Origin of the sequence: Borrelia turcica IST7 (assembly GCF_003606285.1) — a bacterium.
Taxonomy (GTDB): domain Bacteria; phylum Spirochaetota; class Spirochaetia; order Borreliales; family Borreliaceae; genus Borrelia; species Borrelia turcica.
Genome location: NZ_CP028884.1, coordinates 519,043 through 576,713, shown reverse-complemented (window position 1 = coordinate 576,713; position 57,671 = coordinate 519,043). Strand labels below are relative to the sequence as shown.

60 protein-coding genes and 2 tRNA genes (2 of these 62 only partly in view) are annotated in these 57,671 nt (G+C 30.2%); 16 read left to right on the top strand and 46 right to left on the bottom strand.

Going from position 1 to position 57,671, the window contains the following annotated elements; translation table 11 throughout:
• The 3 genes from DB313_RS02830 to DB313_RS02820 all read right to left on the bottom strand — a co-directional run.
• A protein-coding gene (locus DB313_RS02830) for a tetratricopeptide repeat protein (protein WP_120104667.1) crosses the window boundary here: on the bottom strand, positions 1–177 show its 5' portion. 357 nt of this gene lie to the left of the window's left edge; the window shows 177 of its 534 coding nt (coding positions 1–177); its start codon is at positions 175–177; the stop codon falls past the left edge of the window.
• Positions 178–248: 71 nt separating this feature from the next.
• Entirely contained in the window at positions 249–1,334 is a 1,086-nt protein-coding gene (locus tag DB313_RS02825; RefSeq protein ID WP_120104327.1) for a hypothetical protein, read from the bottom strand.
• A 189-nt stretch (positions 1,335–1,523) separates the two neighbouring features.
• A complete protein-coding gene (locus DB313_RS02820) occupies positions 1,524–1,751 on the bottom strand; it encodes a KTSC domain-containing protein (protein ID WP_174220845.1) in 228 nt (75 codons plus the stop codon).
• Between the two features lie 359 nt (positions 1,752–2,110).
• Between DB313_RS02820 and fusA the strand changes: the two genes are divergently transcribed.
• The 7 genes from fusA (at position 2,111) to DB313_RS02785 (ending at position 7,828) form a co-directional block, all read left to right on the top strand.
• The gene (gene fusA, locus DB313_RS02815) at positions 2,111–4,189 is read left to right on the top strand and encodes an elongation factor G (protein ID WP_120104325.1); all 2,079 of its coding nucleotides are present in this window, start codon (positions 2,111–2,113) and stop codon (positions 4,187–4,189) included.
• 15 nt (positions 4,190–4,204) lie between these two features.
• A complete protein-coding gene (locus tag DB313_RS02810) occupies positions 4,205–4,900 on the top strand; it encodes a Bax inhibitor-1/YccA family protein (RefSeq protein WP_120104324.1) in 696 nt (231 codons plus the stop codon).
• A 71-nt stretch (positions 4,901–4,971) separates the two neighbouring features.
• Positions 4,972–5,322: a bactofilin family protein gene (locus DB313_RS02805; protein WP_120104323.1), complete on the top strand. Its 351-nt coding sequence runs from the start codon at positions 4,972–4,974 to the stop codon at positions 5,320–5,322.
• The gene (locus tag DB313_RS02800) at positions 5,319–5,954 is read left to right on the top strand and encodes a tetratricopeptide repeat protein (RefSeq protein ID WP_120104322.1); all 636 of its coding nucleotides are present in this window, start codon (positions 5,319–5,321) and stop codon (positions 5,952–5,954) included. Before DB313_RS02805 ends, DB313_RS02800 begins: the two co-directional genes overlap by 4 nt.
• A gap of 46 nt (positions 5,955–6,000) precedes the next feature.
• Positions 6,001–6,073 (top strand) — tRNA-Lys (locus DB313_RS02795).
• A gap of 92 nt (positions 6,074–6,165) precedes the next feature.
• Positions 6,166–6,238: transfer RNA gene (locus tag DB313_RS02790), tRNA-Lys, on the top strand.
• Positions 6,239–7,828 carry a hypothetical protein gene (locus DB313_RS02785; RefSeq protein WP_238614517.1) on the top strand — a complete coding sequence of 530 codons (1,590 nt, stop codon included), beginning with the start codon at positions 6,239–6,241 and terminating at the stop codon, positions 7,826–7,828.
• On the opposite strand, the gene DB313_RS02780 is transcribed toward DB313_RS02785, so the two are convergent.
• The 4 genes from DB313_RS02780 to DB313_RS02765 are packed head-to-tail and all read right to left on the bottom strand — an operon-like array spanning position 7,829 to position 12,932.
• The gene (locus tag DB313_RS02780; protein WP_120104321.1) at positions 7,829–10,633 is read right to left on the bottom strand and encodes a M16 family metallopeptidase; all 2,805 of its coding nucleotides are present in this window, start codon (positions 10,631–10,633) and stop codon (positions 7,829–7,831) included.
• Positions 10,630–11,376, bottom strand: coding sequence for a hypothetical protein (locus DB313_RS02775; protein WP_120104320.1), 747 nt, complete (start codon positions 11,374–11,376; stop codon positions 10,630–10,632). Before DB313_RS02775 ends, DB313_RS02780 begins: the two co-directional genes overlap by 4 nt.
• 15 nt (positions 11,377–11,391) lie before the next feature.
• Complete coding sequence (xth, locus tag DB313_RS02770) at positions 11,392–12,153, bottom strand: exodeoxyribonuclease III (RefSeq protein WP_120104319.1); 762 nt, start codon at positions 12,151–12,153, stop codon at positions 11,392–11,394.
• 20 nt (positions 12,154–12,173) lie between these two features.
• On the bottom strand, positions 12,174–12,932 hold the full coding sequence (locus tag DB313_RS02765) for an MBL fold metallo-hydrolase (protein ID WP_120104318.1): 759 nt from the start codon (positions 12,930–12,932) through the stop codon (positions 12,174–12,176).
• 243 nt (positions 12,933–13,175) lie between these two features.
• Here DB313_RS02765 and DB313_RS02760 point away from each other — a divergent pair, with 243 nt between their 5' ends.
• The 3 genes from DB313_RS02760 to DB313_RS02750 are packed head-to-tail and all read left to right on the top strand — an operon-like array spanning position 13,176 to position 15,881.
• Positions 13,176–14,468 carry a hypothetical protein gene (locus tag DB313_RS02760; RefSeq protein WP_120104317.1) on the top strand — a complete coding sequence of 431 codons (1,293 nt, stop codon included), beginning with the start codon at positions 13,176–13,178 and terminating at the stop codon, positions 14,466–14,468.
• A 2-nt stretch (positions 14,469–14,470) separates the two neighbouring features.
• Complete coding sequence (locus DB313_RS02755; RefSeq protein WP_120104316.1) at positions 14,471–15,088, top strand: glucosaminidase domain-containing protein; 618 nt, start codon at positions 14,471–14,473, stop codon at positions 15,086–15,088.
• The gene (locus DB313_RS02750; protein ID WP_120104315.1) at positions 15,075–15,881 is read left to right on the top strand and encodes a TIGR02757 family protein; all 807 of its coding nucleotides are present in this window, start codon (positions 15,075–15,077) and stop codon (positions 15,879–15,881) included. Before DB313_RS02755 ends, DB313_RS02750 begins: the two co-directional genes overlap by 14 nt.
• 88 nt (positions 15,882–15,969) lie before the next feature.
• On the opposite strand, the gene DB313_RS06410 is transcribed toward DB313_RS02750, so the two are convergent.
• From DB313_RS06410 to DB313_RS02740, 3 genes are all read right to left on the bottom strand, one after another.
• On the bottom strand, positions 15,970–16,122 hold the full coding sequence (locus tag DB313_RS06410; RefSeq protein WP_161555013.1) for a hypothetical protein: 153 nt from the start codon (positions 16,120–16,122) through the stop codon (positions 15,970–15,972).
• 82 nt (positions 16,123–16,204) lie between these two features.
• Positions 16,205–16,993: a type III pantothenate kinase gene (locus DB313_RS02745; RefSeq protein WP_120104314.1), complete on the bottom strand. Its 789-nt coding sequence runs from the start codon at positions 16,991–16,993 to the stop codon at positions 16,205–16,207.
• On the bottom strand, positions 16,986–18,794 hold the full coding sequence (locus DB313_RS02740) for a hypothetical protein (protein WP_120104313.1): 1,809 nt from the start codon (positions 18,792–18,794) through the stop codon (positions 16,986–16,988). The genes DB313_RS02745 and DB313_RS02740 overlap by 8 nt, the downstream gene beginning before the upstream one ends.
• A gap of 111 nt (positions 18,795–18,905) precedes the next feature.
• Here DB313_RS02740 and DB313_RS02735 point away from each other — a divergent pair, with 111 nt between their 5' ends.
• On the top strand, positions 18,906–19,358 hold the full coding sequence (locus DB313_RS02735) for a hypothetical protein (protein ID WP_120104312.1): 453 nt from the start codon (positions 18,906–18,908) through the stop codon (positions 19,356–19,358).
• Positions 19,359–19,466: 108 nt separating this feature from the next.
• On the opposite strand, the gene DB313_RS02730 is transcribed toward DB313_RS02735, so the two are convergent.
• From DB313_RS02730 to DB313_RS02720, 3 genes are read right to left on the bottom strand one after another with little or no spacing between them, the layout of a single operon-like run.
• Entirely contained in the window at positions 19,467–21,047 is a 1,581-nt protein-coding gene (locus DB313_RS02730; RefSeq protein ID WP_120104311.1) for a PP2C family protein-serine/threonine phosphatase, read from the bottom strand.
• On the bottom strand, positions 21,040–22,590 hold the full coding sequence (gene nadE / locus DB313_RS02725) for an NAD(+) synthase (protein WP_120104310.1): 1,551 nt from the start codon (positions 22,588–22,590) through the stop codon (positions 21,040–21,042). Before nadE ends, DB313_RS02730 begins: the two co-directional genes overlap by 8 nt.
• 42 nt (positions 22,591–22,632) lie before the next feature.
• Positions 22,633–23,115, bottom strand: a complete 483-nt coding sequence (locus DB313_RS02720) for a glutathione peroxidase (RefSeq protein WP_120104309.1) — start codon at positions 23,113–23,115, stop codon at positions 22,633–22,635.
• A 262-nt stretch (positions 23,116–23,377) separates the two neighbouring features.
• On the opposite strand from DB313_RS02720, the gene DB313_RS02715 reads away from it, so the two are divergent.
• The 4 genes from DB313_RS02715 to rlmB are packed head-to-tail and all read left to right on the top strand — an operon-like array spanning position 23,378 to position 27,688.
• Positions 23,378–23,926, top strand: a complete 549-nt coding sequence (locus DB313_RS02715; RefSeq protein ID WP_120104308.1) for a nucleotide exchange factor GrpE — start codon at positions 23,378–23,380, stop codon at positions 23,924–23,926.
• 27 nt (positions 23,927–23,953) lie between these two features.
• Positions 23,954–25,852, top strand: coding sequence for a molecular chaperone DnaK (gene dnaK / locus DB313_RS02710; RefSeq protein WP_120104307.1), 1,899 nt, complete (start codon positions 23,954–23,956; stop codon positions 25,850–25,852).
• Positions 25,852–26,952: a molecular chaperone DnaJ gene (gene dnaJ / locus DB313_RS02705; protein WP_120104306.1), complete on the top strand. Its 1,101-nt coding sequence runs from the start codon at positions 25,852–25,854 to the stop codon at positions 26,950–26,952. Before dnaK ends, dnaJ begins: the two co-directional genes overlap by 1 nt.
• A gap of 1 nt (position 26,953) precedes the next feature.
• Positions 26,954–27,688, top strand: coding sequence for a 23S rRNA (guanosine(2251)-2'-O)-methyltransferase RlmB (gene rlmB / locus DB313_RS02700; protein WP_120104305.1), 735 nt, complete (start codon positions 26,954–26,956; stop codon positions 27,686–27,688).
• Position 27,689: 1 nt separating this feature from the next.
• On the opposite strand, the gene DB313_RS02695 is transcribed toward rlmB, so the two are convergent.
• From DB313_RS02695 to der, 8 genes are all read right to left on the bottom strand, one after another.
• Positions 27,690–28,550: a DMT family transporter gene (locus DB313_RS02695; RefSeq protein ID WP_120104304.1), complete on the bottom strand. Its 861-nt coding sequence runs from the start codon at positions 28,548–28,550 to the stop codon at positions 27,690–27,692.
• 61 nt (positions 28,551–28,611) lie between these two features.
• Positions 28,612–29,592 (bottom strand): thioredoxin-disulfide reductase, encoded by a 981-nt coding sequence (gene trxB / locus DB313_RS02690; RefSeq protein WP_120104303.1) that lies wholly within the window; start codon positions 29,590–29,592, stop codon positions 28,612–28,614.
• 78 nt (positions 29,593–29,670) lie between these two features.
• Positions 29,671–31,416, bottom strand: coding sequence for a phenylalanine--tRNA ligase subunit beta (gene pheT / locus DB313_RS02685; RefSeq protein WP_120104302.1), 1,746 nt, complete (start codon positions 31,414–31,416; stop codon positions 29,671–29,673).
• Positions 31,417–32,964 (bottom strand): phenylalanine--tRNA ligase subunit alpha, encoded by a 1,548-nt coding sequence (gene pheS, locus DB313_RS02680; protein ID WP_120104301.1) that lies wholly within the window; start codon positions 32,962–32,964, stop codon positions 31,417–31,419.
• An 11-nt stretch (positions 32,965–32,975) separates the two neighbouring features.
• Complete coding sequence (locus tag DB313_RS02675) at positions 32,976–40,520, bottom strand: SpiroCoCo family coiled-coil protein (protein ID WP_120104300.1); 7,545 nt, start codon at positions 40,518–40,520, stop codon at positions 32,976–32,978.
• A 19-nt stretch (positions 40,521–40,539) separates the two neighbouring features.
• Positions 40,540–41,226, bottom strand: coding sequence for an HAD family hydrolase (locus DB313_RS02670; protein WP_120104299.1), 687 nt, complete (start codon positions 41,224–41,226; stop codon positions 40,540–40,542).
• A 5-nt stretch (positions 41,227–41,231) separates the two neighbouring features.
• Entirely contained in the window at positions 41,232–42,482 is a 1,251-nt protein-coding gene (locus DB313_RS02665) for a hypothetical protein (RefSeq protein ID WP_120104298.1), read from the bottom strand.
• On the bottom strand, positions 42,479–43,798 hold the full coding sequence (der, locus tag DB313_RS02660) for a ribosome biogenesis GTPase Der (protein ID WP_120104297.1): 1,320 nt from the start codon (positions 43,796–43,798) through the stop codon (positions 42,479–42,481). The genes DB313_RS02665 and der overlap by 4 nt, the downstream gene beginning before the upstream one ends.
• 86 nt (positions 43,799–43,884) lie before the next feature.
• On the opposite strand from der, the gene DB313_RS02655 reads away from it, so the two are divergent.
• Positions 43,885–44,643, top strand: coding sequence for a GerMN domain-containing protein (locus DB313_RS02655; RefSeq protein ID WP_338022283.1), 759 nt, complete (start codon positions 43,885–43,887; stop codon positions 44,641–44,643).
• Here DB313_RS02655 and DB313_RS02650 read toward each other — a convergent pair.
• From DB313_RS02650 to rpsS, 25 genes are all read right to left on the bottom strand, one after another.
• Positions 44,640–45,431: a TlyA family RNA methyltransferase gene (locus tag DB313_RS02650; protein WP_120104295.1), complete on the bottom strand. Its 792-nt coding sequence runs from the start codon at positions 45,429–45,431 to the stop codon at positions 44,640–44,642. The two genes, DB313_RS02655 and DB313_RS02650, sit on opposite strands and share 4 nt — an antisense overlap.
• Entirely contained in the window at positions 45,412–46,203 is a 792-nt protein-coding gene (locus DB313_RS02645; RefSeq protein ID WP_120104665.1) for a TIGR00282 family metallophosphoesterase, read from the bottom strand. The genes DB313_RS02650 and DB313_RS02645 overlap by 20 nt, the downstream gene beginning before the upstream one ends.
• Complete coding sequence (rny, locus tag DB313_RS02640) at positions 46,193–47,734, bottom strand: ribonuclease Y (RefSeq protein WP_120104294.1); 1,542 nt, start codon at positions 47,732–47,734, stop codon at positions 46,193–46,195. Before rny ends, DB313_RS02645 begins: the two co-directional genes overlap by 11 nt.
• Positions 47,735–47,808: 74 nt before the next feature.
• A complete protein-coding gene (rplQ, locus tag DB313_RS02635) occupies positions 47,809–48,180 on the bottom strand; it encodes a 50S ribosomal protein L17 (RefSeq protein WP_120104293.1) in 372 nt (123 codons plus the stop codon).
• Positions 48,181–48,197: 17 nt separating this feature from the next.
• Entirely contained in the window at positions 48,198–49,229 is a 1,032-nt protein-coding gene (locus DB313_RS02630) for a DNA-directed RNA polymerase subunit alpha (RefSeq protein ID WP_120104292.1), read from the bottom strand.
• A gap of 12 nt (positions 49,230–49,241) precedes the next feature.
• On the bottom strand, positions 49,242–49,631 hold the full coding sequence (gene rpsK / locus DB313_RS02625; RefSeq protein WP_120104291.1) for a 30S ribosomal protein S11: 390 nt from the start codon (positions 49,629–49,631) through the stop codon (positions 49,242–49,244).
• Between the two features lie 27 nt (positions 49,632–49,658).
• The gene (rpsM, locus tag DB313_RS02620) at positions 49,659–50,036 is read right to left on the bottom strand and encodes a 30S ribosomal protein S13 (RefSeq protein WP_120104290.1); all 378 of its coding nucleotides are present in this window, start codon (positions 50,034–50,036) and stop codon (positions 49,659–49,661) included.
• Between the two features lie 9 nt (positions 50,037–50,045).
• A complete protein-coding gene (gene rpmJ / locus DB313_RS02615; protein WP_002557090.1) occupies positions 50,046–50,159 on the bottom strand; it encodes a 50S ribosomal protein L36 in 114 nt (37 codons plus the stop codon).
• 9 nt (positions 50,160–50,168) lie between these two features.
• Positions 50,169–51,473: a preprotein translocase subunit SecY gene (gene secY, locus DB313_RS02610; RefSeq protein WP_120104289.1), complete on the bottom strand. Its 1,305-nt coding sequence runs from the start codon at positions 51,471–51,473 to the stop codon at positions 50,169–50,171.
• A 12-nt stretch (positions 51,474–51,485) separates the two neighbouring features.
• Positions 51,486–51,923, bottom strand: a complete 438-nt coding sequence (rplO, locus tag DB313_RS02605; RefSeq protein WP_120104288.1) for a 50S ribosomal protein L15 — start codon at positions 51,921–51,923, stop codon at positions 51,486–51,488.
• Complete coding sequence (rpmD, locus tag DB313_RS02600) at positions 51,916–52,227, bottom strand: 50S ribosomal protein L30 (RefSeq protein ID WP_120104287.1); 312 nt, start codon at positions 52,225–52,227, stop codon at positions 51,916–51,918. The genes rplO and rpmD overlap by 8 nt, the downstream gene beginning before the upstream one ends.
• 3 nt (positions 52,228–52,230) lie before the next feature.
• Positions 52,231–52,725, bottom strand: coding sequence for a 30S ribosomal protein S5 (rpsE, locus tag DB313_RS02595; RefSeq protein ID WP_120104286.1), 495 nt, complete (start codon positions 52,723–52,725; stop codon positions 52,231–52,233).
• An 11-nt stretch (positions 52,726–52,736) separates the two neighbouring features.
• A complete protein-coding gene (gene rplR, locus DB313_RS02590) occupies positions 52,737–53,096 on the bottom strand; it encodes a 50S ribosomal protein L18 (RefSeq protein WP_120104285.1) in 360 nt (119 codons plus the stop codon).
• Positions 53,097–53,114: 18 nt separating this feature from the next.
• Positions 53,115–53,657: a 50S ribosomal protein L6 gene (rplF, locus tag DB313_RS02585; RefSeq protein ID WP_120104284.1), complete on the bottom strand. Its 543-nt coding sequence runs from the start codon at positions 53,655–53,657 to the stop codon at positions 53,115–53,117.
• Positions 53,658–53,675: 18 nt separating this feature from the next.
• The gene (gene rpsH, locus DB313_RS02580; protein ID WP_120104283.1) at positions 53,676–54,074 is read right to left on the bottom strand and encodes a 30S ribosomal protein S8; all 399 of its coding nucleotides are present in this window, start codon (positions 54,072–54,074) and stop codon (positions 53,676–53,678) included.
• A gap of 9 nt (positions 54,075–54,083) precedes the next feature.
• Positions 54,084–54,269 carry a type Z 30S ribosomal protein S14 gene (locus tag DB313_RS02575; protein WP_120104282.1) on the bottom strand — a complete coding sequence of 62 codons (186 nt, stop codon included), beginning with the start codon at positions 54,267–54,269 and terminating at the stop codon, positions 54,084–54,086.
• A gap of 14 nt (positions 54,270–54,283) precedes the next feature.
• On the bottom strand, positions 54,284–54,832 hold the full coding sequence (rplE, locus tag DB313_RS02570) for a 50S ribosomal protein L5 (RefSeq protein WP_120104281.1): 549 nt from the start codon (positions 54,830–54,832) through the stop codon (positions 54,284–54,286).
• Between the two features lie 3 nt (positions 54,833–54,835).
• Entirely contained in the window at positions 54,836–55,141 is a 306-nt protein-coding gene (gene rplX, locus DB313_RS02565) for a 50S ribosomal protein L24 (RefSeq protein ID WP_120104280.1), read from the bottom strand.
• Positions 55,142–55,151: 10 nt separating this feature from the next.
• Positions 55,152–55,520, bottom strand: a complete 369-nt coding sequence (rplN, locus tag DB313_RS02560; RefSeq protein ID WP_120104279.1) for a 50S ribosomal protein L14 — start codon at positions 55,518–55,520, stop codon at positions 55,152–55,154.
• 28 nt (positions 55,521–55,548) lie between these two features.
• Positions 55,549–55,803 carry a 30S ribosomal protein S17 gene (gene rpsQ, locus DB313_RS02555; protein ID WP_120104278.1) on the bottom strand — a complete coding sequence of 85 codons (255 nt, stop codon included), beginning with the start codon at positions 55,801–55,803 and terminating at the stop codon, positions 55,549–55,551.
• 4 nt (positions 55,804–55,807) lie between these two features.
• Positions 55,808–56,008 (bottom strand): 50S ribosomal protein L29, encoded by a 201-nt coding sequence (gene rpmC, locus DB313_RS02550; protein ID WP_120104277.1) that lies wholly within the window; start codon positions 56,006–56,008, stop codon positions 55,808–55,810.
• Between the two features lie 4 nt (positions 56,009–56,012).
• Entirely contained in the window at positions 56,013–56,429 is a 417-nt protein-coding gene (gene rplP / locus DB313_RS02545) for a 50S ribosomal protein L16 (RefSeq protein ID WP_120104276.1), read from the bottom strand.
• 18 nt (positions 56,430–56,447) lie between these two features.
• A complete protein-coding gene (gene rpsC, locus DB313_RS02540) occupies positions 56,448–57,299 on the bottom strand; it encodes a 30S ribosomal protein S3 (RefSeq protein WP_120104275.1) in 852 nt (283 codons plus the stop codon).
• A gap of 3 nt (positions 57,300–57,302) precedes the next feature.
• On the bottom strand, positions 57,303–57,665 hold the full coding sequence (gene rplV, locus DB313_RS02535) for a 50S ribosomal protein L22 (RefSeq protein WP_120104274.1): 363 nt from the start codon (positions 57,663–57,665) through the stop codon (positions 57,303–57,305).
• A gap of 5 nt (positions 57,666–57,670) precedes the next feature.
• Position 57,671 carries a 1-nt sliver of a 30S ribosomal protein S19 gene (gene rpsS / locus DB313_RS02530; protein WP_120104273.1) on the bottom strand. 278 nt of this gene lie beyond the right edge of the window, so a 1-nt sliver of its 279-nt coding sequence is all that appears in the window; its start codon lies off the right edge, out of view; only part of the stop codon is in view: it crosses the right edge, with 1 base visible at position 57,671.

The window sequence follows — 57,671 nt, the reverse complement described above, 5'->3', positions numbered from 1 at the left end:
GTTAGAATTAAATTTGATAGACTTTTCATAAAGTGATACAGAAGCTTGATTATTTCCAAGATCTTCATTCAATTTAGCAAGTTTATAATACTCATCTGAGATATCCTGATATTCCCTAGAAAGGGTATTACAAGATAACAATAAATAAAAGAGCAAAAGAAAGAGCACTTTATACATAAAAATATAAACATTATCCACTTAGGATAATCATTATAAATTAAAATTAAAGACTAAACAAACTCAAAAATTTAAATAATTACTGGAATCTCAAACCCAAGTCCAAATCTTAAGTCTCTATATTTAAAATCACTAACAGAAAACAATACTGATGTTTCTAAATTAAGAAATGCCAATCTTAATCTAAATCCGGTCTCAATAACATTAAAAGGATTAGTTATTTTATCCTCACCAATCAAATTCCCCACATAAACAGGATCTAATACTAAAGATTTATCACCAAATCCCGCGAAAAGGGTAGTAGCTAAGTAATAAATATCATACTTTAAAAAAAGTCTTGGCATTACTCCAAAACCAAAAGTAGCAGATGAAGAATCTCTTAAAAATCCGATATTAGGTGCAATCATTCTTCCCAAATTCATACCAAAGCCAAGTTCAAATCCAAAATAAAAATCACTACTTACAATAGGCATACCAACTTGAAAATACCCTTGAACACCAGTACTAAACAAAGGTGACAACTTCTTTCTAAAAGCATTATTTAAAACACTTCTTGGATTAGAAATTTCATCTAATAATTTAAAAAAATCATCTGTACTACCAACACCAAATTCATCCAATTGATCAAATACCATCTCCTTCAACTCAACAGCATGCTTGGATGTCTCTCCTAATTGTGCTAAAAACTTTTTAATGCCAATTCCACTAGTTCCATCTAATCTCTCAATCAAAGTACCCACATCTAACTTACTTAATTTAAGAAAAGTTTCCCTAAGTTCATGGGCATTAGCTAAAATAGACCTCACATCTTTTAAATAAGATAAGTTTATTTCAAAAATATCTGCTATTTGTAGAGCTTTTAATCTATGGGGCATATTAACAATAGCATCATAATTTTCTAGATAAGATTTATAAATAGTAGTTGCACTTTTAACAAGTACATTAAAACGAGGCATAGCTCTATTTTTAAAATCTTTCAAGATAGAGAATAACCGCATGCTTAGCCAATTATCTAATACTGTTCCAGTATCTCTATTAAATAAAAAAAGCGATTCAAGACTCATCTGCAAATTAACACCTGCCGAGAAGTAAAAAACCTTAGCAAAAGATGTCTGCATACACAGAAACAAACTTATGATAATTAAAACCTTTTTCATATCTTCCACCTTTACCATATAAACCACAAAGTTTAACTACTTATAATAATATATCTTATGTCAATAAAGCTCAATTCAATATTTTTAAACTTTTTCCTTTTAAATATTTAAACTAACACTCAATTTAAACAGTAAGTAAATAAAAAAAGGGTTCCCAGTATACTAGGAACCCTTCCCTACTAACTAAAATTAAAGCTTTTCTTGGTCATATTTGTTAAATATATGCTCAGTTAAATATTTACCAACTGATTTTCTCTCTTGAACAAGCTTAGATATTATATTAAAATGTCTTGGTTCAATCTTAAAATACTTATAAGCTCTTCCGTCCTTAAAAAACACAGAAAGCTCAGACAAAGCAGAGTCATAATCAACTTGACATATTTTGCTCAACTCATGAGATATTGTTAAAGTATTCAAACTTATACCCTCCAAATGGTTATTCTTAGGAGTATAAAATATAAAGTAAAGAAAGAGTAAATTCATTAAATATAAGAATTTTTAATCAATAAAATCAAAATTTACTAAATGATATATTCCTTATGACAAATTGTATATATTAAATAAAATTTAGTCAAGAGAAATTAAAAGCAAATTGATTATTATAATCATGCCCTTTTCACCTACAATTTCATATGATACTTATTTATAAGCATGAATACTTTAATCTTAAGTCAAACCTACTCAACACAGTTAAAATAGCTTTTTTGAAAAAAATCATGTAAAATAACTAAGGTAATTAGTTTTCTATTATACAAACTTAGGAGGAAAAATGTCCCATGGACTATAAAAAACTGCGAAACATAGGTATCAGTGCTCACATTGATTCAGGAAAAACTACACTTACAGAACGTATTCTTTTTTATTGTAACAAAATCCACGCCATTCATGAAGTTAAAGGAAAAGATGGAGTTGGGGCAACAATGGATTCAATGGAACTTGAGCGAGAAAGGGGAATTACAATAGCATCAGCTGCAACTCATGTTGAATGGAAAGATTATCCTATAAACATCATTGATACTCCGGGTCACGTTGACTTTACTATTGAAGTTGAACGTTCACTTAGGGTTCTAGATGGAGCAATACTTGTTCTTGATTCTGTTGCAGGTGTTCAATCTCAATCAATTACAGTTGACAGACAGCTAAAAAGATATAATGTACCACGTCTTGCATTTGTAAATAAATGTGATAAAACTGGGGCAAATCCTAATAATGTAAAAGAACAACTTAAAGAAAAGCTTGACTTAAACTCCGTTTTAATGCAAATTCCAATTGGACTTGAAGATAAACACCTTGGAGTTGTAGACCTCATTTTAATGAAAGCTTATTACTTTGAAGGAAAAGACGGTACAGAAATTATAGAAAAAGAAATTCCTGCTGAACTACTAAATGAAGCAAAAGAAAAACGAGAAATAATGCTTGATGCTTTATCTGACTTTAACGACGAACTCATGGAACTTCATATGGAAGGGAAAGATGTTAGTTCGGACGTGATATATGACGCTATTAGAACCGGAACTTTAGCTTTAAAGCTTTGTCCTGTATTTATGGGCTCTGCTTACAAAAACAAGGGAGTTCAACTTCTACTCGACGCTGTAACTAGATTTTTGCCATCTCCTCATGACATTAAAAATGTGGCACTCGACTTAAACGACAATGAAAAAGAAATTAACCTTGTGACTGATGATACCTTACCTACTGTGGCACTTGCATTTAAATTAGAAGATGGCCAATATGGACAATTAACTTATGTCAGAATATACCAAGGAATCTTGAAGAAAGGACAAGAACTTATAAACTCAAGGACTTCTAAAAAGTTCAAAGTTGGAAGACTTATTAGAATGCACGCCAATAATACTGAAGATATTGAATCTGGAAGTAGTGGAGACATTGTTGCATTATTTGGAATAGAATGTGCATCCGGAGATACTTTCTGTGATCCTTCAATTAATTATTCAATGACATCAATGTATATTCCAGACCCAGTAATATCTTTATCTGTTAAACCTAAGGATAAAAAATCAGCGGATAACATGGCCAAGGCTCTTGGTAGGTTTACTAAGGAAGACCCTACTTTTAAAACTTATGTAGATCCCGAATCAAACGAAACAATAATACAAGGTATGGGAGAGTTACACTTAGAAGTTTACATTGAGAGAATGAAAAGAGAATTTAAAGCAGAAGTTGATACAGGTATGCCACAGGTGGCATACAGAGAAACTATAACAGGAAAAGCAGAATTCAACTACACACATAAAAAGCAGTCAGGTGGAGCAGGTCAATTTGGAAGAGTTGCCGGATTTATGGAACCACTTGACACAGAAGGGCAAACTTATGAATTTGTAAACCTCATAAAGGGTGGAGTAATCCCAACAGAATATATTCCATCATGTGATAAGGGATTCCAAAAAGCTATGGAAAAGGGAACTCTAATTGGATTCCCAATTGTCGGTATTAAGGTTACAATTAATGATGGGCAATATCACATTGTTGACTCATCCGACATTGCATTCCAACTTGCAGCGATTGGAGCATTCAGAGAGGCTTACAATAAGGCAAAACCTACTATACTTGAACCAATAATGAGAGTAACTCTTGAGGGACCAACAGAATTTCAAGGAAACATGTTTGGTCTTTTAAACCAAAGAAGAGGTATAATTTTAGGATCTCTTGAAGAGGGAAGCTTTTCAAAAGTTGAAGCTGAAGTACCTTTAAGTGAAATGTTTGGATTCTCAACCGTTTTAAGATCCTCTACACAAGGAAAAGCTGAATTTTCAATGGAATTTTTAAGATATGGTAAAGTTCCAAGCACTATATTTGATGAATTATGTAAAAAATTTAACGAAAAAAACAAATAAAAAGGAGGAATTATTATGTTTGAACTAACTCAAGATAAACAAGAGATAAGAATAAAAAATAAATTCTTAGCTCAAGTTTTTGGCCTAATGGCAATTGGTCTTTTAATATCTGCAGTATTTGCATACACAACGTCCGAAAATGCAATAATGAGAGCCATAATCTTCTCAAACCCAATGTCATTCATGGCTATAATACTTGTACAATTTGGGCTTGTTTATGCAATCAGTGGTGCTATTGAGAAAATATCAAGTAGCACAGCAACTGCTCTTTTCTTAGGGTACTCAGCATTAACAGGGGTAACGCTATCTTCTGTATTTTTAATATATACCCAAGGTTCAATATTTTACACATTTGGAATTACTTCTCTAACCTTCCTTGCAATGTCTTTTTATGGATACACAACAAGCACAGACCTTACAAAAATGGGAAGCTATTTTATTATGGGTTTATGGGGTATTATTATTGCCTCTATTTTCAATATATTCTTCAGAAGTTCAGGGCTTAACTTTTTAATCTCACTACTGGGAGTAATATTATTCACAGGTTTAACAGCTTATGATGTTCAAAATATTTCTAAAATGAACAGAATGTTAGAAGATGGAACGGAACTTAAAAATAGAATGGTAGTTGTGGCTTCTTTAAAACTTTACTTAGATTTCATAAATTTATTCCTATATCTACTAAGATTTTTAGGACAAAGAAGAGATTAAAAGTAAATGTGGTTTCAAATACTTTAAATCAAAAATGAATGCATTTTAAGCATTCATTTTTAGGAGCTATAATGAGTATAGATAGTCTAGAATTTGAAGAAAGTAACACTCAAAATGTCATAAAGGGTAATTTTGAATTTGAAGGATACATAGAAAGCAATAAGCCAATAATCATTGAGGGTTTACTTAAAGGGCTCATAAACTCTACAAGTTCAATATATTTAAGAGAAAAAGCTAATGTAGAGGCAGACATTAAATGTAATCATTTTCTAAATCACGGAACAATGAAAGGCAATATTGAAGCTTTAGAAACAATAAAAATCTACAAAACCGGAAAATTAATTGGAAACATTAAAACAAAAGAACTCTTCATAGATTCAGGAGCAATATTTAAAGGAAATTGTGTAATGGAGGAAAAATGACATATAAAAGATTTTCTTCAAAGATAATCTTACTTATCTTATCATGCTCAAATTTTTTAATTGCACAAGAAAAAGAAGATTCACTTCTCTTATACAGAGAAGGCAGATTTCAAGAAGCCATTACAAATACTCAAGAAGAACTCAGTCAAAACCCAAATAACCTAGATGCAAGAGTAATACTTATATGGAGTCTAATAGGAGCAGGAGAATATAAGAAAGCCGAAATAGAATGTATGAAAGGACTTGAAATAAAAAAATATGATTCAAGAATAATTCAAGCATTAGGAGAATCTTATTTTTTTCAAAAGCAATATAAAAATGCACTTAAATATTTTCAAGAATATATTGGTCTTGACCCAAATGGAGCACGAATAATAAAAGTATACAATCTCATAGCAGATTCTTTCTATAAACTTGAAAGATATAATGAAGCTGATTTTGCATATGAAAACGCTTTAAGGTTTCTACCAAATAATCAAAACTTGCTACTAAAACTTGCAAAAGCAAGAATTAACGCAAAAAACAAAACTTTAGCAAAAGAAACTCTAACAACATTACTAAGCTTAAATCCCAGCCATTTAGAAGCAAAAAAATTGCTAGAAAATCTTGAAAAAAATAATAATAATTCTTGACATTGCCCTTATAAAAACTTATCCTATTTATTAGTTTGATAATAAAGGGCTGCTAGCTCAAGTGGTAGAGCGTCGGACTCTTAATCCGCCGGTTACAGGTTCGAGTCCTGTGCAGCTCAAAGAGATTAAGGTTTGCTTATTTAGAAGTATATATTGACATGCTTTTAAGTAAATTGTATCATTAAATTTAGTGGACTTAATTTGTTTACTGGGGCTCATAGCTCAGGTGGTAGAGCAGCGCCCTTTTAAGGCGTTTGTCGTAGGTTCGAGTCCTACTGAGCTCATTGTGTCCTCTTCGTCTATCGGTTAGGACTCCAGGTTTTCATCCTGGCAAGAGGGGTTCGACTCCCCTAGAGGATGTTTTAAAGAGAGGATCTTTTAGGTTCTCTTTTTTTTATGCAATAATGAAAAAATTTTTAATATTATTATTCTCATTAACAAGCTTTTATGTAATAAATGCACATGAAAGAGAAATACAAATAAACGAAAATAATCAAACTATCATATCTTTTGACCCAAAAGAAGAGTTCAACACCCTTATACTAAACCTTCAAACAAATGAAAATGCAAGTATAGAAATCAATACTCAAAGTGAAACTCATTCATACAAAATCCCAAAAATAATAACTCCAGATAAAGAATTAACAATAGAAATCAAAATGAATAATATCTTGTCTGTTATTCTAAATAATATTGAAAACAAAAGCCCAAGTACAGAAACAGAAGAATCAAATCCCAAAAAGCTCAAAATATCAATTAGTCAAAATGAATATTCTATTGAATTTAATCTTGACAGGAATATTTTTCCTGTCATAGGATTTAAAGCTCAAGAAAAAATATTAAATCCTATAATTGCAGAATTATATTCCGAAAAAGAATCTCAAAAAATAGTATTATCTAACCTCATAAAATACACATCACTAGAAAATGAAAACGACGAAATAAAATTTAATAAAAACAATAAAATGATTCAAATAAGTGAAATTGGATATATCAACATGAATGACTATTATGATATCAATAAACCAATAAATTCTGATTTAAAATTCATCTTTAACTATAAAAAAGAAAATTATAGAAGAGACTCTTTTGAATTCTTTAATCTCATAGCAGAACCTGATATATATGTACTAAAATTCAAACAATTAAGAGACCAATCTTTAATGCTTAAAAGATTAGCGTTTTTTACAGAGAAAAAAAACTTTAGAGGAAAAATATTATCAAACAAAGAACTAGAAAACAAAAAAGGATGGACAGGACATAACTACAGACTTGAAGATATAATTACATTTTTTAATATGGCTAAAAAATTAAATATCAAATTAAATAAAGAAGAGATCATATTAAGAAACATTATTATAACTAATAAGCTAGCAAATATTGAAAATCAGATATTGAAAGTCAAAGATAAATCAAAAAATATTGCATTTGCTACTTATTCAGAAGATAAAACTATGTCAAGAGCAGCTCAAATGATAATATTCATGCATGAAATCTTACACATGTATTTCTTTACAGACAATAATATTAGAAAATCAATCTCTACCTTTTGGAATCAAAATGTTCTTCAAAAAGACAAAAGAGCTTGGATAAAATTTTTAGATAGTAAAGACTACGATATTAAGTCTAATAATCTAGTAATAAATGAATTTTATGCTTACACTGCCCAAATTCCAAAAGAAGATATTGCAGAATTTTTAATCAATACCAAATATTTTCCCAAATCTGGCACTAAGAATTATGAACAATGGGCATTAAAATTAGAAGAACTAATATGGAATGAAAAAGGACTAATAGCTGGAGAGCTACTAATCCTTTTCAAAGACGAAATAGCAAAAGACAACAGTATACCTTTTAACCAAAATTCAAATTAATTATTCTTTTTCTGGCATCAAAACAATTTCTGTCTTCTGATTAAAATTAATTTTCTTTAACAATGAATTTATAACATCTTTATTTAAATTATTTTCAATAAATGTAGTACTTATGGTATCTTCAAAAGTACCTGTCCACAGAACTGAATCTAATATTGAGGAAGACCAATACAAATTAGATTGAGATTTAATTTCCTCTTCTTTAATGATATTTTTCTTAACATAATCAAAATCTTCTTCTGTATAATCTATCTTTTGTCTCTCTAGCATATACTCATGTATAGATTTTAAGACTTTATCAAGAACTTTAGGCTCAACTGTAAAAGTTACATATATAAAACCATCTGAATTTTTATATCGTCTAACAGAATAATTAAAGTATGCGTTTATTGAATAAACACTAGACATATCCCTTCTAATATTTTTAATAAGACCATCAGTCAAAAGAGAAGCCAAAGCTTGATAGTTTAAAGTACTCTCGGGTGTATAATTGAATTCAAAAGGATAAAGAACATAAACAATACTACTTGAATCCTCACCTTTCCTTATAACTATTCTATCCGTATCTTTCTTATAAGAATGATCTAAATCCTTAAACTCATCCAATTTTTTAGCATTCAAGTTACCCAAATACTTCCTTGAAAGAGTTTTTATTGTATTTAAATCTACATCTCCCACAAACACAAATTTGAAGTTATTTGCATAGGCAAATCTCTTTTTATAAAAATCTAAAAGGATTTCCTTTGTCATATTTTTCAAATCAGATTCCTTAATATCTCTGTAACGATAATCATCATTATTTAAAAACCCCTTAACAGCTCGTCCAAAAAGATATTTAGAATCATCCTCCCTGCTTTTAATGACCGCTTTTATATCGTTAATAGTGTTTTGTAAAACAATATCATCTATCTTTGGCTCATTAAATGTATAGTATATAAGCTCAAAAAGAGTTTCAAGGTTTTTGACCTCAGCACTTCCACTAAGGTTTGTTTTTTGAAAATTAACTGTTGTATTTAAACTTACAACCTTGTCTGCCAAATATTTTTCAACTTGAAGTTGAGAATAATCCCCATAACCTGAATTTGAAACGACACTCGGCGCCATATCCAAAACAGGTATAAGATCAGCATTCTCATTTAATAATCCACCCCAAGAACTTGCACTAAGAGTAACTACATTCTTCTTATGTTCATTATGTTTAAAGTAAACTTCAACTCCATTCTCAAGAGTAAATGATGATACTCCTCCAAACAATTCTTTCTCATCAATAATCTCTTTGTTTTTCAAGTCCTCCTTCAAAAATTTTCCTTGAATTGATACATCCTCATAAGGCTTACTTTCTCTTTTTAATGCAAGCTCTTGTATTCCCTGGATTTCATCAAGAGTCAAATCACGATGAGATTTATTAGAATAAGAATAAATAATAGCATGATCATTTATAGACGCTTCTCTCTTGGCCAAACCTGTTATTGTAGCCAGACTAATTTTATTTAGATGATCAATAGCAATATCATAATACTCATGCATATCAAGCATGGCAGAATCTTCTGTCGCAACATCTACTAAAATATTAGTAATAGTAGATGAATTTCTTTTATCTATGTTATCTTTACTTAGCTTATAAGAGCTTATAAGTTGAGACTTAACCTTATCCACTTCCCCTTGAGTAAATCCAAATTTCTTTATTCTCTCTACTTGATAAAAAAATTCTTCAAGACCTTCTTTTAATTGATCTGGATTTAATTCAACAGAAATTTGATCAATTAAAATATAATTATCATCCGACTTTAGTGGAGAATCAATTTTATTAAAAGACATAAAATCATTTATTCCAGAAGCCCTTAACTCAGAAAACCTATTTGCAAAAAGACTATTCAATAAGGTTCTCTCAATATTTTTCTTAATATGACTAGGTGTAAGTACAACATTGTAACTATCTTTTTTAACAAAAATCACACCAGGAAATGGTGTCTCAAAATCCTCTACACTAATAAATTTTTCATTAATTGATGTGTCTAGATTTATTTTAATCTTTTCAAGCTCACTCTCAGGTTTCTTGAAAGATGAAAATTTTTCTTTTACTTTTTCTTCAATCTTGTCAGGTTCAATGTCTCCTACAATAATGACACTAGTAAGATCTGGTCTATACCATTTCTTATAAAATTTCTTAAAATCTTCTGATTTAAAAGCTAAAATCCTCTCTTCAAGTCCAATAGGAAATCTGTCCGCATATCTACTATTACCAAGAATAAACTTAAACATTTTTTCCACAATTCTATTTGGATAACGCTCTCCAAGCTTCTTCTCTTCAATGATAATATTACGCTCTTTTTCTATTTCTACTTCATCCAATTCCATCTGTGAAGCCCAGTTCTTCAAAACATTTAAAGCCTCATCAACTTCTGCCTCATTATTACCATCCGGCACATCAAGACTATAATAAGTTTTATCAAAAGAAGTATAAGCATTAATATCCGCTCCAAATGCCATCCCAAACTTTTTAAGAACTTTTAAAACACCCTCACCACCCGGATAATCTTCTGTTCCCTTAAAAGCCATATGCTCAAGGTAATGAGCCAATCCTCTCTCATGTTCCTCTTCATTTAAAGAACCTACATTAAATAAAATCCCCATATAAACAGCCTTCTCCGGCGTTTTGTTAGCATAAATATAATACTTAAGTCCATTCTCAAGTTGACCACTTACTAAATTCTGATCAGTCTTTAACTTAGAAGGAGCACAAGATAAAAGAAGAAATACTAAAATTAAAACTCTATTTATATTATTGATACTGCGATACTTCATTTAATTCTCCTTGAATTTATTTCTATATTATAAGCTTTTTTAAGCTCTTTAAGAATCGATAAAAATCCAAAATCATACCAATCCTTTACACCCTTTAATTTTGAAATAGGAAATAATTCATAAAATAAGAACAAAAGTTCCATCTTAGATAAACTTGAAATATCATCAAGGTAAACCTTTTTATTAAACTCGCTAAGAAAAACAAAAGAGCCAGTTTCATCTAACCTAAACTTATTAAAATCAGGATTTAAAATACTTGCCTTGTAAATCTCAATAGTAGTATGCTCACTGGGTAAATCACCATAGCTTTTTTTATGAAAAGAGTCTAGAATTACAAAATTACCATTTTCAATACCCACATTTCGTCCATCTAAAGTTTTTAAAAACCTATCCTTGCCATCACAATAAACCAAAATATTTAAAGCCTTTGATACACTTAAAACAAGTTTTTCACTACTATAATTCTCCGGTCGTCTTAAAGACTCAATATGCCCTGTATCACCTACTCTATCCTTGTCTTGCAATACTCGAATATCTTTCTCAGCTAAAGCTTCTCTAGCCAAGTCAATGTATGTTAAAAGTTTACTATTTTGACTCAAATATTTTTCTCGTTCAAATAAATGAATTACAAATACTAATTCTTTCCTATCAAGACCACGATAAAAATCAATATTCTCTAAATCAATTCCAAAAACAAACCCGTGAATAAAAAAAATAAGAATAATTAAGAAACATTTATTCATGCACAACCCCATTTATCACCAATCTAACTGCAAAAAAATAGGACAATGATCACTACCCATTACTTCATTTAAAATTAGAGCATTTTTTACTCTAGTTTTAAAAACTTCATTCACAACAAAATAATCAATTCTCCACCCAATATTACGTTCTCTTGCCTTTGTTCTATAATCCCACCAAGTATAGTTATCTGGGTTCTTATTAAATATTCTAAAGGTATCAACATAACCCTCATTTAAAAAATTATCCATCCAAGTAGTTTCCTCAATATAATATCCAGCATAGTCTCTACTAGTCTTAGGATTAGATAAATCAATCTCAGTATGAGCAATATTAAAATCACCACATATGATAAGGTTTTTCCCAGAACTTATGAATGAATGTGCAAGAGACTTGAGATGCATTAAAAAATCAAGCTTAAATTGCAGTCTTTTTCTTAACAATTGAGAATTAGGGAAATATGCATTAATAAGAATAAAATCATGATAATGTACAATAAGGATTCTTCCTTCCTTGTCAAATATTTCTCTACTCATGTTCTCTACCTTAATAGGTTCAATCTTAGAATAAACACAAACACCACTATATCCCTTTATTATGGATTTTGAAAAATAGGAATAATATCCTTTAATATTAATAAGCTCTTTTGGTAATTGTTCTTTGCATGCCTTAGTTTCTTGAAGGCACAAAATATCTGGTTTATGTTTTTCAACAAATTCAAGAAAACCTTTTTTTAAAATAGCTCTTATTCCATTTACATTCCATGAAATTAAATTCACAAAGACCTACCAACCTTTAATTAAATATGTATCCGAAGCCCATCATAAGCCAAATAAATATTATCTTTATTTAAATAATCAAATTCTTCATGCATTATATCATGTGCAATGTGCGTAAAATAAGCAACCTTAGGCTTTATTTTTTTAACCTCACTAATAGCGTCATCAAAATTTAAATGACCAGGATGAGATTTAATTCTTAAAGCATCTATTATTAATACATCTAGTTCATTTAAATATTTATAAGAAACATCCGGAATAGACTTAACATCAGTAAGATATGCTACATTGTTTATTCTGTATCCTAAACTAATTATATCCCCATGCAGTAAAGGAATTGGCATTATTTCTACTCCTCCAAAAATAATTGGCTCCAATTCTATTGCTAAATTAGGAATAATATTAGCCTTTCCACTTGTAGAAACTTTTGATGTAAAGTTATGAGGAAAAGCATTTTTAATATGTTTCATCGTGCTCTCTCGAGCATATATATTTAAAGGAGAATTTCTTGTATAAAATTTAATATCATCAAGACCCATAACATGATCATAATGCTCATGAGTATATAAAATTAAGTCAAGACTAGAGACACTTTCTCTTAAAAGTTGAGCTCTAATATCAGGACCTGTATCAATTAATAAGTTAATTCCAGACACATTAAGGAGCAACGAACTTCTAAGCCTTTTGTTTTTAGCAGAACTTGAACTGCATACCCTACAATTGCAATTTAACATAGGAATACCACTCGATGCACCTGTTCCTAAAAAAATCCCCAACACACTGATTTCCCTTCACCTCTTAAAGGTATCTCATTATACCACAATAAACTAAAAGGATAAAAGAAAATTAACCCTCTACAGAAAAATAAAAAATAAATAACATAACCAGATTGCAAACATATCTCTACTTTATCAGACAATAATTATATGAGCTAAACATTCTTATTTGAGAGGAGGAATTTTATAAATTATTTTGTAAATAACATTTTTATGCTTATAATTACTTAAGGAAAAAGTACTTTTATGAATGAACAATTTTATGAGATTATATTCTTACTAAGTTTTAGTATATTCTTAGTCATAAACTTCTTCAATTTTAAAAGAGAATTTTCTTGGGAAGATTATTTCATAATTTTTCCAGGGATATTTTTCATACTAAATCTATATCTAATAGAAATCAAACCGCTCATGTTGTATGTTGGGGCTCTATTTTTAGTCTTTTTAACAATCATCATCATTAAAAACATAAGCACAATACTATTTAGAAGAAAAAGAGTAAATAAACAGCCTAATAAATTTAGGAGAATAATTTACTCTATATTTTTTAAAGGAATATTAGTAATACCATCGATAGTGGTTTTACTAATAGCTACGACATTTTCATACCTTGGCCTTTTTACAGATTATCCAGAAGATGAACACTCTAGCTATAAAATAGGTTTTACTAGAATTAAAGATTATACAAATAAGTTAAGCGTATCGGTTTGGTATCCAACCAGCCTAACTCTTGGACTTAAAAGTCAAAATCCTTTTCTTTCCTACACATTCAATCCATTTTTCATAAATGAAATGAATTATATACCAAAATACACCAATGTATATAAAGATGCTTTTATTAGCAACAATCAAAAACTATATAACAGTGTATTTATTATATTACCTTCTCATTCTCATGATTCAATGTTTAAATCATTAGTAAATAGACTAGTTAAGAAAGGAAACATTGTCTATTTATACTCGCCAAAATATCAATTCCCCCATACTGATGACTTTATTAAAAATCATGATAATAGCTTACTAACTGATATTTCAAACAAAACCATTAAGTATTTAGTAGAACCTATAAAAATTTTCAATGAAAGAGCAGACAAAACATCTGAAGTTACTGAGATTCAAAACATTATTGAGCTCATTAAATCGACTCAAAAACTAGAATTTTTGGATTTAAAAATGAATTTGAACAAACTAACATTAATTACAATTGGGAATCAAGCCAATATTGCAAACTCAATTATTAATGAGAACAAGGAAATAAAAAAATATATAAACATTGGGGGGAAGCCTCAAACTTTAAATAAAATAAAAACTTTACAATTATTAATAAAACAAGATGAGAATGAATTGAAAGAAACCCAAATAGATTCATCATCTATAAAAGTTATAAACATGACTAATGTTGGAGAAATTTCTGATTTCATATTTAGTAGAAGATATTTAAAAAGTTTCAATTTCTTTAAAGACAAAAAATTAATGCTACCAAGATTTAATTTTGTTATTAAAGAAATCAACAAATTTATTGAAGAAAGAGGATTTTAAAAATGTCAAAAAAATCTATACTCTTAGTAATATCAAAAATCTTAATATTACTAACCGTAAAGGGTTACTGTGAAGATGACATAATTGAAATAAGTACTGAAATAGAAAAAGAAAAGTATATTCCTTTTCTTTTAAGCAAAGGAATAAGTCAAGTAGAAGATCTTGTCAAATATACATTAAAAATGAATCCCTATCTTGAATCAGAATATGTTCAAGTAATTGCACAGACCTATATAGATGAAGCTTTAATTGAGGGGATAAATTACGACATTGCTTACGCTCAAATGTTACTTGAAACAGGCATTTTAAAATTTAATGGCGTTGTTTCTAAAGAACAGTATAATTTTTCAGGAATAGGAGCTACTGACAATTTCACAAAGGGAAACTCTTTTTCTAATATTAAAGAAGGAATTAGGGCACACATTCAACACTTAAAAGCTTACGCTTCAAGTCAGGATATAAATTCCAATATGGTCGATCCTAGGTTTTACCTTGTAAAAAGAGGCTCTGCTCCAACTATATATGACCTTACAGGTAAATGGGCACAAGACAAATTTTATGACAAAAAATTAAAAAAAATATTGCTTAGATTATTAGAATTTAATAATGCAAAAAGCTAAAGATACTATATTTGACATCTTAGAGCTTATATACAATAAATATAACAAAAGAGAATTTGTTCATCCTGATCCCCTTGAATTTTTATATAACTACGCAGAAAAAGAAGATGTTGAACTTGTAGGTCTGCTTAGCTCATCACTAGCACTTGGAAGAGTTGAAAAAATATTAGAAGCAATTAATAGAGTCTTAAAACCATTGGGTAGGAATCCTTCAGAAAAACTTAAGTATTTTACCAAAGACGACCTAAATGTAATATACAAAGACTTTATTTACAGATTTTTTAAAACAGAAGACATTGTAAGACTAATAATGACCATTAAGGAAATACAAAATAAGTACTCAACAATTGAGAATCTTTTCTATGGTATATACAAAAAGAATGGAAATTTTATATCAAGCCTAGATGAACTAATAACTTACATGGAAAACATTAATGAAGAGTCCTTTGGTTTACTACTTCCAAAACCTTCAAAGGGAAGTGCATGTAAAAGATTATTTTTATTTTTAAGATGGATGATAAGAAAAGATGAAGTTGATTTAGGAATATGGGATAAATTTAATCCCTCAAACTTAATAGTCCCAATGGATACTCATATGACAGATATATCTTTTAAACTATTTAATCTTAAATATAATAAAAGTGTAAATCTTAAGAAAGCAATAGAAGTTACAAAATATTTCTCAAATAGCAATAAAAATGATCCTGTCAAATATGATTTTTCACTAACTCGGTTTGGCATCAATAGAGAATTTAAAAAAGAAGATTTATTCATAAACATCTTAAAGCTTTAATATTCATCATTTACAAAAGATAAAATATATAAAATCATAAACTTAAGTAAAGAAATCTCACAATCAAGCTACACTATTAACACTTATTTTACCTAGTTTTACTTCCAAGCTTAGACACAAAATTAACTAAACCATAGCTTACAATATCAAAAACACAAAAATAAATCCCTAAAACGCACAAAGGACAAGAAGTAAAAAAAGCAACAGCTACCGTGGACAGAATAACAAATAATAATCTCATTTAATACCTCTCATACACTTATTAATAACATAATGGTAACACATATTTTAGTAAGATACAGGATATAAAATAATTGAACCTTTTAACAATAATCGCTTTTAAAAGAATTACCCAAAATCTTAATTCCTTCAACTGTTAAATACAGATTAAAGACAAAATCTACACTTATTAAAGGCAAAATTAAGTTAGCATTACCCCCCGTAATTATCAAATTAAATTCCTTCCCATATTTCTTAATAAGATCATAATAAACTCCTTCTATTAAATACTTGTACTGATAAATCAGTCCACTATTTACACTAGAAATTGTTGAGATTCCTAATAATTCTTTGGGTGTTGTAAGATTAAATTCTTTTAAAAGATATGCACTATTGATTAATGCATTAAAATTTGTGAAAAGCCCCCCATTAATAAGGCCCCCAAGTATCCCATCTTCCCTGCTGACAGTAAAAACAGTACAAGCCGTTCCAAGGTCTACCACTAAAGCATTGTCAAGCTTGTAAAGCTCAATGGCGCAAACAAGATTTGCAAAAACATCTGAACCTAATAAAAATGGACTACCCTTGTAAGGACTAAAGCTTAAATCATAATTTAAGTCAAATCTGACAAATAAGGGAATTACCTTATAAAGAGAATCAACAACACTTATGAGTATTTTATCAATAATAGGAACAACGCTACTTATAAATACTTTATCAACCCTAAAATCAAATTTCAATTTAAGAAATTCATAAATTTCATTAAAAGTTAAATCATGTCTTGTTTCTAGCTTACAAAATATCTGCATTTTATCTTGCCTATATGATGCAAAAGATATGCTTGTGTTTCCAACATCAATTATTAACTGAATTTTATCAACAAGATTATTCATCAATATTTCTAGTTATCTTAATATCATCAAACCTTAATAAAATATTTGTATCTTCTTCCCTTTTAGGAGTTATTTTTAAAACCAACATCTTATTACTAGGGTAATATCTCCATCCATCCGAATATCTGTAAAATTGAGAATCCGTATACCAATTAATACCCCTAAACCTAACCAAAGTGGGATTTAAAATACCCTTGAAGAAAAAATATCCAGGAGAATTTAAACTACGATTAAAATCAAGAGAATAACTAACATCAGATATATTATAATTTGAAATTTTTGAAGCACCATATATCCAATTTCCAATACCAAGACTTGGTACTAAGGTAAATTTTGGAAGATAATCATTGTCTACAATATCTGCATAATAAGCCTCATAAGGAACCCGATCAACTTCCTTACTCATTAAAGCATAATAAATAGCGTTATAAGAAAGTTTCAATATTACATCATCGCTTATCTCATAAGCCAATCTTTTAAGTAATCCGGCCACCTTTAATGTATATTCAAAATCCCAAGATAAATTATCTTTATCGCTAGGTATATAAGCTTTTCCATTACCAGACACAAGAAATAAAGTAGATATAAAATTAGCTAGCTCTTTTTTAAATTTCTCAATAACAAAATTATCATTATTCAATTTTAAAAATACAATATAATTAGATAATACATTATACGCTTGCACCACATTAAACCCAGAATTCAATATTACTTCTGGATTCTTTAAAATATTTAATGCCTCGTTAAAAAGAGAAACATTCTCAGATAAAAAAATCTTCTCCAAAAGAGAAGAATCTTCTTTTAAATATCCTAAAAGCTTATCCGTCTCCAGAGAATTAATAAAAGTCTTATTTACAGATAAATAGCTAAAAAATTTATCTAGCTTTTCTTCATCAACATAATAACTTGAACTCAAATATGTTAACTTATGTTCATTAAGATTCATTAAAAATTCAAGTTTGGAAAAAATATCTTCATAATCTGGTCTTGTTAAAGACTCAGCTAAAAGATAAACAAATATATCCTCATCAAAAGAATATATATTACCTTTAAGCCATCCACCCTGATTAACGCTAAAAGTAGATTCACTACTCCATGCATTATATGCTTTATTTTTAAATCTCACTATTGCAGAGTCAAAAACCCCTTTTTCTACTTCCTTAATTGATGCATAAACAGACGGAGAATTTATATCTAAAGAAATGCTTTTAGATACCTCCTTAGCTACAACTTCTTTTGGCTTTTCACTTTCTTTAATCAAATTTCCAATTTTAAAAACTTCTTGAGGACTAATTAAAATTTCTCTCTCATTAATTTGAGTATCTTTCCCTAAAAAGACTTCGAAATAATAATCTTTACTCTTAATTAAAATATTTTCATCAAAAGAAATTTTATAATCACTTTCAATTTCATAATTTAGTATTAATTTCTTAGAAAGATTTGAACTAATGCTAAAACTATTCTCTGAATCAAACAAAAATAGTAAAAAAATATTATTTTCAAAATAAACATAAATTCCATTATCCTGCAATTTATAAGAAACAGGATTAAGATAGAGTTCACTATCCGGAATAATAAGTGGGTTTTTATTAGATAAATTTATCCTCATTCCCCTTACAATAAAAGTAAGATTATCTAATACATATTTATTATCCTCAACTTTATTATTAACTAAAAATTTTAAATCTTTTAACAAAAATACATTTAAGCTCAAATCCCTAAATTGAACAAAAATAATAAAAAATAAAACGAGTATACCTATTAATAAATTTAAAAAACTTATACTCAAATATTTCTTCATACTACTAAATTTTAATTATAAAGGATCAAAATATCAATCTCAGTTGTATAAAAGCAAAAAACTTAATAAAATTAATCGGAGCATAGCTTATTTAAATAGGAGTAAATATAAATGAAGATTCCAAAAAATCATATCCCAGGCACAAATCCATATAAATCTCTGCCTAAAAAACCTATTATTGAATCAAATAAAAAAATATCAAAAAAACAAGAACAAATAAATTCAGAAATAATGAGATCACAAGAGAGAATACTAAAACTATACATGAGGAGATTACAAAAAAAAGATCAAACAATGCTTCAAAATTTTATCATGGAAGGACATAAAGTCGGTTCTAAGATTTTCAATAATCTTCCAAAGATTTTAAGAGAGATAATAACTATAATGAACTTAGAATCCCTAAAAGTACTACTTAAAAATACAAAAAATCCTTTCAAAATACTTTATATAAAGTTTTCTACTTGGACACTAAATAAACTATTAAAATCTCTTAACAGTTCAAACATAAATCAAGACAAACAACCTCGAAAGCAAGAAAAGAAACAAGAAAGCAAAAAAAAGTAAATTTGCTACTGGAAAGCTCTGAAATATTAATTAATCTCTGTTTTGAAAAATTTCCCAATACACAAATAATATTAACTTAAATTATTTACATATTTTAAGTTATGTTTCCTAATTAATAATAAATTCTAAAACAGAAAAATCATCTCTAAATTTATTATATTTAGATAGGTTTAACATACTCTCATAAAGACGCATCAAAATAAAATCATCCAAGTGATGTGTATTTTCTTTAATTATTCCATAAAAATCATCAATAGACATTATTAAATTTTTCTTATTCTCAATCTCATAAACACCATCACTAAAGAGTAACAAATGCGAATTTTTATTTAATAAGACCTCACTCTCTTCACAAGAATATATCTCCTCGATTCCAAGAATCATCCCTCTCGTTTTAAGGCAAATATTATCTCCAGAATTTAAAACAATAGCAGGGGGTGTTCCTGCCGATGAAAACCTTAGCCGTTTTGTCCGTACATTCAAAACACCATACCACAATGTAATAAACATGTCACTTCTAAACTTAACAAAATAACTATTAACATACTCTAATACCTTAGAAGGATTAATATCATCATTATTCATAACATAAGAATTAATAACACTTGAAACACTAAGAGATAAAAGTGCAGAACCTATCCCATGTCCTGAAATATCTATCAAATAAATTACTAGTTCATCATCATTAACAAAATAGTAATTAAAAAAATCACCTCCAATTCTCTCTGAAGGAATAAAAATCCAATTGGTACTAAAAAATTCGTTTCGTATTTTATCAGGCAATAAGTTTTCAATGTAGTTCCCAGCCTCAACTAACTCACTCTCAAGATATTCTCTACCTTTAAGTATCAAATCTAAATATTTCTGTCCCTGTTCTATGCCCCTTTTCTTCTCAATAAAACTACTTATCCTAGCCTCTAGTACTAATAAATCTAAACTTTTCAAGAAATAATCATCCACTCGCTCTTCAATAAAAATTGTAACAATATCTTTTCTAGTTATGTTAGAAACAACAATAACTGGAATTGTTTCATAAAGACTATTTTTTTTAACAACTCTAAGCAAGTCTAAAATTATCTGTACATCTCTGTCTGAGCAAAAATCAAGAATAATTAAATCATAAAAGTCACTACAAATCATTTTATTGAAAAAGTCAACAGTATCTACAGATATAACATCATATTTTAACATCAAATATTTTGTTAGTTTTTTACTATAAATTTTATCCTCAGAAAAAATTAATATTTTATGCCCATCCTTATTTAAGACATGCCTACTTGTATGTTCAGAAGAGAAAACTAAATTCTCAAGCTCAATCTCCGTAGAAGATATTATTGATGAAATTTTAAAAGAAATAGCCTTAAAAAAAGCAACCCCAGCGTCTTTAATTTCACTATAATTCATAGAATTATCTATTAATTCTAAAGATAAATACAAATAAGAAATTAAATCACATTTCATGCTTTTAATAAGAAATTTACCCATTTTTAACTCTTCAGAAGCTTCAAGTTCTTCCCTAAATTTATTGGAAACTTCTAAAGTCAATTCAAGATAATTTGTAATATCATCATAAAAATATCTAGGAGTTTCTTTATAAAGCTCATAAGAATAAGTATTTATCAGTAAAAAAATCTTTTCTAACTTTAAATTAAACTCATTTAATATACTAACAATATTAGCACTACTCATCTATCGTCAATTCAACCTTTGAAACAGGAAGTAAAATGTCATTACCAAAAGTCTTCCTAGAAACTTTAACTATCATAGAGCCTTGTCTTCTTTTATACTCACTACCAGAATAAAGATCCAATACTTTTGTGACTAATTCTTTTCCAAAAGCTTTATATAGAAAGTCTAAAGGTTCATTTTTAATCAAATATCTCATCAATATCTCATCAAGAACTTCATATATAGGAAGAGAATCGCTATCCTTTTGCTGTGGCCTTAATTCAGCAGAAGGTTCTTTTAAAATAATATTAGTAGGAATTACGTCTCTACCCTCTCTTACATTAATATATCTTGCAAGCTCATACACATCACCTTTAAATAAATCTCCAATCAAAGCGATTCCTCCACAAGAATCTCCATAAAGCGTGCAATAACCAACAGCAATCTCACTTTTATTTCCAGTATTTAGAAGCAAAGACCTATTGGCATTACTATAAGACATTAAAAAAAGACCTCTAAGCCTTGCCTGCAGATTCTCCTCAGTAATTCCCTTTGTATTGAAATACTCATTAAAAAATCCTAAAGTAGTTGAAAACACCATTTCAATAGGCATATCAATCAACTTAAATCCTAATCCCCTAGCTAGTTCTTTTGCATCCGAAACAGACCCTGACGATGAAAATTTACTAGGCATAGAAATACCAATAACTTTACTAGATCCTAAAGCAACGCACGCAAGATAAGCAACAAGAGCAGAATCTATGCCTCCCGAAATACCCAAATGAACTTTATCAAATCCATTAAGACAAACATATTCCCTTAAAGCATTTACTATTGCTAATATAACCTTATCAAGGATTGCAGAAGGAGAGTCAAGTTCTAAATCATGAAATCCCTCATTCAATAAAATATCTTCTTCAAACTCTTTAGCTTGAGTCAATTTACCGTACTTATTAATAAAAAAACTCAAGCCATCAAACACAACAGAGTCATGAACACCATATAAATTGGCATAAGCAACTTCTATATTATTTTCAACAGCTACTTTTTCAAAAAAAGAAAGTCTTAAATTATTTTTTTCTTTAGTAAAACAAGATTTTGATGGAATTAAGAGATATTGAGATTTTATAAAATAAGTGCTAAACTCGTGGTCAAACCCTTTAAATAAAAGCTCATCTTCAAAATTCAATACGGCAATGTTATGTCCCTTATATTCAAACAAGACTGGTGTATTCATTTCTCTAGTTGTCAAAATAAATTCATGGTTGTTTACCGCAGATACACAGTCTACTATCCTTCCCTCGTAAAAATCATAATGTCCAAATACAACACAAATCCTATCATCAACTTGATTTTTTATAAAATTAAGACAGTCAAGATTTATTTTTAAAATTTCTGGTCTACGTAATAAATTATCATATTCATTATAACCAACAAACATAAAAGGAAAAATTAAAATATCAATATTATTCTGTAAAGCATATTCACAATTTTTTTTAAATTCATCCAAAGTTTCATTAAGTTTAGAAATTCTGTGTTTTATCTGAGCTATACATATTTTCACAAACTAAATCATAAGCAATAACAGAAAAAATTACAATCAAAGCTATCTCACATTCAATAATCTTTCAATCTTACCCTTAATGCTCATTGGAGTAATCTTAGAATCATACCTACCTACCACTCTACCTTCTCTGTTTACTAAAAACTTAGTAAAATTCCATTTAATATCTCCCTTAAACTCTTGAGGAGATTTTTCTGTTAAATACTTATACAGAGGATGTGCATTCTCCCCATTAACCTCAATTTTAGAAAAAATAGGAAATGAAACATTATAAATTGTCTGACAAAATCTTAAAATTTCCTCATTTGCCCCAGGTTCCTGCAGACCAAACTGATTACAAGGAAATCCTAATATAAAAAGACCTCTTCTCCTATACATTCTGTAAAGCATTTCAAGATCTTGATATTGACTTGTATAAATACAATTACTTGCTACATTTACAATAAGTAATACCTTGCGCATATAATCTGAAATAGAAATCTCAGGACCAGATGCAAGCCTTACCCTAAAATCATAAATACTCATAAAATCCCCCAAATACACTCTTAAAACTTATAGACACTGCTTTAAATAAAGGAATAAAATATTTTTATTTTGACAAAAAAATACACATAAAAATTCTCTAATTTCAAAATATGTGTAAATATTATACTAATATAATTGAATAGTCAAAATCCACTCTTTTAAAAACAATCAAAATGAATCAAATTACTAAAAAAATCTTTAAAGAAAAAATTTGTAAATTATTTTCTTTAAAGATAAAATAACTTTACGAAAGGAGGCTAGCATGGAAGAGAAGAATAAAGACGAAGAATCTGGCAAGATTAAAGAACAAGCAAAAGACACACTCCCAAACAAAGACAACTCCAATATGGAGAAAAAAATTGTTGAACTAGAAAATGAAATCTCAAATATGAAAGATTTATATTTAAGAAAACAAGCAGAATTTGAAAACTTCAGAAAAAGACTTGAAAAAGACAAAGATAATTTCATTAAATTTGCAAATGAAAACATAATGAAAGACATAATTAACTTTCTTGACAACTTAGAAAGAGCAATAGATTCATCAAAAAAATCAAAGGATTTTGATACTTTACTATCAGGCATTAGTATGATTGAAAGCGAAATACTCTCTAGTTTTGACAAAAAATACAACTTAAAAAAATTTGGAAACCTTGGTGATGTTTTTGATCCAAGTCAACATGAAGCACTAAGCATAGAAGAAAAAGAAGAGCTTAAAGCTCCAGAAATAGTAGAAGTATACCAAAAAGGATACTGCTACAATAATCGCGTATTAAGAACTGCGAAAGTTAAAGTTGCACAAAGCAAAAACTAACATATAAAAATAAAAAGGAGGTTATATATGGGAAAAATAATAGGAATTGACTTAGGAACAACAAATTCATGTGTGGCTATAATGGAACACGGAAAACCTGTTGTAATACAAAATTCAGAAGGAGGCAGAACCACACCATCAATTGTAGCTTACACAAACAAGGGTGAGAGACTTGTTGGACAGGTTGCAAAGAACCAAATGGTTACAAATCCTGAAAATACAATATATTCAATAAAAAGATTTATGGGAAGAAGGTTTGAAGAAGTTGCAAGTGAAATCAAGATGGTTCCTTATAAAGTAGAAAAGGGACAAAATGGAGATGCTCGTGTAAACATTTCTAACATAAAGAAACAAATGTCACCTCCAGAAATATCAGCTGCAACTCTTACAAAAATGAAAGAAACAGCTGAAGCTTATTTAGGTGAAACCGTAACTGAGGCTGTAATTACCGTTCCCGCTTATTTTAACGATGCACAAAGACAGGCTACAAAAGATGCCGGCAAGATCGCAGGACTTGATGTTAAAAGAATTGTCAATGAACCTACAGCTGCAGCGCTTGCTTATGGAATCGAGAAAAAGCATGAAGAAATCGTTGCTGTTTATGACCTTGGTGGGGGTACTTTTGATATCTCAATACTTGAACTTGGAGATGGTGTTTTTGAAGTTAAATCAACAAATGGTGATACTCATCTTGGCGGTGATAACTTCGATGATGAGATTATTAAACATTTAATTACTGAATTTAAAAGAGATAGTGCTATTGATCTTTCAAACGATAAAATGGCACTTCAAAGACTTAAAGAAGCAGCTGAAAAGGCAAAAATAGAACTTTCTGGTGCTCAAGAAGCATCAATAAATCTTCCATTTATCACAGCAGACGCAAATGGACCTAAACACTTACAATACACTTTAACAAGAGCAAAATTTGAGCAGATGGTAGATCACTTAGTTCAAAAAACAAAAGAGCCATGCCTTAAAGCTATTAAAGATGCTGGACTTAAGGCTTCTGATATAAATGAGGTAATACTAGTTGGAGGATCTACAAGAATACCAGCTATTCAAAAAATTGTAAAAGAAATATTTGGGCAAGAGCCAAATAAAGGTGTAAACCCTGACGAGGCTGTTGCAATAGGAGCTGCAATTCAAGGTGGAATTTTAACAGGTGAAACTAAAGACATGGTACTACTTGATGTTACACCTCTTTCTTTAGGGATTGAAACTCTTGGTGGAGTCATGACAAAATTAATTGAGCGGAATACTACAATTCCTACAAAAAAGAGTCAAGTCTTCTCAACAGCAGCTGATAATCAAACTTCTGTAGATATTAAAGTTCTACAAGGTGAACGTGAAATGGCAGCTCAAAACAGAATACTCGGTAATTTCATTCTTGACGGAATACCAGCAGCACCAAGAGGAGTTCCACAAATTGAGGTTAGTTTTGACATTGATGCTAATGGAATAGTGCATGTTTCTGCTAAAGATATGGGAACTGGAAAAGAACAAAAGATTCGAATTGAATCATCTTCAGGGCTCTCTGAAGATGAAATTGAGAGAATGGTCAAAGACGCGGAAGCTCACGCTGAAGAAGATAAAAAGCTAAAAGAAGGCATCGAAGCAAAAAATACAGGAAATTCCTTAATTTATCAAACAGAAAAATCTCTTAAAGAACATGGAGATAAAATCACAAGTCAAGACAAGCAAGCTATTGAAAATAAAATTAAGGAACTTAAAGACGCATTAGAAGGATCTGATGTATCTTTAATTAAATCAAAAACAGAAGAACTTCAACAGGCTTCATATAAAATAGCTGAGGTAATGTATAAAGACGCTCAATCCAATGCAGCAAGTCAAGGCAATACTCAAAACAATACAGGTAATGACAGCAAAGAAGCTGATTACGAAGTTGTTGATGAGGATAAAGGGTAGTGAAAAGGGATTATTATGAAATTTTGGGGCTCTCAAAAGGGGCCTCAAAAGATGAAATCAAGAAAGCATATAGAAAAATAGCAATCAAATATCATCCTGATAAGAATCAGGGTAATAAAGAAGCCGAAACCCTCTTTAAAGAAGCTACAGAAGCTTATGAAGTTTTAGGAGATGAAAATAAGCGTGCTCAATATGATAGGTTTGGACACACAGCTTTTGAAGGTGGCGGTTCTGGATTTAGTGGGTTTTCCAGCGGTTTTGGTGGGTTTTCAGACATTTTTGAAGATTTTGGAGATATTTTTGATTCATTCTTCACTGGAGGACAAAGACAAGAAAGGCACAGGCAGAGTACAAAGGGTAAGGATATACCATATCAAATAGAAATATCACTTGAAGATGCTTATTTTGGCTACAAAAATACCATTAATATCACAAGAGAAAAACTATGTGAGTCCTGTTTTGGGAAAAAATCTGAAAAAGGGACAAGTCCCTCAATATGTAATATGTGTAATGGAAGCGGACACGTAATACAAGGAGGCGGATTTTTTAGGGTAACAACAACATGTCCAAAATGTCATGGAAACGGGAAAATAATATCAAATCCATGCAGATCATGTAAGGGTAAAGGAAGTTTTACAAGTCAAGAAACAATTACACTCAATATTCCACGAGGAATTGATGATTCACAACAAATCAAAATGAGAGAAAAAGGAAGCATAAATCCTGACAATCAAAAATATGGCGATCTTTATGTAAGAGTATTAATAAGACCCCACAGAATTTTTAAAAGAAACGGAAAAGATCTATATGCAACCCTTCCAATAAGCTTTACTCAAGCAGCACTTGGTAAAGAAATAAAAATAAAAACAATATCCGAAAAAAAAATCACAATTAAAATTCCAAAAGGAATAGAAAATGATGAACAAATAATTATTAAGAATGCAGGCATGCCTATATTACAAACAGAAACATTTGGAAATCTAATTCTTGTTACTAAAATAAAAAGCCCTAAAAATCTAAGTCACAATGCGCTTAATTTACTGGAAGCTTTAAGTCAAGAAATTAAAGACACCGATGAGGTAAACTTAAATAAAATTTAATATGTATATCACACATGCTAATTCCGTCATTGAAAGCATAAAAAACAACAAAGGACTTGAATTATATATTTCAAAGACAAGTCCAAAAATCAAAAATATTGAAGAATTGGCTAAGAAACATAACATAAAAGTAATAAAAGTTAATGACATTACCAAGATAATCGGAAACAGCACTCACAGAGGTTTTGCTCTAAGATTACAAGACGTAAAATTTAAAAATACAAAAACTGACGATAAAAGTTTAGAAGATTTTTTAAAAGAATTTCAACACAAGAATAATGTATTTATCTTGATACTGGATGGAATAGAAGATCCCCAAAACCTCGGAGCAATTCTTAGAACAGCAGAACAATTTAGCATTGATCTTGTTATTATCAGCCAGAGACGTAGTGCCAAAGACAACTCAACAGTCTTGCGCACTAGTTCTGGAGCAAGTCAATATGTCAATAAAGTAGCAGTTTCAAACATAAATAATGCAATAAAACTTTTAAAAGAAAGCGGTTTTTGGATATATGCCAGTGACACTAAAGGGAAGGAAATAAACAACATGGAAATCGATGATACCAAAATTGCACTCATTATGGGCAACGAAGGTAAGGGGATACACAAGCTTATTAAAGAAAATTCTGACTTTTTAGTTAAAATTCCAACTAGTGGTAAAATAGACTCATTAAATGTATCTGTTTCAACAGGAATTTTAATATTTGAAATTAAAAGACAACTGAACTTACTATAAATTATTTCTTGCCTTTAAGATAAATAATAATACCACCTAATAGAATAAAGCTTACACCCAAATATGAGTAAATGTCAGGATATATCCCTAGGATAGGAATTGAGAATATCATAGAAAATATTAAACTAAAATAACTAAAAATAGACACCTCAGAAGAATTACCAATCTTATAAGATATAGTAACAAAGAGCTGAGATAAAGCAGCTAAAGCTCCTATTAACATCAGCCAAAGAATATCATTTAAATTTACAACATCAATATTCCAAATAAAAAAGAAAGGCAATAACATAAACAAACCAATAAAAGATAAATAAAATAAAAATGTAAAAGAATCTATGTCTCTTCCTTTATTTGAATATCCAATTAAAACATAGGATATGGCAAACAAAAATGCAGATAAAATACCTATTAAAAAAGGATAATGATCAATATCAATATTAGGTCTAAAGATAAAAATAACGCCAATAAAAGAAAATATATAAGAAATTAACTTATAAAACTTAAGTTTTTCTTTAAGTAGAGTTACTCCTAAAATAGAAACAAAAATAGGAAATGTTAAATAAAGAGCTGTCGAATCTGTTGGAGAGAGTAAAGTCATACTGTAAAAGAGTAAAAATATTGCCACATTACATACGACAGATCTTATTATCAAAAACATCCTATCTTCACATTTACCCAAAAAAATATTTTTATTTCTAGTAAAAACAAAAATAAAAATAATACAAGGAAATAAATATCTAAAAACTAATTTAGAAAACAAAGAATACTGTGGGACATACCTAACACACACAACAAGCAAAGAATAAAAAAGAGCATATAAAAGCATACAAAAAATACTAAATGCTCTATTTCCTATCAACATATCATAACACTCCACAGCACTTTTGATTGAAGCAAGTAATCAATAATATAAATTTACATAATTAACCTAAAAAATTTCTCATTTCAACAGAAGCTATAAACCCTTCAGCCGCTGCTGTAATAGCCTGTGCATAGAGCTTATTGCTAACATCTCCACATGAAAATACACCATCAACGCTTGTCTTCACACAACCTTGAGTTACAATATATCCATCCTCATCAAGTTCTAAAAATCCTTTTAAAAATTCTGTGTTTGGCTTATACCCAACAGCCATAAATATCCCATATACGCTTAATTCAAAAGTAGAATTATCTTTATTATTTATAATTTGTACTCTAGATACAGAATTTTCTCCATTAACTTCAATCGCTTCACAGTTATATAAAATCTCAACATTAGATAACTCTTCAACATTTTTTCTTAACATAGCAATAGCTTTTAAATAATCTTTTCTTACAATAACATATACTTTTGATGCCAATTTACTCAAATAAATAGCCTCTGAAATTGATGTATTACCTCCACCAATTACTGCCACATTTTTCCCTTTAAAAAGATGTCCATCGCAAATTGCACAAACAGAAATACCCTTATTCCAAAATAAATCTGAATTTTTAAGCGTATCAAGCTTCTTAGGGGCTGATCCTACTGCAATAATAACAGCCTTACTCTTATAAATATAATTATCGGTAAAGAGATAAAAAACATTATCTCTCTTTTCTATAAATCTTACAGTCTCAGAATAAGTAGTAGCCCCCAGATTAACTACCTGCTCTTTCATATTTAACATCAATTCTCTTCCACTTACACCATTCTTAAATCCTGGATAATTATACACATCTGTAGTTGTTGTAAGCTGTCCCCCCGGCTCAGGTCCTTCCAAGACAACCGTTTTATATCCACTCATAACAGTATAAATTCCAGCTGTAAGCCCAGCAGGGCCCGAACCAACAATAATTACATCTTCAACAGAATTTACCTCTGTTCTTAAAATATTTTTATCATCACGCTTTTTTATATCAAGTGTTTCAAACTCTAACATAAATCTTTTAACCTCTCTGAACCTTTCAAATACACTACTAAACTTATTTACTATAACACAACTTTATCATATGTTATCTTAAAATCTTTGGGATGCTTCTAAAAGAAAGTTAAGATTAATCTCTAGTACACAACATGGAACAGTAATTCCAAAATTACTCAACACAAAAGGTGATACTTCACCGAATTCACCCACACAAAAGTTATTTACAAAAATTTCAGCTCTTCTTCCAATTATATAAAGCATTGATGCTCTCGCTTCTACTAGCCTAAATTCAATATTTAAATAATAAAAAAGAGATGCGACTAAAGAGCTAATTTCATTAAATGTACAATCTTTATCTGCCATCAAAAAAGCCAAATTATCATAGGTCACAGAAGCTTCAGGACTATTTGGATCCCTTAAAGCTACCTTGCCAATTTCAAAAATCTTATGTGGATAAGGAAAGTTAGAACTAATACTTTCAGATTTAAGCAAATCAGATATTATAGAACATCTAATATATTCATAATTTTCTGTCATTGGATTATCAACGCTTAAAAACCAATCTTCCATTTCATAATTACGTACATTTTCAACAAGGTCTTTCCTAGACCCTAGATAATTATAAATCATTTCTTGGAATCCCATTCCAATCATTAAAGATCTAACCTTTCTTGAAAATTCTTCTATCTGAGTAAGCCTACCTATGGTAAAACTTTTGGGAAGCTCTGGTTTAAAACTATCCAATCCTCTTGCTATCATTATCTCTTCAATAGCATCAACTTCATGAAGAAAATCATTCCTGTAAACAGGAGGATTGATGCGTATTTTATCTTTACCTTTAGAATCACCTGCACTAGAAGAATAAGCAACTGCAGACACCCCTAATTTTTTCAAGTCAAGACACATCTCATCTGCTGTTAATTTGATTCCAAGCATTCTATTAACATTATCAACACTAACTTCCACAGTATCTTGGAAATAGAAAGGACAAACTATTTCTTTCCCAAGTAAAGTTTCCTTAGGGAAAATTGTCTTTACTGGAAAAATTTCAAAACCCATATCATGCAAATCACAAGCAACAACAGATAAAGACAACAAAGTAGCCTCAAGATTATTTCCCGTGACCTCAATAAATAAATCAGTATCACCTACCTTTAAAGCTCCAACATCATGAGAATTGATTATTGGCGGATAAGATAGAGTTTGCCCCTTATTGTCTACTAACAAAGGATATCTATTGCAATCTTTAAGAATTGACGAATATTCTATGCCCTTAGGATGCTTTTCATTGATTTCCCAAATAGACATCTCGTTTTCCATACCTAAAGGAATAAATTTATAGTTACAATTACAAGCAGTATAGTTTATTGGAAACTCAATAAAATTTGCCGAATACATTCCCATTGCAACTCTTCTACGCTTTTGTCCATAATTCTGGCAAAGTTTTTCCTGCAACTGAACTAAAGTATCAAGCATTTTGTCATCACAAATCATCCCCTTTGCTAAAAATCCAAAAACAAAAGGCCTAATACTAGACATCATCTCAGGAGAAACCTCAATCTCACCATAAGCCTTTTTTAAATCACCAGCTTTAGAGAAAAATTCAAAAGAAGGCAGACTACCAAAAAGATATGTCTTAATTTGACGTGCAAGCCCTACACACGACCATAAATCTGGTCTATTTGTATCATTAAACTCAATTTTTATCTTATCATTTTCTTCATCAAATTCATCAATTTCAGCTTTAGCTATCTCAAGTACAGACTCAAGCTCAGACTCTGTTAAATTCTTTCCTATTTTTTCCAATAAAATACTTTTATACACTTCAACCTTTGGCATTTACCTTCCTCGCCTTAAAACAACACTCCCAATATCATGAGTAAAAAGTTCCCTTATATCATTTAAACCCAAATGCATTAAAGCCATTCTATCAATACCAATACCCCAAGCAATAACAGGTGCATCAACTCCAAATGGTTTTGTAACCTCTGGTCTGAAAATACCACTACCACCTAACTCAAACCAACCAAGAACAGGATGCTTTACATGCACTTCAATCGAAGGTTCCGTAAATGGAAAATAAGCAGGAACATATTTAACCTCAGTAGCACCAGCAAGTTCCTTAGCAAAAATTTCAAGAAGACCAAGCAGGGTTTTAATATTAACATCATCTCCAATAACAATCCCTTCTGTTTGATAAAAATCAGCTCCATGAGTTGCATCAACTTGATCATATCTAAAGCATCTAACAATTCCAAAATATTTGCCAGGATTTTTTGCATTCATTAATTGCTTTGCTGATAAAACTGTACCCTGAGTTCTTAATACCAACCTTTTTGAAATACTCTCATTAAAATCATATCTCCATCCTCTTGAACCTGTATTAAACCCATTCTCATGCGTAGACTTAACATTAGAGAAATAAGGCTCTGGTAAGGATTCTGTCGAATTTGGTTTTTTAATATAATAAACATCCCTTGCATCACGTGCAGGATGAAATTGAGGCATAAAAAGAGCATCATTATTAAAAAATTCTGATTCCACCAAGGGGCCATCAAATTCTTCAAATCCAAGACTCACAAGTCTATCCTTAACCTTAGCAATATACTCAGAATAAGGATTTGCACGTCCAATAAAAGTCTTATTTGGCAAAACATGTATATTATACTCTCTAAACATTCTACCTACATAAGTATTGTTTTTTAACATTTCAGGTGTTAACTTTCCAATTCGATCTTTTGGAAATCTATGATTCCTGTACTCAGCTCTCACTTCTAGTCCAAACTCAGTAAACTCAAATTTTAAATCCAACCTTTCTATTACCTTAAATAAAGTATCACTAGCTCCTTTTTTCTTAGAGACACTAGAAATAGCAAATAATTCATCTTTTGATAAATCATCTTCCAAAATATCGCCATCTTTAGCTCTTGAAAGCAATTTTTTCACTATTTTATAATTAGCAGATTTTTCTAAATCTTTAGCAATAATTTCTTTACTTGGCCCTAAAGATATCACTTCTTCTTTAATCAAATTACCAAATGCCTTTCCAACATCTTTAATCTCAACACCTAATTCTTTTGACAAATCAGTAATTAAAACCTTTTTACTAGATATAAGACTTATTATTCTCTCTTCAATCAAACCATTTTTTAAAGCATCAAGACCTTTCTCAGTCAAACGATAAAATACATTAACCTTTCTAAAAACTTCGCTAATAATACCCTTGTAAGAAAGCCATTCTATTATTTTATTTGCTTGCCCCTCATCATACCCTAAATCTTTAGAAAGACCGGAGGCAGAAATTTCATCAACCTTTTTATATTTAAAAATTACTTGTTCCTCAAGAGGATGCAATGTTTTTACTATTGTTTTCAGTCTATGATCCACAAAATATCCCTTTATTCATCACCTTTATTACTAATTCCAAGTTCCAAAATAAGCTCCACCTCACCAACGGATAATTTAGTGGCTCTTGAAATTTCTGAGGCACTCCAACCCTGCCTCATAAGCTTAATAACAGAGTCTCTAACTGTTTCATTATTAAGACCAACATTATCTTTATACTTAGACTCTGTCTTTACAAGAATACCAAGAGTTTTTATTCTCTCTTCCGCAGCTACATTTAAGTTCTCTAGTCTAGTCTCAGATTTTGCAACTCTCTCTCTTATATTTCTAGTATGTTCTAATTTACTCTCAATCTCTGCTAGCATTTCTTTAAGAGTTTGAGCATTACCCAAAGCTTCTTGTGATAAATTCTTATTTACCATTAACTCTGCTATAATAACCCTTAATTCACTAAGACTTTCCTGAAATTCTGAACTCTCTTTAACTAATACTTGCATTCTATTCTCTATTTCAATTATTAAATCAAAATTTTTATCAACAGATTCTATGGTAGTTTTTAATATGCTCTCCTTATTGCTAATCCTATCATAATTATCAAGGACATTAGTTTGCTCCTCCCTGATTTCCTTAAGCTTAGTTTTATAAATCTGAATTTCATCATAAGTTTCTGTAAATTTCTTATATCTATCCTTAAAGGAAGCATAAAACTCAAGAAATTGATCAAATTCCTTTTTAATGCCTTTAAGGTCTGTTTGCTGAATCTTTAAATCATTAAATACCTCAACAATATCTGATGATTGATTTTGAATATTTTTAATTTCTTTATTAATTTTTTCAAAATCCTTCTTATAGTTTTGAACAAGTTTCATCTCATCAGTTAAGGTCCCCCATAGATTTTCCAATTTATCCTTGAAAGAATAAGCCTCATTAAGAATATCATTATTTCTCTCTAACTCAACTTCAAGCTCCTTGTATTTTTCAACTTGAACACTTATGGTAGCATAACGACTCTCAAATTCTTCTTTCAAGTCAACCTTGTATGAAATCAAATCATCCTTAACTTCATCAACAAAATGATCAAGCTCACTATCATAATCCAATATCTTCAACTTAAGTTGTGAGATATTATCATCTATCCCTTTAAACATTGCCTCATATGTACCCTTAAGTTCAACTTCCATCTGATTAACCCGAATACTCAACCTATCTTTTAAAGCTCTAATTTCTTCCTCTGAATAGCTAAAACTATTCTTAATTTCATTTTCAAATGAAACATAATCCTCTCTTATAGAACTGGAAAAAGAATTATAATTTTCCCTAATTGTCCTCTCAATATCAATCCTATAGGTATTTAATTTCTCAGAAATCTCTAAAATATCATTTTTCATAACATCCACTTGAGATTCAAAACTATCTTTATTATCTAAAAATTTGTCTACAATCTCTTGCTTTTCTCTCTCAAATCTTGAAATTATTAGACCAAATTCATCTTCTAATTTCTGATTAGCCTCTCCTATTTTAACTTCAATATCTTTTTGTTGACTTAAAACTCTAGCCTCCACCTGAGCCCTAATCTCTTCAATATGCAAATTTATCTTCTCATCTAGAGATTCAACTTTAGAATCAATCACTTTTTCAATATTTAAAACTCTATCTTTAAATTCGTCTGCAATATTTTTCAAATTAATGCTAGAGCTGTTTTTAAATTTCTTAATATCTTCTTGTAAATTACCAAAAATTTCTTCTGTTCTTTGTTCAACACTATCCTTAATCACTCTTACAGTACTCTCAATAACAGAAATATCACTTTCAATCCTTTTTACACTTCTTTCTGCAATGTCTGTTCTCTCTTCAAGTGTTTTATAAGTACTCTCTTGCCAATTCTTCATATCATCTTTAACCCTTAAAAACCAAGAGTCAATATTATTTTGACGATTATCTATAAATTCAATAAATTTATCCATACGACTAGAAACGCTTGTTTCCATTGAAGTTATTTTATTCTCTGTATCTCTTTTTCTAGCATCAAATTCTCTGCTAAAGTCCGAGTAAAAATTTTCTTTATTGCGTATAAGTTCCTGCTCAACTTCGATCTTAAAATTCCTCATAAGGACTGATTTATCTTCTACACTCTTAATTATATCTCTTTCTAAATTCTCAATTCTCTGATCTGACAATTCTACAAAGCTTTCTAAAGAGGTTCTTAAATGTTCACTTCTTTTCTTTAAATCTTCAAAAAAATCTTCTTCAATAAGTTTTAAATGTGATGACACATTTTGATAAGAATCTTCTTTAAGTTTTATGACATCTTTTTCAATATTATTTAAACTTAATTTAAGTTCTCCAAGATTTTCCAATTGCTCTCTAATTTCTCTGGTCATCCTTGTATTTGAATGAGCAAATTCCTCACCTAGATCAGCAATACATGAATTTAATCTATCCTCCATATCACGATGCATATCATTGTACTTAGCCTCTAACTCACTATACTTACTCATTATCAGCTCTTCTACATAACTACTCCTCTCCTCTATCTTACCCTCTATCATCTCCTGCTTCTCATTGTACTTACTCTCTAACTCACTATACTTACTCTCTATCAGCTCTTCTACATAACTACTCCTCTCCTCTATCTTACCCTCTATCATTCCCTGCTTTTCATTGTACTTACCCTCTAACTCACTATACTTACTCTCTATCAGCTCTTCTACATAATTACTCCTCTCCTCTATCTTACTCTCTATCATCCCCTGTTTCTCATTGTACTTACCCTCTAGCTCACTATACTTACTCTCTATCAGCTCTTCTACATAACTATTCCTCTCCTCTATCTTACTCTCTATCATCCCCTGTTTCTCATTGTACTTACTCTCTAGCTCACTATATTTACTCTCTATCAGCTCTTCTACATAATTACTCCTCTCCTCTATCTTACTCTCTATCATCCCCTGCTTCTCATTGTACTTACTCTCTAGCTCACTATATTTACTCTCTATCAGCTCTTCTACATAACTATTCCTCTCCTCTATCATCCCCTGTTTCTCATTGTACTTACCCTCTAGCTCACTATACTTACTCTCTATCAACTCTTCTACATAATTACTCCTCTCCTCTATCTTACTCTCTATCATTCCCTGCTTCTCATTGTACTTACCCTCTAGCTCACTATACTTACTCTCTATCAGCTCTTCTACATAACTACTCCTCTCCTCTATCTTACCCTCTATCATTCCCTGTTTCTTATTGTACTTACCCTCTAGCTCACTATACTTACTCTCTATCAGCTCTTCTACATAATTACTCCTCTCCTCTATCCTACTCTCTATCATCTCCTGTTTCTCATTGTACCTACTCTCTAACTCACTATACTTACTCTCTATCAACTCTTCTACATAATTACTCCTCTCCTCTATCCTACTCTCTATCATCTCCTGTTTCTCATTGTACCTACTCTCTAACTCACTATACTTACTCTCTATCAACTCTTCTACATAATTACTCCTCTCCTCTATCTTACTCTGTTTCTCATTGTACTTACCCTCTAGCTCACTATACTTACTCTCTATCAGCCCTTCTACATAACTATTCCTCTCCTCTATCTTACTCTCTATCATCTCCTGTTTCTCATTGTACTTACCCTCTAGCTCACTATACTGTAAATCAATTTCATTATGACATTTACTAATTTTATCTTTTAGATCTTTCTCAATTTCTTTAAAACTATTTTCAATTAACTTAAGAGAAGATATTTTATTATTAATTCCATTCTCATACTTTGCAATCTCTTCATCAATTGAAACAGTTGTTTTCATCATATATGAATCAAATTGTGCCTTCATTTCTTTCTCAATATCTGATTTAATTACATCAAACTGATAGCTTATCGTGTCATTATTCTCACTTATTCTTTTTCTTAAACTTTCTTCAAATTCTAAAATCTCTTTTGACCTCTCTTCCACTATCTCAAAATTACGATCCATCTCATATATTTTTACCCTTAATTTTTCATCATTATCCGTAAGTATCTTATATATTTCATCTCTAATCTTTGAAATAGCACCTTCACTCTCAATTAAAAATGTTGAATACCTCTCCTCAAGATTACTTTCAATAATTTTGAATCTCTCCTTATAAAGATCATTTAAAAACTCAGATTTATCTTCAATATTATTCTTAAGTTCATTAATCATCTCTACAAACTGCTCTTTTAATTGAACAACATCATTATCTATTACTCTCTTGTAATCAATAGCTTCCTCTCTTCTAACTTCATATTGCTGTTCAATTTCTTTTAAAAATTCATTAATTCTTATCTCTTCATTTTCTATTAAGGTCTTAATCTTGATTTCAAAATTTTCAACTTGATACTTTGATACATCAAAAGATGATTTAAAATTTTGTAAATCTTCATTCATATTCTTGCTAAGGGCGCCTATTTTATCTGTTAATTTCCTGCTTATATCTTCAATCTCATATACTATTTCATTCTCTAATTTATTTGAAAGAGTTTCTGAATATCCTCTAGAATTAAGTATTACTTCATTATATTTTTCATTAATCTCCTTATTTAAATCATTAAATCTTGAACTAAGAGAATCAAGAGTAATATCAATATTAGCCTGAAATGAAGTAATATCTGTTCTTTTATCTTGCAACAAACTATCAACTTCTTTAACAAACTCTTCAGATTTTTCTAGCACTGTAGCAAATTTCTTAGATAAATTTTCTTCTATCTCCTTAGTATCGGCATCAAAATGAGTCATAATATTTTTAAGTAATTCATCCGAATATATGTTCCCTTGATTTCTAAACTCGTCTATTTTTTCAAGATAATAACTATCAAGTCCTTCAATAGTAGTTTTTAGTTCCTTAATCTTTAAAGTCATCTCAGAATCTATTAAATTGATATCAGCCTTTCCTGAAGATAATACATTCTCAATATTAACCGTTATTTCGCTTAATTTTCCTTGCCAATCATTAAGCTTACTATCTATCTCAATATTAAGCATATCTTTTCTACTTAAGATATCTTCTGATATCGCGTTTAAAAAATTGTCTATTTGTTTCTGATTCTCATCCTTAATTTCAGCAACCTTTTGTACCCTAGTTTCAATAAATGAATCAAGATCTGTCCTAAAATTACTTAAAACATCTTCACCCTCAAGTTTAAAATCTTTCAATCTATATTCAAGCTCTTCCATTTTATTCCGAATCAACTCTTCTTTATTAGAAAAACCTTCATTAAGTCCATTAAGCGTCATAATAACTTTGTCATGGATAATTTCAACTTGATTATCAATAAACTCTTTAATACCTAATAAAGTCTCATCCCCCTTTGTATATGACATATCTTTCAATTCTTTATATTTTTCTAATATTGAACTTTCAAGATCCTCCGTTTTTGATGAAACATACTCAAGTCTTTCACTAACATCTCTTTCTAAAGACTCAATTTTTGAAGAAGCTGATAAAAGTAACTCTTCACTTGAAATTTTAATATCTAGTAAAGATTTATTTAAAGCAATAAGCTCATCTTTCCAATTACTATGCATATCCATTGCCTTTTTCTGAATATGCTCTGAGAGCTCATTAAAGATATTTTCACTAAGTTCTTTCCCTTTTGTCCTTTGTACTTCAATCAAATTTAAAAACTCTTCATTGGTTTTATTCAAATGGGATTCAATATTCTCTAAATTAGAATTCACTTCCTTCTGCCAATCCTCGTACTGTAACTTGGTAGCTTCCATTTGATTAATAAACCCACCTATATCCTCACTATAATTACTCTTTAAACTAGATATCTCCTTACTAATATCATCACTAATACTAATCAAATTGGATTCAAAATCCCCTCTTAAAACCTCAAAGTCCTTAATCAATAAATCATTTAAAGACCTCATTTCATCTTCTAACTTTTTACTAGTAATTTCAAAATTTTGATAATCAATATTTGATTTTTCAAAAATTCTATCAAACTTTTCATTATACTTAGTAGCAAAATCATCAATATCACTCTCAAGTTTATCTGCAATATTCTTATACTTACTTTCCAGCTGATTTTCTAAATCACTACTTTTTAAATTTAAAGATTCTACTAGAGTCTCATACTTCGAATTAATACTCTCATCTAAGTAAGAAGAATCACTAATAAGCCTATCATTGATTCTTTTAAGATCTGCGTATAAGCCATTATCCAACTTAAGTATCTTGTCTTGAACATCTGTCTCAATATTTGAAATCTTAGTTTCTAATTCACTCCCAATATCATTCATTCTTGAAAATACATTATCACTAAACTTATTAATATCTCCTTCTACCTTTGTCTTAAATTCAACATATATTTTATTAGAATCTTCCTCAAGATTATCCAATAATGCCTTAACATTGCTCTCTACACTTTCCATCCTAGAATTAGCATCATCTAAACTAAGTTCTATTCTCTCTCTTATATCCTTATTAAACTGATTTATCTTGTTATCATACTCTTTATAAATTTCCCCTACATTAGATTCAATCTGGACCCTAAATTGATCAAAAATATCTGCCACTTGCTCTTCATACTGTCTTATTTCTTGTTTTATGGTCTCCTCAATAGAATTTAACCTAGAATAAGCATTATCCTTGAAAACAGAACTTACAGAAGAAATTTCATTATCGATTAAGATAAGTTTATCTTCAAGTTTATCTTTCATTTGCGCAGAACGCTCATTAACATACATAAATACTTCATCAAACTTTAGCTGTAGCTCCTCATTCAACCTAGTTAAAATAAAGTCTTCCTTTTCATTAATTTTGGCCTTTGCCTTATCAAGGATAGCTTCAATAGAATTTTCTATTGATTTATATTTATCCTCATAAATAAAAAAAGATTCTTCCATTGTTTTATTATAATTATCTATACTAGACTCAATCTTAAATAAAAATTCTTGAAATTCATTAGCAAGCTTATCATTGCCTTTATCTAAAATTTCGCTCTTTCTATCTTCAAGCATTACTAAAGACTCTTGATAAGACATCAGACCCTGATCTAAATTATTCATTCGCAAGCTAAGGTCTTTAACAGTGTTATCAAACTTTTCCCAACTTTCAATCTTAATTGCCTCAAGATTTTCCCTATTTGTTTTATCAAATTTTTCAAAAACAGAAATCAATCTAGAATCAATAGAATCAATCTGAGTATTAAAATTTTTTAAAGTCTTTGAAAGCTTATCTACGATTTTTCCATCAACTTGAAGTCTTTGTATGTTATCTTGGACTTTAAGAGTCATATCATCTAATTCTTTAAGCATAGAATCATGATAAGCAATCTTTTTCTCTACTTCTGCAAAATCATTACTTTTATTTTTAATTTTTTGTTGAACTTCATCTATTTTTTTTATAATCTCTATGCTAGAACGTTGATAAGCTTCCATGTCAACAGCAAGATTATTAATTTCCTTTGTCTTATCTTCAATAAAATCTTCAAGATTATCCTTAGCAATATCAACAAATTTTTTAATCTTATCTAGAGCCCTTGAACGTCTGTCATACTGTCTATAGATAAATAAAATTACAAAAACCAATAAAAGATTAACCAGAATGGTTACAAAATCTATCATAAAATATTTTACCCATACTCTATATATTCAAAAGTATATATTCTTGCAAGTCTTTATAATTATTAAAAATAAAATCACACTTCACATTATCTAATAATTTTTTTCGAGAAAAGAAAGCAGTTCTCATAAAAACATCACCAGCACCTAAAATATCATACTCATAAGAATTTCCAACATATAAAACATGATTACTTTGAATACCAAGCTCATCCATAATTCTTAAAAAGGCCATTTTATTTGGCTTTAAATAACCAGTATCTTCTGATGAATAAAGAATATCCCAAAAACTATCCTTAATCCCTAATAAATTACTTACGCGAGTTGCAATTGGAAAATCTGACATTACTCCCAACTTTATTCCCTTAGATTTAAGAGAATAAATTAAATCATGAACACCAAAATAAGGCTTAAATCTTCTAAATTTATTTCCAAAAGCCTCGCCATAATAAATTTTATTTAATAAAAATTCACACCTGCTCTTACTATATCCTAAATACACAGAAAGCATTTCTATTTGCATAGACATTAACTTATCTCTACTAGAAGGATCACTCCTCCCTTTTTGCAAAACTCTTATTTCCTTTCTTACTCTTTTAAAAGCCAAAAAAAATCTAATATTTCTTAAAAACTCAGGAAACATTATTAAATTCATACTAATTTCAGGGTAAAGAGTCCCATCAAGATCAAATACTACAGCTTTTATCATAATAGCTAATCATTTATCCTTTTTGGTATTGGAACTATGGACACACCCTTTAAAGCTTTTACTCTAACCAAATGAATATATGAATTTGGATATCTATCCCTAAGTGATTTAATTGAAGTTTCATTATTAACTTCCATCACAGAAGTTCTAAAAATAGTTTCTTTATCAATAAATGGAAACAGTACAACAACATGCTTATGAAACACCTTTCCAGGAAATTCATTCATTGTTGTATTAACAGACCCAAAGTATATATAACCAGGCTCACTTAAAGCCAAATAATACAAAATAAATTCTAAATTATCTATCTTATACCCACGATTTTCAATATAGTTTAAAAAACTAATATTGTTTACATCCATTTCTTTAACCTTATCCAAAACCAAGTCAGTATTAATATACTTAAGCCTGTATCCAATATTACGAATCCAATCAAGAGCAAAAAATAAATCTCTACTAAATTCATACTGCTCAGTAAAACTATTGCCTCTAACTCCAATATGTCTAACTTTAAGATCTTCTATTTTTAAAAGTTTTCCAGTCATTGTCTTATAAATTGAATCAGCTACCCACTTGCCAAACCCAGAGCAATTAAATCCTTCAACCTCTTCTTGAGGTTCACCCGTTTTAATGTACACCATCTCTCCCAATTCACTCATAGCTCCATCAGGAACCTCAGTAATTGAAGAATCCTTTAAAAATGTTCTAAACTTATCAACAATATGAGAAACATTATCATATTCTTCAAAATATTTAGGATCAAAAAATTTTAAGTCAATAAAATTACTAACATATTTAGCTATCTCAAGAAAAGAGCCAGTAGCAATATCTCCAATTTTAAAAGGTAACTTAACATCTTTATGTATTAAAGTATTTATTAAATAAAAGTCAGCACTAGAATTCATACCACCTGCTTTTATTCTAATAAAAGTATCTGCTCTATGTATAAAAAATATTTTTATCTGCTCAATACCATCTTTTCCAACTTTAACTACATAAGACCCTGGAAGAATATAAGGCACACCATCTTTTCGATTAAAAAAAGAATAATAAACATAATCTCCCATTATTGAACTTGAAACCTCAACATAATAACCGTCTGTAGTATAATATTTTTGAGGCTTTATCTTTTCCGCATTACTACTTGAATTAAAATATTGTGAATAATTTGTTCTAACTGTAAAATCGTAAAAAAATTTTTCAAATGCTAAAAGATTTAGATTACTAATGATTAAAAATAAAAGTACATGTATCACTTTAAGATTCTTGCCTTTTCTCTCATTTCTATTAAAATTGGAATATTATTATACCCAATTTTACGAATATTATTTACTAAATAATTATAGTAAGAATTTGGGAAATTAGTCATTTTGTTAGCAAATAAAATAAATTTAACAGGATTAACACTAGCCTGAGTTATATACTTTACCTTATGTGTAACATTTAAATGATAATCCTTAATCCACAAATTTAACATTTTATTCAAATCAGTAGTATTGACCTTAAGTTCAAGTTGTCTTTTAAGTTTAATTGCTTCTTTAAAAAGATTATCTAAACCTATCTTTCCATGTACGGATATCCTTAATATAGGAGCAAACTTTAAAACCGGAAAAAAGAAATTAACACGGTCTTTTATAGCCTCAAAATAACCATTCTTTATTTCTACACAATCCCATTTGGTAAATACAATGATAATTCCCTTACCCTTCTTAGTTGCATAATGAGCAATTTTCTTATCTTGAGCTGTCAAGTCTTCATTAGTATCAATTAATAAAAAGACAATATCTACCATATCAATTACTCTTAAAGCCCTACTTACAGAATAATGCTCAATAAGTTCATCTACTCTTGACCTTCTCCTGATTCCAGCCGTATCAACAATTTCAAATGTCTTTCCATTCCTTTGAAATTTTGTCTTAATAAAATCTCTTGTAGTTCCAGCCTTCTGAGAAACAATAGACACTTCATGTCCTGCTAAAAAATTAATAAGAGTAGATTTACCTGAATTTGGCTTTCCTATAATACCAATTTTAACATCAATATTATCTTCATCACTTGCCAATTTACCAACTGAATTTTTTAAAAAATTTTTTAAAGAGTTAATCCCTTTACCATGAGTTGCGCTAACTAAAAAGCTCTTTTTAAATCCCAATTTTTGAAACTCATAAGCCAAAGATTCCTTATTCTGACCATCTATTTTATTTAATACCAAGACTATCTTATCGCTATATTTTCTTAGTCTTTCAATAAGTTCATAATCTTCTGACAACATTTCATTTACATCTAAAACAAGTAGAATTAAATCAACACTATCAAGTAAGTTTATAACCTTATCAACTACAATTTTGCTAAGTTCATCCTTTAAAAGTGTAAATCCGCCAGTATCAACTAAATAGAATCTATAAGAATCTACCTCGCATACCTCTTTAATTAAATCTCTAGTAACACCATAAGTTTTATCCGTAATGCTTCTTTTTGAGTTTAAAAGTTTATTAAATAAAGTAGACTTACCAACATTCGGCCTGCCTACAATAAAAACACTACTATATTCTCGTAACTTAGAATTAATCAAAGATAACTTGCCTCTTTCTTTATATAGCTATTTTTATTATAATATCAAATATTATATGTTTATGCCAATTATAAACGGATATTCAATTGAAAAGGAAAAAAAGGAATAGGCGCAAAAAAAATAGTTTTAACAAAATAGATATATTTCTAGTACTATTTGCTATTTTTTTAACAGGATTGTGCTTATTGCTAATAATTAAAAACTCATTAATTAAAAATATATTTAATGAACAAATTGACAATTATGAAAATTTTGAATTTGATTCATCAAAACCTAATAAAGTAATAGAGGCGGAACTAGATAATACAAAAAGAGAAACTATTAAAATAGTTAGTAATGAAAAATTTTTAATCAAGCCTCCTGAAATACAAAAAATCGAAGAAGAATTTAAACATCAACAACAAAAACTTTCAAAAAAGAAAAGAATAGTTAAACTATATTTCATAAAAGTTACTGCTGAAGGACATTTTTTAAAGCAAGACATTAAAAGAACTATTCACTATGACAAAAATATTCTTGAAGAAACACTAAAAGCACTTATTAATGGACCAAATGAATATGAACTTAAAAACAACTTCTTAAGTTTAATTCCTATCAATACTAAAATATTAAATTTAAGCATAAACGATGGAATTGCTCACATCAACTTATCTAAGGAATTTTATGAAAATAGCTTCGGAGTAGAAGGAACAATTAACCAGGTAAATCAAATTATTTTAACATGTCTTGAAATTCAAGGTATTCATGGGATAACTTTAAAAATTGAAAATAATCCAATAATACTTGAAGATCTAAATTTAAACTTTTCAGGTATCTTAGATAAAAAAACATTTAATAAGTATTAATAATTAAGATTATTAAGTAATGCAAGAGCTTGTTCAAGTTCGAATATGCTGTTTTTAGTAACCAAGAACATAAATTCTTGATTCCCCTTCCTTCCTTTAATTTTAAGTTCTAATATATTTTTAACTTGTAGCTTGTTATCATAAAATTTTCTAATTACCTTATCCAATATATTAGCTAAATATCTGGCCTCAACTACACCACTAAAATCTTTTATGTTTAAATCTAATCCTTTAAGTTCAAACTGAGGCTTAATAAGAGTAATAATAAACCCATCAGATATCTTATTAATCAAATCTACACATATGTTAACTGCAGACCTAAAAGAAACATCTATGACAGCTAAATTGGGACACATGTCAAATTGATTAATATCAAATATATTGGTCTTCTCAAAAACTCTAACCCTTGGGTCAATTCGTAGTTTATAAGAAAGTTGATTAAATCCAACATCAATAGCATAAACAAACTTAGCACCTTTTTGCAAAAGGCAATCTGTAAAACCACCTGTTGAAGCTCCAACATCAACACAAATTTTATCTTTAACTGCAATTTTAAATGCTTCTAAGGCTTCTAAGAGCTTATACCCTCCCCTTGAGACAAACTGACTAGCTTCACTCTGTGCTAAACTTATTGCATTATTCTTTGATAGTAAGACCTTAGGATTCCTCTCCCTGTGAGAATTGACATACACTCTTCCAGTCAAAACTAATATTCTCAATTCTTCTCTTGTCAAATTAGGATAATTTCTACAAAGTAAATTAAGTAAACTATTTCTGTATTCTCTCAATTTTCAAAGCACGCCCTGTTTTCAAATCAGAAGTAATAACAACACCTTGTATAATCACATTATCTTCAACCACCTCTGTTCGTAAAGCCACATATTCAAGTAATCCTCTAAGAGAAATTTCAGGACTAAATCCTATTACAGAATTTAAACTACCCGTCATACCAAGATCACTAATATAAGCAGTTCCTTTTTCCAAAATTCTCTCATCTTGAGTCATTATATGCGTATGCGTACCAACAACTCCTGTAACAAGTCCATCTAAAAAATACCCAAAGCTTTCTTTCTCATAATTGCTCTCAGCATGAAAATCAACAAAAATAGTTTTAACCTTATTCCCAATCATATTTATAAACTTTTTTATATTTTCAAAAGGGTTTTTAACAATAAAAGTCATTCCTAAAAACCCTTGAATATTTACAATAGCAACCTTTTCATTTTTAATATTTAAAATGCAATATCCATGCCCTTCAAGTAAATCTGAAAAATTATTTGGCCTTAAAATATATTTTTGTTTATTTAAATATTCTTTTATACTGTAATCAGAATAAACATGATTACCAGTAGTAATAATATTAACACCAGCTTTAAAAAGATTTTCTGCTATCTCTGGAGTAATTCCAAAGCCACCAGACGAATTTTCTCCATTAGCAATAACAAGATCTACATTATATTTATTTTTAAGGGCCTTAAGATTAAAAAAAACCTTTTTCAACCCCGCATCACCTATTATATCTCCAATTATTAAAGTCTTAATAATATTATTATCTTGCATATTCAATAACTCTGGTCTCACGAATAATAGTAACCTTGATTTTACCAGGATATCTCATTTCAACTTCTATTTTCTTTGCAATGTTTCTTGCAAGCATAGTAGCCTTCTCATCATTAACCAATAAATTATCAACAATAATTCTAACTTCACGTCCTGCTTGAATTGCATAACATTTTTGAACACCCTCAAATCCATAAGCAATTTCCTCTAGTCTTTTAAGTCTGTTTATATAATTATTCAAACTTTCACGTCTTGCACCAGGACGAGATGCAGAAATAGCATCCGCTATCTGAACAACAATAGCCTCAAGACTTTCCGGCTTTATCTCATTATGATGGGCAGCAATAGCGTTAACAACAATATCACTCTCCCCACAACTTTGAGCAAGCTCAGCTCCCGTAATAGCATGTCCCTCGCTATTCTCAGAAATGCTTTCCATTCCTTTACCAATATCATGTAAAAGACATGCTCTCTTTACAACAACAGGGTCTAATTTCATCTCTTTAGCCAAAATTTCCCCTATTATTGCTGTTTCTTTTGAATGACTTAAAACATTCTGTCCATAGCTACTTCTAAAGTAAAGTCTGCCAAGTCCCCTAATAAGTCTTTTATCAAGTCCATGAATATTTAAATCAAATACAACCTTCTCTCCCTCTTCAAGAATAATATTATTTATCTCATTAGTTACACTATGTACAACTTCTTCAATTCTTGCAGGGTGAATTCTCCCATCCGTAATAAGCCTCTCAAGTGTTCTTTTAGCTATTTCCTTTCTTACTGGATTAAAACAAGATATAACAACAGCTTCAGGAGTATCATCAATAATGATATCTGCGCCTATTAACGTTTCAAGAACTCTAATATTACGCCCTTCCTTACCAATTATCCTACCTTTCATCTCATCGTTAGGTAATGCAACAGAAGCAATCGTAAATTCAGAGCTAACCTCAGTAACCATGCGTTGCATGGTAGAAACCAATATATCTTTTGCAAGCTTATCTGCTATTAGCTGAGCCTCTTGTTCGCTTTTATTAATAATAATTTGAGCATCTCTTCTAGAATCATTCTCAATTTTCTCAATGACAATCTTTTTTGCTTCTTCTTTTGTTAATCCAGAAATATTTTCTAATTTTTTAACTAAAGATATCTCTTTTTCGCGTATTATTTTTTCTTTTTGTTCTAATTCCTTACCCTTAGAATCAATTCTACTTTGCTGTTTATCAAGAGCAGACATTCTCTTATCTAATGCCTCTTCTCTTTGTAATAATCTTTTCTCTAAGTTAAAAATTTCATTTTTTCTCTCTCTTATTTCCTTTTCTTGCTGATTCTTTTCTTTAAGCAATTGAGCTTTTGCGTTTGAAATAATTTGCTTTTTTTCATTTTCTATCTCTAAAATTGCTTCTTCTTTTTTCTTTTCTAGCTTTTTATCTAAATTTAATAAAGAAAATCTACCTAAAATAATCCTTATTGCAAAACCTAATATAATGCCTATAACGACAGCAAGAATAGAAGAAAAAGTAATATACAACATACAATTTACCTCTTATTCTCTAAACTTAATTAAATATAACTCCTTAAAAAGGAAATACTTAATATGTAAGACTATTACTTTTCTTCTAGAGTTTTATCAACTAGCTCAAGAATAGCCATCTCAGCAGCATCTCCATATCTCTGTCCTAGTTTAATAACCCTAGTATAACCGCCCTTTCTTTCTTTAAAGATGGGGGAAATTTTGGTAAATAATTTATTAAGAATATATTTATCATGTATAAACTTTGACACTTCTCTTCTATTATGTACACTATCAACCTTTGCTCTAGTAATTAACTTCTCAGCAAATCTCTTAACCTCACTCAATTTCACTTTAGTAGAAGTTATTCTCTCATGCCTCAAAAGAGAAGTTACCATATTTCTTAAAAGTGCCTTTCTATGACTTGATTTTCTATCTAATCTATTAAATCCTACCCTAGTCTTCATATAAAACAGTCTTCCTTTTACTTAGATATTTTATCGCTTTTACTTAATGCTTTAAGCGCTTCTGCCTTAGCCATTCCTAAAAATAGCCCATAAACACTAAGTTTTTCAATTATTTCTTCTAAACTTTTTTTCCCAAAGTTTCTTGCTTTTGAAAGTTCTTCTGAAGTCTTACTAATAAGCTCTCCTAAAGTTTTAACATTTTCCTTAGTCAAACAATTTAAAGATCTAACAGATAAATCTAACTTTTCAACACTCATATTAAGTAAATCAGAATCTTTCAATTCAGTATTTTCAAGAGACGGCACAGTATTATCTTCAAAATTTACCAATGGAAGTAAAAAATCACGCACTATAGAAGCAGCTTTCCTTATAGCATCATTAGCACTAATAACACCTGTTGTCCATATTTCCATAATAAGCTTATCATAATCAGAACGTTGCCCTACTCTAGTGTCCTCAATAGAATATGACACCTTTTCTATTGGAGAAAATATAGAATCAAGCGCAATAGTATTAACTTCTTCTAAATATTTAGCATTTTGTTCAGAAGAAACATAACCTCTTCCATAATTAACTTGAAATTCAAAATCCAAATTTGCATTACTTGAAAGCGTAGCAATTACCAAATCCCCATTTAATACCTCAACACCCTCTCTTTCAAGATGAGCTGCCTTTAAAACATTAGTATCTCTACCATTAACAGAAAAATTTATCACTGTACTATTAATTCCTTTGTCTAACTTTAAATGAATATTTTTAATGTTAGCAATTACTTCAAGAGTATCTTCAACAACTCCAGGTATTAAATCAAATTCACTTGAAACAACCTTCAAAGATCCTCCTTGATTAGACTGAATTCTCATAGCAGATATAGCATATCCTTCAATAGAAGACAATAAAACTCGTCTTAAAGTATTCCCAATGGTAACACCAAATCCCTTTTCAAAAGGATATATTACAAATTTTCCATAGGAGCCATCATCCTCTCCCCTTAAAAACTCAATTCTATCAGGTATGGTAAAATCTTTCAAAAGTTTCTCTAAAGACATTCATTCCTCCAACTAAACTCGTCTAGTTTTTTTAGGTCTACACCCATTATGCGGTATTGGAGTAACATCTGAGATTGACTTAACAATTATACCCGTTGACCCAACAGCTCGTATAGCAGACTCTCTACCAATCCCCGGTCCCTTCACAAAGACATGTACATAATTAATGCCAAAATCCTTAACCTTACCCAAAGCAGCCTCCGCAGTCATCTGAGCAGCATAAGGAGTTGATTTCTTAGCTCCCTTAAACCCCATACCACCAGCACTTGCCCAAGCCAAAGTATTACCCCTTATATCAGATACAGTCACGATTGTATTATTAAAAGTAGCTTGTATATAAACATTTCCCTCTCCAATACTTCTTTTTACTTTTTTTTTGTTAGCTGATAATTTTGCACTCAACCTTCTCCCTCCATAAACAAAACAATTTTATTTAGTAGCCATTTTCTTATTAGCCACAGTTCTTCGCTTACCCTTCCTAGTTCTTGCATTAGTTTTAGTCCTCTGTCCTCTTAATGGTAATCCTTTCCTATGCCTAAGCCCCCTATAGCATGCAATATCCATAAGTCTCTTAATAGACATGGCCAATTCACTCCTAAGTTTCCCCTCAACAACATAATCACTCTCAACTATTTTTCTAAGCTTATTAATTTCATTATTATCTAAATCTTTAGCTTTTTTATCTGGTGAAATATCTGTTTTTCTACAAATCTCTAAAGCTCTAGTTCTTCCTATCCCATAAATAGATGTAAGAGCTATCTGAAGTTGTTTACCATTAGGTAAATCTATTCCTGCTATTCTAGCCATTATATCCCCTTATTTTTGTCTTTGTTTATGCTTAAGATTATCACAAATAATCCTCAAAACACCTTTTCTCTTTATTACCTTACATTTTTCACAAATTGGTTTTACACTTACTCTAACTTTCATAAAATACCCCTAAATTTTCTGTAAAAAAGCATACTTTTTATTATTTCCACTAGACATTCCTTGCGTCTTTAAATATGCATCAATCTGAATTAATGTATCAAGAGCTACACCCACCATAATAAGCAATGAAGAACTACCCATAATCCTTGAAACATCATACGGAAATCTAAAAATAGTTTGCACCAAAAAAGGAATTATTGCAATAATAGACAAAAAAATAGAGCCCGAAAATAATGTTCTATTCATAATACTATCCAAATAACCCTCCATCTCATCTGCCTTTATACCCGGTATGGTGCCTCCATTTTTCCTAATATTGTTACTTATATCTTTTGGACTTAATTGTATCTTGGAATAAAAATATGTAAATCCTATTATTAAAACTACATTTAATAAAGTATAATAAAGTCCATTAGGCCTTAAATAAGATAAAACCTGCCTTGCAATAGAAGAAGTCTCAGCAAACCCACTCAAAATTTGTAAAGGCAAAGTGATAAGAACAGATGCAAAAATAACAGGCAAAACGCCTGATGGATTAAGTTTTATTGGCAAATATGAACTCACAGTATTCCTTGAATTTGCCCTAGCATAGTGTATAGCAATTCTTCTTTGCGCCTTATATTCATATATAATTAATACTACAACCACAACAAAAATGCTTAAAACTAATATCACAAAAACAGGATTAATGTTTTGAGAAGGGTCTCTCATCCCCTGAAACAAATTAAACAAAGCTGCTTGAAGTCTAACTACTATCCCTGAAAAAATTATTAAAGATACACCATTTCCAATTCCTCTCTGATTAATTTGCTCACCAAGCCATAAAAGAATAAAAGTTCCCGTAGTCACTGTCAAAATAGCAATAAAAATATACCTATTAAAAGGCATATTAAGTGCACCTGGGATACTCCTAGCATAAAGACTAGTAGCATATCCCTGAGCCACTGCCGCAATAATTGTTAAATATTTTGTATACTTCTTGACCTTTTTTCTTCCACCATCACCTTCTTGCATCCTTTTAAGAGAAGGGAAAGAATAAACAAGCAACTGAATAATAATAGACGCTGATATATAAGGACCTATACTAAGCATAAATACAGAAAAATTACTAAAAGCACCACCTGAAAAAAAATCAAAATAATTAGTGATTGAAAAATCTGACTGTGCCTTAAAATAACTTCTAAGAGCCACAGGATCTATTCCCGGTATTGGTAAATAAGAACCAACTCTAAAAATAAAAAGAATAAAAAGAGTAAATAAAAACTTAGTCCTTAAATCTTTAATACTAAATAAATTGAAAAACAAATCTTTCATCACACTACCATTCTAAATTAATTTAATATTACAACCCATTTTTATTACAAGTTCTTCAGCAGATTTTGAAATACGAGAAATTTCAAAATCAACCCTCTTAGTAAGCTTGCCATTAGCTAAAACTTTAATATTCTTAGCATTTTTACTCACAAGCCCCTTTTTAAATAAAGTATCATGATTTACTAAATCTCCATCATCAAATTTTTTCTCTATATCCCCAAGTCCAACAATTTCATATCTTAATCTATAATCATGATTAGAAAATCCTCTTCTTGGAAGTCTTCTATAAAGAGGAGTTTGTCCTCCTTCAAACCCAGGTCTTGGTGAGGTATTCCTAGCTCTCTGACCCTTTTGTCCTCGACCAGATGTCTTCCCAAGACCAGATCCTGGCCCCCTACCTACAACTTTTCGAGTTTTATTAGCGCCCAAGGGTTTCCTTAACTTAATCATTTCTCACCTCACTTATTAAAATCATGTTAATTACCTCATGAAGCATTCCTTGCACTGATTTGTCCAAAGTATGTACCCTTCTATCTCCTATTCTCTTTAACCCTAAAGCTCTTAATGTCCTAACCTTATTATCTAATTTACCAATTAAACTTCTCTTAAGTTCAACCTCAACTCTAATGTCACCCCTAGAAATAATTTCCCGATTACTCTCCATCCTCTTAATAAAAGCCTTGTTTTTAACCCTAGATCTTGAAGCTTTAAACCTATCCTTCTTAAGTTGAAGTCTTAATTTTCTCTTAATCATAAATTAACCCCATAAAGTTCCTAAAGTTTTTCCTCTTATCCCAGCCACCTTTCTACCATCTAAAACTAAATCAAATGCCTTAAAAGTGGCCTTTACCACATTCATAGAATTATTTGAACCAAGAGACTTACTTAAAATATCATGAACCCCCACAGCTTCCATCACAGCACGAACAGGTCCACCCGCAATAATTCCAGTACCCTCAGTAGCTGGTTTAATTAAAACCTTAGCCTTTTTAAAATCCCCAATAACCATGTGAGGAAGAGTACCCTTCTTAATAGGAACAGTTCTTAAATTTTTCCTAGCATTTGTTGAACTCTTCTTTATAGCATCACTAGCGTCATTAGCCTTGCCAAATCCCCATCCAACCTGTCCTTCTCCATCGCCAATAACCATAAAAGCAGCAAAAGAAAATCTTCTCCCTCCCTTTACAACCTTAGTAACCCTATTAAGCGATATTAATTTCTCTATTTGTTTTTTATGAACCTGAGTTTCCACCCTATTTCCTCCTAAACATCAATACCAGCTTCACGCAAAGAAGTTGCAAAACTTGCAATAAGACCATGATATTTGTAGCCATTCCTATCAAAAATAAGTTTATTTATATTTTTATCTTTAAGTCTATTTGCAAGAACTTCACCAAGTTTCTTTACATCATCAACATTTTTACTCAATTTAAGACCTTTCTCAATAGTAGAAACACTTGCCAAAGTACGCCCCACCATATCATCAATAACTTGAACATAAAAATATTTATTGGATTTAAAAACAGTAATTCTAGGTCTGTCTGCAACCCCAAGCCCAATTCTATCTCTTATTTTCTTCTTGCGTTTTATATTTCTTTTTTCAGCTTCTTTTATTTTTTTCATAAATGCTCACTTAAAAATTTATTTTTTTACTCCCGATTTACCTACTTTCCGTTTAATTATCTCATTATCATACTTAATACCTTTACCCTTATACGGCTCTGGTACTTTCAAACTTCTAATTTCAGCAGCAACTTGCCCAACTCTACACTTATCTATACCTTCAACGGCAATTTTAGTATTACCATCAAGCTTAATAGAAATCCCCTCAGGAATCACATATTCAAACTGAGTTGAGTATCCTAAGTTAAAAAAAAGACTCCTACCCTGTTGTTCAACCCTATAACCTATTCCATTAATAGTAAGAGATTTCGAAAATCCATCCGTTACTCCTTTAACCATATTAGAAATCAAGCTTCTATAAAGACCATGAAAAGCTCTTGTCTGTTTATCTTCAAAAGAACGCTCCACAATAATGCTATCATCCTCAACTCTAACCTTAATACCACTCCCTATCACCTGACTCAATTTACCCTTATTCCCCTCAACTGTTACCAAATTGTCCTTAATATCAACCTTAACAGAATTTAACATCTTTATAGGAAGTTTACCAATACGTGACATATCTACCTACACCCCTTTTTACCAAACTGAACAAATGAGCTCACCGCCCACCCTGCTATCTCTAGCCTTCTTCCCAGTAATAACACCCTTAGAAGAAGACACAATTAATATTCCATATCCGTTTTTTATTCTAGGCATATTTTTATATGAAGAATATACCTTCCTACCAGGAGTTGAAATAGCGTCTATTTTATTTATAGCCGGATTTCTTTTATTATCATAGTTTAATATCGCTTTAATAAAAGAAATGCCATTTTTATCAAAAAAATTATAGTCCTTAATATACCCTTCTTCTTTAAGAATATTCAAAATTGATTTATTTATTTTAGACATCTTTAATTCTACAGATTCATGTCTAACTCTACTTGCATTCCTTATCTTAGTTAGCATATCTCCAACTGAATGTGTAACTGCCATAAATTCTCCTTACCAGCTTGACTTTGAAACACCAGGAATTAATCCAGCAGACGCATGCTTCCTAAAGCATATACGGCACATACCAAAATCTCTCATATATCCCTTCGGACGCCCACACAACTTACATCTATTTTTTTGTCTTGTTCTATATTTTGGCTTTCGTAAAGCCTTAATTATCATTGACTTTTTAGCCATAAAATACAACTCCTTTAATTACTAAATGGCATACCAAATTTAGAAAGCAAAGCTTTCCCTTCCCTGTCATTTAAAGCCGTTGTTACTACCGTAACATTCAAGCCAGATATCCTCTCTATTTTATCATAATCTATCTCAGAAAATATTATTTGTTCTGCTATTCCAAAAGAATAATTACCATTACCATCAAAAGCATTACCATCAACCCCCCTAAAATCCTTAACACGAGGTAAGGCTAAATTGATAAGCTTATACAAAAACTCATACATAATATTACCTCTAAGTGTGACCTTAGCTCCAATTTCTTGACCTTGTCTAATCTTAAACCCAGCAATAGCTCTCTTAGCTTTCGTCTTTATAGCTCGCTGTCCAGTAATTTGACTAAGCTCCAAAACGGCTGAATCTAAAAGCTTCTTATTTTTAACAGCCTCTCCAACTCCCATAGAAACAACTATTTTCTCTATTCTAGGAGCCTGCATAATAGATTTATACTGAAATTCCTCAACAAGTTCTTTTATAATACTATCCCTATAGTATTTCTTCAATTCAGGAACATAACTCATAATCTAAATATTCTCCCCATTTACTTTAATAAATCTCTTTTTTTCATTATCTTCAAATCTAATCCCCACTCTAGAAGCTACGCCCCCTACAAACAACATCACATTTGAAATGTCTATAGCTGCCTCTTTATTGATTATCTTGCCCTTTTCTTGGGGGGTTCTTGCTTTAATAACCTTTTTAACCATATTACAGGCTTCAACAATAACCTTAAATCTTCCCCTATCTATGCTAATAATCTTACCAATCTTCCCTCTATCTTTGCCACAAAGAATTTTTACATTATCACCCACTCTCAATTTTGTCTTCATAAAATACCCCTTATATTACCTCTGAAGCCAATGAGACAACTTTCATAAAATTAGCATCTCTTAACTCTCTCGCAACAGGCCCAAAAACTCTTTTACCCCTTGGATTTAAATTAGTATCAAGTATGACACAAGCATTATCATCAAACCTAACATAAGTCCCATTTCTACGTCTTATTTCCTTAGAAGTTCTAACAACAACAGCCTTATGTACATCTCCTTTCTTAACAGGAGAATTAGGAATGGCCTGTTTTATAGCAATAACGATTATATCTCCAACTCTAGCATATCGCTTCTTACTTCCACCTATAACTTTTATACACTGTGCTATCTTACCACCCGTATTGTCAGCTACCGTTAAATATGTCTGCATCTGAACCATATTAATCTCCTCTATAAAATAACAAAAATTACTTTGATTTTTCTAAAATTCCAACAAGCATCCACCTCTTCTCTTTACTAATAGGTCGAGCTTCAATAATTCTTACTTTATCCCCAACTTTTGATTCTTCCTTCTCATCATGAGCCTTAACTCTTCTACTAACCTTTAAATACTTATGATAGATAGGATGCATCCTTCTCTGAACAATTTCAACAACAATAGTTTTACTCATCTTATCACTAACAACCTTACCAATTAGTTCTCTCTTATTTTCTTTTGCCATATACCTAAACCTTCCTAATACCTATTTCATATTCATGAATCATTGTATTAAGTCTTGCAATATCACGTCTTATCTCTCTTTTTTTTAAAGGATTTTCAACATGCCCTACAACCGTCTTAAATCTTAAGTCCATATATTCTTTCTTTAAAGCAAACCTCTTAGCCTTAATATCATCAAGGGACATATCTTTAAATTTCTTTAACATAAACTCACCTCAAATCTCTTCTTACAACAAATATAGTTTTAACCGGAAGCTTAGAACTAGCAAGCATCATAGCTTCCTCAGCAAGCTCCTTAGCTACTCCAGCCATCTCAAACATAACAGTACCAAGCTTAACAGGCGCATTCCAATGGTCAACACCTCCTTTACCCTTACCCATTCTAGTCTCAGCTGGCTTCTTAGTATAAGGAATGTCTGGAAATATTCTTATCCAAACTTTACCACCCCTCTTAACCCTACGAGTCATAGCAATACGCGCTGCCTCAATTTGCCTTGAAGTAATAAAATCTGTTTCAAGAGAAACAAGTCCATACTCTCCAAAAGATATTTTATTTCCCTTCTGAGCTTCTCCAGTAAGCCTTCCCCTCTGTCTCTTTCTATATTTAACCTTTTTAGGACTTAACATTTAACTCTCCTTAAGATCCTAGACATCAGAATCTCTTTTATAAACAGAATCATTCCTAGACCTAGATCCAACCCCTGATTTTTCCTTAAAAAATTTATCCCCATCGCCAGACTTCCTACTTTTATTATCCGGCATATTCTTATCATTAGCTATTCTACTCTTATCAAAACTTTCATTTCTTTCTCTTAAAGGCTTTCTATTTATTACCTGACCAGCATCTGAATTAACTTTTTTACCTAAAAGTTCTCCCTTAAACACCCAAACTTTAACACCAATAACACCATAAGTCGTCTGTGCTTCAGTAAATCCATAGTCTATATTAGCCCTAAGAGTATGTAACGGAATTCTTCCTTCCTTAACTTCAAAACTTCTAGCAATTTCGGCCCCACCAAGCCTACCTGAAACTTTAATTTTAATTCCCTGAAGACCTTTTGAAATAGAAGATAAAAGCGAAGTCTTTAATAACTTCCTATAAGAAACCCTATTTTCAATTTGCCTTGCTATTCCATTAGCAATAATCTGAGCATCAAATTCTGGTTTCTTAATCTCTTTTATTTTAATATTAATCTTTTTAGAAATTTTCTTAGTTAACAATTGCCCTATCTTTTCAAGATTGGCACCCTTAACACCAATAACAGAACCAGGTCTTGGAGTAGAAATTACAACTGTTACCCTTTGAAGATTATTTCTAATAATCTCTATGTCGGAAATATCAAATCTAATTCCCTTAAGAAACTTCATCGTTTCCCGTCTTATTAAGAAATCTTCATAAAGTATCTCAGGATACAATTTTTTATCAAAATACCATTTCGACTTCCAATCCTTATTAATCTTTATTCTTAAGCTGTAAGGATGTACTTTTTGACCCATATTTTATTCTCCACTCCCCATCTTTTCATCAACTTCAACAAAAATATGACAACTTCTATTGATAAGTCTATCGGCTCTACCTCTAGCTCTAGGCCAAATACTCCTACGTCGCCTTCCATCATCTACCATAACTACCTTCACAATTATCATATCTTCAGAAAGATTTTTATTATGATACATAGCGTTTGATGCTGCCGATTTAACTACCTTACCCAAAAGCTTAGCCCCTTTATTAGGCATAGAATAAAGTATTGCAACCGCTTCAACATAAGATTTACCTCGTATATTATCAGCTATTGGCCTTACTTTCTTTGGAGAGGATGGCAAATTTTTACCCCTAGCCGTATATCTTCTATTTACAAACATATCCTC

Bases quoted from the DNA above. Each gene is read 5' to 3' on its own strand.
- DB313_RS02825 (WP_120104327.1), bottom strand. From the start codon at position 1,334: ATGAAAAAGGTTTTAATTATCATAAGTTTGTTTCTGTGTATGCAGACA.
- fusA (WP_120104325.1), top strand. From the start codon at position 2,111: ATGGACTATAAAAAACTGCGAAACATAGGTATCAGTGCTCACATTGAT.
- DB313_RS02810 (WP_120104324.1), top strand. From the start codon at position 4,205: ATGTTTGAACTAACTCAAGATAAACAAGAGATAAGAATAAAAAATAAA.
- DB313_RS02805 (WP_120104323.1), top strand. From the start codon at position 4,972: ATGAGTATAGATAGTCTAGAATTTGAAGAAAGTAACACTCAAAATGTC.
- DB313_RS02800 (WP_120104322.1), top strand. From the start codon at position 5,319: ATGACATATAAAAGATTTTCTTCAAAGATAATCTTACTTATCTTATCA.
- DB313_RS02780 (WP_120104321.1), bottom strand. From the start codon at position 10,633: ATGAAGTATCGCAGTATCAATAATATAAATAGAGTTTTAATTTTAGTA.
- DB313_RS02775 (WP_120104320.1), bottom strand. From the start codon at position 11,376: ATGAATAAATGTTTCTTAATTATTCTTATTTTTTTTATTCACGGGTTT.
- DB313_RS02760 (WP_120104317.1), top strand. From the start codon at position 13,176: ATGAATGAACAATTTTATGAGATTATATTCTTACTAAGTTTTAGTATA.
- DB313_RS02755 (WP_120104316.1), top strand. From the start codon at position 14,471: ATGTCAAAAAAATCTATACTCTTAGTAATATCAAAAATCTTAATATTA.
- DB313_RS02750 (WP_120104315.1), top strand. From the start codon at position 15,075: ATGCAAAAAGCTAAAGATACTATATTTGACATCTTAGAGCTTATATAC.
- DB313_RS06410 (WP_161555013.1), bottom strand. From the start codon at position 16,122: ATGAGATTATTATTTGTTATTCTGTCCACGGTAGCTGTTGCTTTTTTT.
- DB313_RS02745 (WP_120104314.1), bottom strand. From the start codon at position 16,993: ATGAATAATCTTGTTGATAAAATTCAGTTAATAATTGATGTTGGAAAC.
- DB313_RS02740 (WP_120104313.1), bottom strand. From the start codon at position 18,794: ATGAAGAAATATTTGAGTATAAGTTTTTTAAATTTATTAATAGGTATA.
- DB313_RS02735 (WP_120104312.1), top strand. From the start codon at position 18,906: ATGAAGATTCCAAAAAATCATATCCCAGGCACAAATCCATATAAATCT.
- DB313_RS02730 (WP_120104311.1), bottom strand. From the start codon at position 21,047: ATGAGTAGTGCTAATATTGTTAGTATATTAAATGAGTTTAATTTAAAG.
- DB313_RS02720 (WP_120104309.1), bottom strand. From the start codon at position 23,115: ATGAGTATTTATGATTTTAGGGTAAGGCTTGCATCTGGTCCTGAGATT.
- DB313_RS02715 (WP_120104308.1), top strand. From the start codon at position 23,378: ATGGAAGAGAAGAATAAAGACGAAGAATCTGGCAAGATTAAAGAACAA.
- dnaK (WP_120104307.1), top strand. From the start codon at position 23,954: ATGGGAAAAATAATAGGAATTGACTTAGGAACAACAAATTCATGTGTG.
- rlmB (WP_120104305.1), top strand. From the start codon at position 26,954: ATGTATATCACACATGCTAATTCCGTCATTGAAAGCATAAAAAACAAC.
- DB313_RS02695 (WP_120104304.1), bottom strand. From the start codon at position 28,550: ATGTTGATAGGAAATAGAGCATTTAGTATTTTTTGTATGCTTTTATAT.
- trxB (WP_120104303.1), bottom strand. From the start codon at position 29,592: ATGTTAGAGTTTGAAACACTTGATATAAAAAAGCGTGATGATAAAAAT.
- pheT (WP_120104302.1), bottom strand. From the start codon at position 31,416: ATGCCAAAGGTTGAAGTGTATAAAAGTATTTTATTGGAAAAAATAGGA.
- DB313_RS02675 (WP_120104300.1), bottom strand. From the start codon at position 40,520: ATGATAGATTTTGTAACCATTCTGGTTAATCTTTTATTGGTTTTTGTA.
- DB313_RS02670 (WP_120104299.1), bottom strand. From the start codon at position 41,226: ATGATAAAAGCTGTAGTATTTGATCTTGATGGGACTCTTTACCCTGAA.
- DB313_RS02645 (WP_120104665.1), bottom strand. From the start codon at position 46,203: ATGCAAGATAATAATATTATTAAGACTTTAATAATTGGAGATATAATA.
- rny (WP_120104294.1), bottom strand. From the start codon at position 47,734: ATGTTGTATATTACTTTTTCTTCTATTCTTGCTGTCGTTATAGGCATT.
- rplQ (WP_120104293.1), bottom strand. From the start codon at position 48,180: ATGAAGACTAGGGTAGGATTTAATAGATTAGATAGAAAATCAAGTCAT.
- DB313_RS02630 (WP_120104292.1), bottom strand. From the start codon at position 49,229: ATGTCTTTAGAGAAACTTTTGAAAGATTTTACCATACCTGATAGAATT.
- rpsM (WP_120104290.1), bottom strand. From the start codon at position 50,036: ATGGCTAGAATAGCAGGAATAGATTTACCTAATGGTAAACAACTTCAG.
- rpmJ (WP_002557090.1), bottom strand. From the start codon at position 50,159: ATGAAAGTTAGAGTAAGTGTAAAACCAATTTGTGAAAAATGTAAGGTA.
- secY (WP_120104289.1), bottom strand. From the start codon at position 51,473: ATGAAAGATTTGTTTTTCAATTTATTTAGTATTAAAGATTTAAGGACT.
- rplO (WP_120104288.1), bottom strand. From the start codon at position 51,923: ATGATTAAGTTAAGGAAACCCTTGGGCGCTAATAAAACTCGAAAAGTT.
- rpmD (WP_120104287.1), bottom strand. From the start codon at position 52,227: ATGATTAAGAGAAAATTAAGACTTCAACTTAAGAAGGATAGGTTTAAA.
- rplR (WP_120104285.1), bottom strand. From the start codon at position 53,096: ATGAAAAAAATAAAAGAAGCTGAAAAAAGAAATATAAAACGCAAGAAG.
- rplF (WP_120104284.1), bottom strand. From the start codon at position 53,657: ATGTCACGTATTGGTAAACTTCCTATAAAGATGTTAAATTCTGTTAAG.
- rpsH (WP_120104283.1), bottom strand. From the start codon at position 54,074: ATGGCAGTTACACATTCAGTTGGAGATATGCTAACTAAGATAAGGAAT.
- DB313_RS02575 (WP_120104282.1), bottom strand. From the start codon at position 54,269: ATGGCTAAAAAGTCAATGATAATTAAGGCTTTACGAAAGCCAAAATAT.
- rplE (WP_120104281.1), bottom strand. From the start codon at position 54,832: ATGAGTTATGTTCCTGAATTGAAGAAATACTATAGGGATAGTATTATA.
- rplX (WP_120104280.1), bottom strand. From the start codon at position 55,141: ATGAAGACAAAATTGAGAGTGGGTGATAATGTAAAAATTCTTTGTGGC.
- rplN (WP_120104279.1), bottom strand. From the start codon at position 55,520: ATGGTTCAGATGCAGACATATTTAACGGTAGCTGACAATACGGGTGGT.
- rpsQ (WP_120104278.1), bottom strand. From the start codon at position 55,803: ATGGCAAAAGAAAATAAGAGAGAACTAATTGGTAAGGTTGTTAGTGAT.
- rpmC (WP_120104277.1), bottom strand. From the start codon at position 56,008: ATGTTAAAGAAATTTAAAGATATGTCCCTTGATGATATTAAGGCTAAG.
- rplP (WP_120104276.1), bottom strand. From the start codon at position 56,429: ATGTTAAGTCCTAAAAAGGTTAAATATAGAAAGAGACAGAGGGGAAGG.
- rpsC (WP_120104275.1), bottom strand. From the start codon at position 57,299: ATGGGTCAAAAAGTACATCCTTACAGCTTAAGAATAAAGATTAATAAG.
- rplV (WP_120104274.1), bottom strand. From the start codon at position 57,665: ATGTTTGTAAATAGAAGATATACGGCTAGGGGTAAAAATTTGCCATCC.